This window comes from Qipengyuania sp. SS22 (assembly GCF_025736935.1).
Classification (GTDB): Bacteria; Pseudomonadota; Alphaproteobacteria; order Sphingomonadales; family Sphingomonadaceae; genus Qipengyuania.
The window spans coordinates 2,074,668-2,130,628 of record NZ_CP107048.1; the positions used below are offsets into that span (position 1 = coordinate 2,074,668).

A 55,961-nucleotide genomic window follows, 5' to 3' on the forward strand; every position below is an offset into this window, starting at 1 on the left:
ATCCAAGGACAAGGTCGAGAACCTTCTCCTGACCGTCAGCACCACCGACGATAACGGTGTGAGCGCCGGCGAGCCGGGCTTTGCAGGTGCATCGCGCAGCGGTGAATGCCGCGTCTATTTCGGCAATGTAGCGCCGGTGAGTTCGGAAGAGCTGTACGACCAGGCTTTCGAACGCCTCGATGCCATCGTGCAGCGTGCAGGCGGACCGGACGCGATCATGGAGGATCCGGAGAAGATCCCGCAGGTTCACATCCGCGGCGACGTCAATGCGCCGTGGTCGTGTGTGGCCGGTGCGATCTACAACGTCCAGGCGGCGGGCTATCCCACCGTTGGCTTCATCTCGAACCCGGTCGACCCCAACGGTTGATCGCGCGGTTCGGCAAAGCAATTAGGGAGTAACCCACTATGGCAATGTCAGGCGGCTCAGATGATGGCGCGCCGATGATGGAAATGAACATGACGCCGTTGATCGACGTCCTGCTCGTTCTCCTCATCATGTTCATCATCACCATCCCGGTCGCGACCCACTCGGTTGATATCGACCTTCCGGCCCCCTCCGAAACCCCGCCCGACGTCATCGTCGAGCCGGAGAAGAACAAGCTGGTTCTCACGGTCAACAACGAGATCCTGTGGAACGGCAATGCGATCGACATGGGCCAGCTGCGCACGCTGCTCGAGGAATCGAAGGCGATCAGTCCGGAACCCGAACTCCAGTTCGAACCGGAGGCGCAGGCCAGCTACGATCTCGCAGCCAAGGTCCTGCAGCTGATCAAGGCCAGCGGCGTGACCAAGTTCGGCTTCGTCGGCAACGAACGGTATCGGACTTTCGGCAAGGCCGGCTAATCGCGGCAACGCCAACACAAGCACACGGGAAAGGGGCGGAGCGATCCGCCCCTTTCTTTTTGTCTGCTGCAAATGTGACGGGCAGCGAACCGGCCGCGCTGTCTAGCGGCTAATCGTCGCCGGCGGGGGGCAGTTCCACGCGCATTGCCGCGCCCGCCAGGCTCTCCGCCTCGAGGAGCAATTCGTCGTCGACCGAGCCCTGCGGGGTCGCCTCGCGGCCGATCATCACCATCACCGGCACTGCGAGCGGGCTGACACGGTCGAGTTCGACATGGACGAGCTGTTCCGCCGAGCGATCGAGCAGATCGCCCAGCCGCCCGACATCGGTCAGCCGCGTGCGCGCATCGGCCCAGGCCGCTTCGAGCAGCACATGGTCGGGTTCGTATTTGCGCAATACGTCATAGATGAGGTCGGTCGAGAAGGTGACCTGCTTGCCGGTCTTGCGCTTGCCAGGATGCTGCCGCTCGACCAGCCCGCCGATCACTGCGACTTCGCGGAAGGCGCGCCGCAGCAAATGCGAGTTCTGCACCCATTCGATGAATTCATCCTGCAGGATGTCGGGCGACAGCAGCGGCGCGGGATTCTCGACCGGCTTGAGACCCCAGACCGCCAGCGAATAGTCATTGGCGACGAATCCGCCCGGCATCAGCCCGCGGTCTTCCATGCGCCGGGTAATCAGCATCCCGAGGCTCTGGTTCGCGTTCCAGCCTTCGAAGGTGTAATAGACGCTGTAATGGCGCTTGGCGTGCGGGAAGCTTTCGACCAGCAATTGTCCCGGCCCCGGCATCCGGCTGCGCCAGTCCTGCACCTCGAGCCATTCGCGCACGTCATCGGGGAAGCGCGCCCAGCCCGCGCGGTCGACCAGCATTGCGCGCACCCGGTCGGCGAGATGGGTAGTCAGCGGCAGCCGCGCCCCGCCATAGCTCGGGATCATGGCGGAAGCCTTGGCTGCCTTCACCAGCACTTCCATGTCCTGCAGCTTGACCACTTCGAGGCTCATTCCCGCGAAGGCGAAAGTATCGCCGGGGCTGAGCGAAGCGGCGAAACGCTCCTCGACCTTGCCGAGGCTGCGGCCACCGCGTCCGCGCCCCGCGCTGATCCGGACGTCGAGCATTTCGGAATCGATGATGATCCCGGCGTTCATCCGGTGGCGCTGCGCCTGCTCGGGATGCGACAGCCGCCACACGCCCTTGGCATCACGCACGATGCGCTTGAACTTGTCATAGGCCTTGAGCGCATAGCCGCCTGTTTCGACGAAGGAGAGCACGCGCTGCCACACGGCGTCATCGACCCATGCATAGGACAGGCTCGCGCGCACCTCGGCGAGCAGTTCACCCTCCTGGAACGGCGCGGCGCAGGCACAGGCCATGACATGCTGCGCGAGCACATCGAGCCCGCCTGGGCGAAATTCCTCGCCGTCACGCTTGCCCTCGTCGACCGCTTCCTTGGCCGCGGTGGCTTCGAGGAATTCGAAGCGATTGCCGGGCACCAGCAACGCCCGGCTGGGCTGGTCGAGCCGGTGGTTGGCGCGTCCAATGCGCTGCAGCAGCCGTGACGACCCCTTGGGCGCGCCCATCTGCACGACGAGGTCGATATCCCCCCAGTCGACGCCGAGATCGAGGCTGGCGGTCGCCACCAGCGCGCGCAATTCGCCCCGCGCCATCGCCCCTTCGACCTTGCGCCGCGCCTCCTTGCTCAGCGATCCGTGGTGGACACCGATCGGCAGCGTATCTTCATTCACATCCCACAGGTTCTGGAAGATGTATTCGGCAAGAAACCGCGTGTTGGTGAAGATCAGCGTCGTGCGGTTCTCGCGGATCTGCGCGTAAAGCTGCGGGATCGCCCAGGTCGCCGCGTGGCCGCCCCAGGGCACACGCTCGGCATCGGGCAGCAGGATTTCGACCTCGGCGGGGGCGCCCGCTTCCCCGGTGACCAGTTCGACCGTATCGATGTCGCCCCATGGCGCGAGCCATTCACGAAACCCCTCCGGATTGGCGAGCGTCGCCGAGAGGGCCACGCGCTGCATCGCCGGAGCGATCGCCTGCAGCCGCGTCAGCGCCAGCGCCAGCAAATCCCCGCGCTTGCCGGTGGCGAAGGCGTGCACCTCGTCGATCACGATCCGCTTCAGCCCCCGAAACAGCTCGAAACTGTCGGGATAGGACAGCAGCAGCGAAAGGCTCTCCGGCGTGGTCAGCAGCACATGCGGCGGGCGGGTGCGCTGGCGCTTCTTGCGGTCAGAGGGCGTATCCCCGCTGCGTGTCTCGACCCGCATCGGCAGGCCAATTTCGTCGATCGGGGTGAGCAAATTACGCTGCACGTCATGCGCCAGCGCCTTCAGCGGCGAGACGTAGAGCGTGTGCAGTCCCTCGGGCGGCGGCGCATCGCCAAGCCGCGAGCGAGTGAAATCGGCCAGCGTCGGCAGGAACCCCGCGAGCGTCTTGCCCGCGCCGGTATCCGCCACCAGCAGCGCATGGCGCCCGGCGTCGCTCGCCGCCAGCATCTCCGCCTGGTGCCGCCGGACACGCCAACCGCGCCCGGCGAACCAATCGTCCAGTTCGGGCGGAATGGCGGTCTGCATCAGCTCAACAGCGAAGCAGCCATGCCTTCGGTTCCGCAGCGCCGCATCCGCCCGCGGTCCGGGTTACATCGCTGCGGCGTCGTCCGGACCATCCATCGACTCCGGCGGCTTGACCAGGTCGGGCAAGCCCTCGGCTTGCACGTCGAGCAGTTCGGCCAGACGGGCGCGCTCGGCCGCGCTGAGATCGTCATAGCCGCGTTGTGCCGGAAGCGAGCCCATCGCCTCCATCATCGCCGCATCCAGATCGCCAAGACCGCTCATCATGGCGGGCATCGCTTGCATCATGGCCTGCATCACCTGCGGATCGGCAAAGAGCGCCATCGATTCCTCCGCATAGACCGTCCCTGTAGGCGTCGCGAAAAAGGCAGCGATGTCGGCGAGCTGTGCCGGTTCGAAGCGCACGGCATAGGCTCTGGACAGGCCATCGCGCATGGGGCCTTCCATCGCGCTGAAAACCCCGCTCATACGCGAGGTGATCACATCGACGACAGCATCGGCACGGCGGTCATAGGCGGGATCGAGCATGGCCATGATTTCGGCTTGCTGCGCCTCGCCGAGCGTGCCGATATCGTCTTCCGCGATATCCAGCCGCGACATGAGCACGAATTCAGGCGCCGAGAACATCGTCATCATGGGACGCATGACCTGGTCCATCATGTCGCCCATCATGCGGCCGTAAAAGCCTTCGGGCATCATCTTGCCAACGACCTGCTGTGCAGCGGGCAGCCGCGTCTGTTGCTCTTCGGTCAGCGGTTCGGTCTGGAACATCCCCGCGATCATGCCAGCGATCTCGTCGACCTGCTCGCGAGACATATCGGCGGCAGGATCTTCCGCCGCGTCCTGTGCCATGACCGGGCTGGTCATGGTCAGCGCCATGGCCGCCAGCGACGTACTCAACAGTTTACGCATATTCTGCCTCCCGCTTGTCCTAGACCCTCAGTGCCCCGCCTGCGGGCCGCGCTCCAGCCCCGATGCGGCCAGTTGCTCGTCGATCTGGGCGACGAGGCGGTCGAGGCCGGCCTGGTCCTCGCTTTCCGCGCGCGCGACGAGCACATCCTGCGTGTTCGAGGCGCGCAGCAGCCACCAGCCGTCGGCAGTGGTCACGCGGACCCCGTCGGTGGTGTCGGCGACCGCGTCGCTCGCGGCAATGCGGTCGGCGATTTCGCCGATGGCAGCGAACTTGCGGCTCTCATCGACCTGGAAGCGCATTTCGGGCGTGTTGACCATTGGCCGCATTGCACCGCGCAACTCGGTCACCGAACGGCCCAGCCGTGCCGATGCGGCAATCAGCCGGATCCCGGCATAGAGCGCATCGTCATAGCCGTAATATTCATCGGCGAAGAAGACGTGGCCGCTCATCTCGCCGGCCAGCGGCGAGCCGGTTTCCTTCATCTTGGACTTGATCAGCGAGTGGCCGGTCTTCCACATCAGCGGCTTTCCGCCATGGTCCGCCACATGGTCGAACAATGCGCGGCTGGCCTTCACATCGGCGATGATCGTCACGCCCTTGGTCCGCGTCAGCAGATCCTCGGCATAGATCATCAGCAATTGGTCGCCCCAGATCACCCGGCCCTCGCCGTCGATCGCGCCGATCCGGTCGCCATCGCCATCGAAAGCCACTCCGAAATCGAGCGATTTCTCCGCGACGAGCGCGCGCAGATCCTCGAGATTCGCTTCGACAGTGGGGTCGGGGTGATGGTTGGGAAAATTGCCGTCGACTTCCGTGTAAAGCAGGTGATGTTCGCCCGGCAGGCGCGCCGCGAGTTTCTCGAGCGCGGGGCCGGCCGCGCCATTGCCCGCGTCCCACCCGACCTTCAGGTCGGCAAGCGCGGCAGGATCGAGCCCGTCGAGCGCTTCGAGCATCCGGTCGATATAGGCGTCGATCACATCGCGCTCTTCGACTGTGCCCGAACCGTCGACCCATTCGCCCGCAGCGCCGCGCCGGCCGAGTTCCTGGATATCCGCGCCAAAGAACGGACGGCCCTGGAACACCATCTTGAAGCCATTGTAATTGGCGGGATTGTGGCTGCCGGTTATCTGGATGCCGCCATCGACATCTGCGGCCGATGCTTCGGCGTAATAGAGCATCGGGGTCGCGCTCATGCCGATCCGCACCACATCCATCCCCGACGCGGTCAGGCCTTCGACGAGGGCGTGTTCGAGCATGGGCGAGCTGACCCGGCCATCGTACCCCACCGCCACTTTGGTGCCGCCGGCTTCGGCCAGCATCGACCCGAAACCGCGCCCGATCGCGCGCGCATCGTCCGCCCCCAGGGTTTCGCCGATGATCCCGCGAATGTCGTATTCGCGCAGGACGGTAGATTGGAAATCGTGGGTCATTCGGGGGGCTCCGTTGGGGTCCGGGACATATGGTCGAGCAAGAGGTCGCGCGCGGCATTGGCCTCCTGCAAGGTGACTGCGCTACCCCCTTTGTCCGGGTGGTTTATTGCAGCAATACGACGGTGGGCGAGACGGATGTCGTCCTCGCTGGCATGACGCGGCACGTCGAGTGTGGCCCGCGCCTGCGCCAGCGCCCGGTCGGCCGCGCTCTGCGCGGTCAGATATTCCCACGGCCATTTGCCGAATATCCAGCGACACGCCACCGCGAGCAAAAGCGCGAGGGCGAGGAAGCGGATCACTGGACCGCCTCCGCGAGCGTTTCGGTGTCGTTCGCGGGAAGGCGTAGATTGGCGACCAGGCCGCGCAATTCCTGCCGCGCAACGAGATGGCTGGTGCCGAGATCACCCAGTTGCCCCTTGTCGAGCAGCGTCAGGCCCGAGGGGAAGAGTTCGCGATAGACCACGCGTTCGGACAGCCCCTTGGCCACGCGGAAGCCGACCCGCTTCGCCATTTCGGTCAGGGCCTGCTCGATGCGCGCCATATTGCGTGCTTCGGTATAGCCGGTGCGGTTGCGCACCACGACCCAGTCCATCTGCCCGCGGTTCTGCTCGATCTGCGTTCGGCTGCGCTTGATCCGCGCCTCCCAGATCAATTCGGCATAGAAGGACAGTTTGCGGACCTTGAAGCTCTCGCCCTCGACCTGGCCGATCAGGTCGAAATCGACGAAGCTATCGTTCATCGGCGTGACCAGCGTATCGGCGGTAGTGGCGGCGTGGCGCGCAAGCGGATCATCGCGGCCGGGCGTATCGATGACCACGAAATCCGCGCCTTCCGACCGGGTTTCGATAAACGCCTCCATCGCCGCCTCGTCCATGCCCTCGACGACATGGCAGGTGGCGGTGGGCAAATCGACACCGCGCCGCTGGCCGGTCTCGGCCCGGTTCTCGAAATAGCGGCACATGGTGCGCTGGCGATGGTCGAGATCGAAGGCAACGACCCGCGCGCCGCGAAACGCGAGCGCGACCGCAATGTGCACGGCGGTGGTCGATTTGCCGGTGCCGCCCTTCTCATTGGCGAAGACGATGCGGTGGGGATGCGACGTCATCAGGGGTGGGCCGTAAAGTTCATGCTGGCGACGTCCCTATCCAACCCGCCGTCCGGCGGCAACGCACCGTGCTGGTGCCGAGCATGGTTTTTCCCACAATGGGAACCGGATTTGTGCGGTGGGGCGCGCCCGAAAGGACCCGGCGCGCGCGATCTTGCCACATGCCGCGCAGGGCGGCACAGGTGCCCCCGTTAGTTTACCGGAGTTCGACCGCTGCAAACCGTCACCACCCTCGCCGCGCTTCGCACGGCCACATCGGCTCTGCGATCAAGCGGGAGCCTGGCGCTGGTCCCGACCATGGGCGCGTTGCACGAAGGCCATCTGACGCTGGTGCGCGAGGCGCGGGCGGCGGCCGAGCATGTCGCGGTGTCGATCTTCGTCAATCCGCGCCAGTTCGGGGCGAACGAGGATCTCGACGCTTATCCACGGCAGATGGCGCGCGATTCGGCACTGCTCGAAGCCGAGGGGGTCGCGCTGCTCTGGGCCCCCGCCCCGGAGGAGGTCTATCCCCCGGGCTATGCGACGAACATCTCGGTTTCGGGGATCAGCGACGGCTTGTGCGGTGCCGACCGGCCGGGCCATTTCGACGGGGTCGCGACGGTGGTATGCAAGCTGTTCAATCAGGTGCAGCCCGACATGGCCTTCTTCGGCGAGAAGGACTGGCAGCAATTGGCAGTCATCCGCCGCATGGCACGCGATCTCGATCTCACCCTGCCGCATGTCGATGCGATCCGCGGGGTGCCGATCGTGCGTGAGGCGGACGGCCTCGCGCGGTCGAGCCGCAATGCCTATCTGACGTCAAGTCAGCGCGCCGCCGCCGCCGCACTGCCCCGGCAAATGCATGCAGCAATCGCGCGTCTGGTCGCGGGCGAGCACGGGGATGCAGTGCTGCCAGATCTTGCGGATGGGCTGCTCGAGGCCGGGTTCGATGCGGTCGACTATGCCGATCTGCGCCGCGGCAGCGACCTGGTGCCCGCCCGTGACGCGGGGCCGGGCCATCGGCTGTTCGTGGCAGCGCGGATCGGGGGAACCCGCCTGATCGACAACATGCCGGTCGCCTGAGGGCGTATCGGTTCGAAAGATGGCGGGAAGGCTGGAGCGGGTAAGGGGAATCGAACCCCTCTAGCCAGCTTGGAAGGCTGGAGCATTACCACTATGCTATACCCGCTCAGGTGACGCGCCAATGCCACCGAAGCCGCGCTGGCGTCAACACGCTATTGCGCGCGGTCGCTGCTTTCAGTCCGCGCTTCCTCGGCTGACGAAGCGATGCTTTCAGCCAGAGTTGGCTCCTTCGCAGAAGTCGGCTGCGCGGGAACGCTGACTTCGATTTCGACGCGGCGATTGGTTGCCCGCCCTGCCTCGTTCGGCGTCCCGTCAGGCAGCGCATTGGGGGCGACCGGGTTCTGCTCGCCGAACGCGATGATGACGATCCGGCCCGGCGCGACACCGTTTTCGATCAACCATTCGGCCACCGCGTCGGCACGCGCCTGTGACGCGCGCAGGTTGGCTTCGTCGTCTCCGCCGCTATCGCTGTGACCGCGCAGGGTGATTTTCCCCCCCTCCGCCATCTGCGGGGAAGCGGCGACGGTCGCCAGATCGGCGCGCGCCTCTTCGGTCAATTCCGCGCCTTCGGGGAAAGCGATCCGCGTTTCCAGCGCACCGCGCGGCTCAAGCGCCTCGATCGGCTCGACCTGGAACTCGGGCCGGAAGATCGAGCGCTTGTCACCGCCCTCCTCTTCCTCGGGCGGCGGCGCGCCGCGCTGGTCGCCGCATGCGCCCAGCATGAGCGTCGAGGCGATGGCGATGAGGGAAAATTGGCGCGTGTGCTTCATATCATGCCCCCTGTTCGGTGGTCTTGTTGCGCTTGCGGTCGCGCTTGGCTGCGGCATCCTGCGCGGTGCGTTCCTGCGGCGGTGCGAAGCTGACGATGACGTCACCGGCCCGCGGTTCGGGTCGCGCCGCATGGGTAAAGAAGCGGAGCGTGCCGCTGTCGCGCACCAGCAGCAGCATCGAGGCCGCATCGGGCAGCCGCTGCTGCGCCGCCTCGAAATCGAATTCTTCCGACAGCTTGGTCTTGCGGAATACCCAGCCCCGCGCGAGCCGCTCGTTCACATCCTCGACGCCGAACCCTGTTTCAAACAAGGCGCGGCCGCGGATGCCGCTGGGCAGAGCGTGGCGGTCGTCGTCATCGACGGCATCGCCCAGCTGGAAAACCGTGTCGCGCCCGATTTCGTAAGCGAATTCATTGCACACGAGCGCGTTGTAAGCCTCGTTCTCGGTCGCCGCGACCAGCACCGCATAGGGGGCAAGATCGAGATTGTGCTCGGTCGCCTCGTTGAGGATTTCGCCATGGTAGAAGGGCAGTCCCTTCTGGCGCGCCAGCGCGAGCCGCTGCCAGCTGGAATCGACCACCATCACCGGCGATTTGAGCTCCTGCATCATCAGCGCAAGCGAGATGGTCCAGGGCGTGCTGCCGACGATCAGGATCCCCGGCCGGTTGCTGCCCTTCAGATTGAGCAGTCGCGCGACGAAATCGATGGTGAAGCCATGCGCGATGATCGTCACCACGACCACCGCGAAGCTCAGGCCGATCAGCGCGGTGCCATCATAGCCGATATCCTCGAGCCGCAGCGCGAACAGGCCGGAAATCGCCACCAGCACGATCCCGCGCGGGGCGATCCAGGCGAGGAACAAGCGCTCGTTCCACGGCACCGAGCTTCCCAGCAGGCTGAGCAGGATCGTGGCCGGGCGGACGAGGAACAGCAGCGCTAGCAGGAACAGGCCGAAGTTCCAGTTGAGATAGGCGAGTTCTTCGAATTGCAGGCTGGCAGACAGCAGGATGAAGATGCCCGCAATGAGGATCACCGCGATGTTCTGTTTGAAGGGATGAATGCTCCTCAGCGAGGAAACATTCATATTGGCCAGCGCGATACCCATCACCGTCACCGCAACAAGACCCGCTTCGTGCTCGATCTGGTTCGACAGCACGAAAACCACGATTACCGAGGTGAGCAGGACCGGGACCTTGAGGAATTCGGGCACCGCGCCGCGCGGAAAGGCCCAGGCGATCGCGGCGGCGGCGACATAGCCGATCAGACCGGCGATGATTGCGGCGATAACCAGCGGCGGGACGACTTCGATCAGTCCCGAGCCCGGCGATTCGGCGACCTTGCGGAAATATTCATAGGCGACGACCGCGCACAGCGCGCCGATCGGATCGTTGACGATCGCTTCCCACTTAAGGATCGCCGCGGGTCTGGGCTTGACCGAAGACTGGCGCAGCAAGGGCATGACCACGGTCGGTCCGGTGACCACGAGAATGCCCGCGAACAGGATCGCGACGGGCCATTCCAGCCCGCCGATCGAATGCGCGGCAACCGCGCCCAGCACCCAGGCGATGGGCACGCCGAAGATCACCAGACGCCAGACCCCGTCGCCGGCGTGGCGCAATTCGCGGAAGTCGAGGCTCAGCCCGCCTTCGAACAGGATCAGCGCGACGCCGATGGCAATCATTGGGTCGAGCAAGTCGCCAAAGGCATGTTCGGGGTCGAACAGGCCGAGGATCGGGCCTGCAAGGAAACCCGCGGCCAGCATTAGCACAATGGCCGGCCAGCCCGTGCGCCAGGCCAGCCATTGGGCGCCGATGCCCAGCATGCCGACCATCGCAATGACTAAAGACTGTTCCATGCCCCTCCCTGACTACGCGAGAATTCGCGAGCAGCGCGCCAGCACGGCGCGAGTCCTATGAATGTCCGAAGCGACGAATATATCCTGCATCGCGCTCAATCGCCCTCGAAGCCCATCAGTGTGCGGACGTCGACCGATTGGCTAGCAAGTTTGGCGCTGCCGCCCAAATCAGGCAGGTCGATGACAAAAGCCGCACGGCGTACTTCGGCCCCTGCCAGACGCAGCAGCTCGGTCGCCGCCAGCGCGGTCCCGCCGGTGGCGAGGAGATCGTCGACGATCGCCACATGCTGCCCGGGCGCCACCGCGCTGGGATCCATTTCGAGCCGGTCGAGCCCATATTCGAGCTCATAATCCACCCCGATCACGGCGCAGGGCAGCTTGCCCGCCTTGCGGATCGGCAGGAACGGACGGCGCAGCCGCGCCGCGACCGCGGCCCCGAAGATGAACCCCCGCGCTTCCATTCCGGCAATCGCCTCGGCGCCTTCGACCGCCTCCGCCAGCCATTCGACCGAGGCGGCGAAGCCCGGTCCATGACCGAGCAGAGTGGTGATGTCGCGGAACTGGATGCCCGTCTTGGGAAAGTCCGGGATCGTGCGGACCAGGGCCTTGAGTTCATCGGGTGTCATCATCTTTTCCCCGCCAAGCAAAACGCCCCTCGCATCGTGTGGATGCAAGGGGCGTCGTACGTGGGTCTGGAAATGCCGATCAGTCGGCTTTGCGCTTTGCCGCAGCCCAGATCTGGTTCTTCGACAGATAGGCAAGGATCGTCGCGAAGAGCAGGAAGACCAGTACCGGCCAACCCTTCTGCTTGCGCTCTACCAGCGTCGGTTCCGCGGTCCAGGTCAGGAAGGCCGCGACATCTTCCGACATCTGCTGCACCGTCGCCTCGGTACCATCGTCATAGGTCACCTGATCGGTCGTCGTCAGCGGCGGCGCCATGGCGAGGTTGAGGTTCGGGAAATAGGGGTTGTGGTGCAGACCCGGTCCGGGCGCTGCCTCGGGATGATGCTCGAGCAGTTCTTCGGTCGGTTCGTCATAGCCCGCGAGCAGCGAAGCGACATAATTGGTACCGTCACCGCGTGCCTTGGTTATCAACGACAGGTCGGGCGGGATGGCGTTGTTGTTCGCTGCCGCCGCCGCAACATTGTTCGGATAGGGCGACGGGAAGTAATCGGTCGGCAGGCCTGGACGCGAGGTCGCCTCGCCGGTATTCGGATCGATGCCCGGCACCTGCTTCGAGGCGGCGAACGCCTTCACCTGACCTTCGTCATAGCCCAATTGTTCGAGATCGCGGAAGGCGACGAACTTGAGGCTGTGGCAGGCCGAGCAGACCTCATCATAGACCTTGAAGCCGCGCTGCAGCTGCTGGATGTCCCATTTGCCGAAAGCGCCGTCGAAGGAATAGGCGATATCGCGCGGTTCCTCGTAGGGAAGATGCCCGGCGGGCTCTTCGGTCATCGCGGCGTAGGCACCGATGACGAAGGAATAGAGCGCGATAATCGCGAAGCCGAGGCCGACGAGAATGGCGACGAGGCGGATGCTGAGAAGCTTGGTCATGTCTTTTCTCGTAACTCGCTTAGACGCCCGGCGTCGTGTTTTCGCCAAGCACTGCCTTCTTGTCCGAGCCGAGGACGGCTTCGGTGATCGAATAGGGCAGCGGGGCGGGCTTCTCGATCTGGCTGACGATCGGCAGGACCACCAGGAAGTGCAGGAAGTAGTAAGCCGTCGCCACCTGGCTGAGCATCACATAAGGCTCTTCCGCCGGGGCGCCGCCACAAACGAACAGCACGCCCATCGTGGGGATCAGACCGAACCAGAAGAACTTGCGGAACAGCGGGCGGTAGTGGCCGCTGCGCACCGGCGACTTGTCGAGCCAGGGCAGGAAGAACCAGATCAGGATCGAACCGAACATCGCGATCACACCCAGCAGCTTGGCCGGCAGGATGAAATCGACGGTGAACGCGCGCAGGATCGCGTAGAACGGCCAGAAATACCATTCGGGGACGATATGCGCCGGCGTCGAAAGCGGGTTGGCTTCGATATAGTTGTCGGGGTGCCCCAGCGCATTGGGCAGGAAGAACACCATCGCGAAGAACAGCAGCAGCGCGACGCCCAGGCCGAACCCGTCCTTGGCCGTGTAATACGGGTGGAACGGCAGCGTGTCGCTTTCGCTTTTCACTTCGACCCCGGTCGGGTTGGACGAACCCGGGATATGCAGCGCCCAGATGTGCAGGATGACGACACCTGCGATCACGAAGGGCAGCAGGAAGTGCAGCGAGAAGAAGCGGTTGAGCGCGGCATTGTCGGGCGCGAACCCGCCGAGCAGCCAGATCTGGATCGGTTCGCCGACCAGCGGGATGGCGCCGAACAGGCCGGTAATGACCTTGGCACCCCAGAAGCTCATCTGGCCCCAGGGAAGGACGTAACCCATGAAAGCGGTCGCCATCATGAGCAGGAAGATTACTACGCCGAGCAGCCAGATCATCTCGCGCGGGGCCTTGTAGGACGAATAGAACAGGCCGCGGAAGATGTGCAAATAGACGACGATGAAGAAGAAGCTGGCGCCGTTGGCGTGCGCATAGCGCATCAGCCAGCCCCAGTTGACGTCGCGCATGATATGCTCGGTAGTCGCGAAGGCGACCTGCGCATTCGCCGCATAATGCATCGCCAGCACCACGCCGGTGACGATCTGCACAACGAGGAAGAAGCCCGCGAGGACGCCGAAGTTCCAGAAATACGAGAGGTTGCGCGGCACCGGATAGCCCGCGCCCACCGCGTTATAGACGAGGCGCGGCAGCGGCAGTTTCTCGTCGAGGAACTTGGTGACCCCATTGGTGGGGGTATATTCCTTGGCCCAGGGAAAGCTCATTGTTTCGTCTCTTCTCTCTAAGCTCAGCCGACCTGGATGACGGTGTCCGAGGTGAACTCGTATTCCGGCACTTCGAGATTGGTCGGCGCCGGGCCTTTGCGGATACGGCCGGCGGTGTCGTAGTGCGAACCGTGGCAGGGGCAGAAGTAGCCGCCGAACTCACCCTTCACTTCGCCTTCGGCGGCGCCCAGCGGGACGCAACCGAGGTGGGTACAGACGCCCATGGTGACGAGCATGTCGCCATGGCCTTCCTTGGTCCGTTCGGCCAGCGACTGCGGGTCGCGCAGCGAATCCGTCGGCGTGGCATTGGCTGCCGAAACCTCGTCCGGCGTCAGGCGGCGGATGAACAGCGGCTGCTTGCGGAACACGGCCTTGATCGCCTGGCCCGGCTCGATCGCCGAGACATCGACTTCGGTCGAGCTCGCAGCGAGCACGTCCTTCGACGGGGCCATCTGGCTGACCAGCGGATAAACCACCGCGAGACCACCGATACCGGCGGCGCTTACCGCCGCGATGTCGAGGAAATCGCGACGCCGAATACCGTCGCCGGTTTCGCCTGCCATTGCGGGAGTTGCGGTTGCAGCGGTCTCTGCCATCAGCGCTTGCCTTGCCTGCCTTGTACCTGCGCCTGGCCCGGGGGCATTGCGGCGCGATGTGCGAATCCAATGACCGGACGTTTAGGAAAGCCGGTGCGCTCGATCGACGATGCGTGCGCGAAAGCCCCCAGTATGCCCGGTTTGGACGCGCCTCTAGCCGCTATGCGACAGGTTGCCAACCGCCATTTTGGCAAGCTTCGTGCACTCCCGCGCAATGCCGCGCAATGGTGTGCGCAATCGTATGCGATTGCATCCCACCGGGTCGCGCGGTTCAGGCAGGCAGCCCGATAATGCTGATCTGGCGTCCGTTTGTCGGCTGAGCGCGGTGCGTCGCGCGGCGATAGGAGAAGAAGCGAACCGGCTGCGTATAGGTGTCTTCGCGCAGATCCTCGACCTGCCCCACACCCGCGGATTGCAACCGGTGCGCGGCATAGGCGGGGAGGTCGAACTGGCAGTGCCCGGCGCGGCCGGACGCAAAGAACCGCGCATCCTCCTCGGCAAAGGCGTGGCGGAAGGCTTGATCGACCTCATAGCTTGCCTGCGCGATGGTCGGGCCGATTGCGGCAACAATGCCTGCAGGATCCGCGCCGAGCGATACCATTGCCGCGACCGTGTTCTCCAGCACCCCGCCCAGCGCGCCGCGCCACCCGGCGTGTGCGGCACCGATCACGCCCGCGACGGGATCGGCAAACAACACCGGGGCGCAATCCGCGGTGACGATCCCCAGCGCAAGACCCGCTCGGTCGGTGACCAAGGCGTCGCCGTCGGGCAAGGCCTCGCCCGCATGGGTTACCGCGAAGACTGCGCTCGAATGCACCTGCTTGATACGAACCAGCGGGGCTCCCGGAATGATCTCGGCAACATCGAGCCCCCTAGAGCTCGAGAACCCGTGCGGGATGCCGTCCAGCGACGCCGCCTTGAGATAGGTGCTCACCAAGCTTCTAGCCCAGCGAACGGGTCACTTGCTCGAACGTGTCGCGCGACAGCTTGGGCGATTGGGCAATCCGCTCGAGCGCCTCGCGCATCAGTTTCGCGCGGCCTTCCTCGATCCGCTGCCAGCGACCCAGCGGCGGGACGAAGCGCGCCGCGGTCTGCGCATTGATCGGATCGAGTTCGAGAATGAGATCGGCGAGCATGCGGTAGCCCTCGCCATCGGCAGCGTGGAAGGCCTGCGGATTGGCAGCGAAGGCCATATAGAGCGAGCGTACACGATTCGGATTCTTGAGCGTGAAATCGGGATGTTCGCGCAGCGCCTTCATGTTCGATCGCATTCGGATGGAGCGAGCTGGCCTGCAGCGCGAACCATTTGTCGATCACCAGTGCATTGCCCGCATAGCGGTTGTAGAAGTCGAGCAGCTTGCCCGTGCGCGCCGCGCTGTCGAGCCCCGCCAGCACCATTAGCGCGCCCTGCCGGTCGGTCATATTATCGGCGCCGTCATATTGATGCGCGGCGAGCTCGGCAGCCTTGGTCGGATCGCCGGCGGCGGCATAGGCGAGCACCAGCGTCTTGACCTTGCGCGCGCCCTTGCCTTGCGCATCGAGCGAGAACGGCACCTTGCCGGTGCGCTCGTAAAGCGCATCGAATTGCGCCGCGAGCCGCGTCCCGAGATCGGCCTTCAATGCCTCGCGTTCGGCATGGATGCGGCCCGGATCGGCGACCAGCAGCTGCTCGGCGACATAAGTCTGGCCGGGCATCACCATGAGTTCGCCGCGCATGAGATCGTCGAGCTGGTCGTCCTCGATCACCGCGCGCATCGCCTGCGCGATGTCGGTCCGCGCCGCCTCGCGCTCGCCATTGTCCATTTCGCCCGACACGGCGGCGACGAGATGGCCGGTCATCAATTCCTGCATCGCTTCATAGCGGGCGAAGGGATCGTCATCCTTCGCGGCGAGGAAGACGAGGTCTTCGCGCGACACATCACGATCGATCGAGACCGGGGCGGAGAAGGCGCGGTTGATCGACAGGATCGGCCGTTCGGCGAACCCGTCGAAGGTGAACTCGCCGCTGTCCTTGTCCAGTACCACCAATTGCTCGCCCGAATGCGTCCCGCTGGTGCGATCGAACAGCGCCAGCTTGAGCGGGATCGGCATCGGCTGCTTGCCAGGCTGGCCGGGGGTTGCGGGCACCGTCTGCGTTAGCTTGACCCGCGCTGTGTCACCTTCATGCACAAGCGTGACCGCTACCTTGGGCGTGCCCGCCTGCGCATACCACAGGCGGAATTGTGCGAGGTCCAGGCCCGTCCCCGCCTCGATTGCGGCGACGAAATCCTCGCAGGTCGCCGCCTCGCCATCGTGGCGGTCGAAATAAAGGTCGGTGCCTTGGCGGAACCGCTCCACGCCCGCCATGGTGCGCATCATGCGGATCACCTCGGCGCCCTTGTTATAGACTGTCGAGGTGTAGAAATTGCTGATTTCACGATAGGAATCGGGCCGGATCGGATGCGCGAGCGGGCCTGAATCCTCGGGGAACTGGATCCCGCGCAACACGCGCACATCCTCGATCCGCTTGACCGGCTCGCTGCCCATATCGGCGCTGAACAACTGGTCGCGCAGTACGGTGAAGCCTTCCTTCAGGCTCAGCTGGAACCAGTCGCGGCAGGTTACGCGGTTACCCGACCAATTATGGAAATATTCGTGCCCGATCACCCCCTCGACCCCGTCGTAATCGCCATCGGTCGCGGTTTCGGGATCGGCGAGGACGTATTTCGTGTTGAAGACGTTGAGGCCCTTGTTCTCCATCGCGCCCATGTTGAAATCGCTGACCGCGACGATGCTGAACAGGTCGAGGTCGTATTCGCGCCCGAACACCTCCTCGTCCCATTGCATCGAGCGCTTGAGGCTCTCCATCGCGTGTTCGGTGCGGTCGAGATCGCCCTCGCGCACATAGACATTCAGTTCGACCTCGCGCCCGCCCATGGTCGTGAAGTGGTCGGTCCGCGCGACCAGATCGCCGGCAACCAGCGCGAAGAGGTAGGACGGCTTGGGCCAGGGATCGTGCCATTCGGCCCAATGTGTGTCGCCGTCGGCGCCCTCACCCGTGCGGTTGCCATTGCACAGCAGTACGGGGAATTGCGCCCGCGGCCCGTTCATCCGGACGGTATAGGTGCTCAGCACATCGGGCCGGTCGGGGAAGAAGGTGATTCGGCGGAACCCTTCGGCTTCGCATTGCGTGCAGAGCATGCCGTTCGAGGCATAAAGTCCCATCAGCTGCGAATTGTCCGAGGGGTCGAGCTCGGTGACGATGGTCAGCACATGGCGATCACCCGGCAGCGTCACGATCAGATCGTCGCCATCCAGCATATGCCCGTCGCACGACCCGCCGTCACAGGCGAGCGAGACCAGCGCCAGCCCGTCGCCATTCAGGCGGATGGTCGGCGAAGCGGCGGCGTCGGGATTGCGCTCGACATCGAGCGTGGTGGTGATCCGTGTTGCCTCCAAACCCAATTCGAATTCCATCCGGATCGTCGGGATCAGCCACGGGAAGGGCGTGTAATCCTCGCGCCGGATGACCGGCGGTGCCTTGGGCTCGATGGCGGCATCGGCCATTACGGGATTGCCGTCGGGCGTGGCGGGAGTGCGCGCAATATCCATGGAATTCCTGTCGAATGCGGGGTCGAAAACGTAGTGTCATTCCTTGCAACGCCCGTCGAGACTTTGCGTTCACTGGTCGGCTCGCATCGGCCCGGCGATTGACAGCATCGCACCCGTGGCGCAGCGAAAGGGCGACGGAGGGAATGACATGCTGGACCTGCTTGCCGCCACATCGGACGGCTTCGATGTCGCAAGTGCGACGCGCGCCTATCTCGACACGCTCCAGGGCCCAGCCCGCGCGCAATCGGATGCCTATTTCGAAGGGGGATACTGGTTGCCGCTGTGGGGCACCGCGATCGGCGTGCTGGTCGACTGGCTGTTCCTGCGCTTCCGCATCGCGCATGCTCTGTGCGCCTTCGGCGAGCGGGTGAGCAAGAGGCTCTGGATCGTCACTGCGATCACCGCCTTTTTCTACACGCTGATCGGAACGCTGCTGACGCTGCCGTGGACGATCTACGCCGGCTATACCCGCGAAAAGCGCTACGACCTGCTCGACCAGACGTTTGGTGCCTGGGTGGGCGAGCAGGCGATCGGCATCGCCATGGGGCTGATCCTCATGCCGCTGGCGGTGGTCGCGATCTACGCGCTGATCCGCCGTATGCCGCGCAGCTGGTGGCTGTGGAGTACCGGCGTGCTCGGCCTGTTCATGCTTTTCGCCATGATACTGGGTCCGGTGTTCATCGCGCCGCTGTTCAACCAGTATACCGAGCTGGAAGACGGACCCCTGCGCGACCGGATCGAGGCGGTGGCGGCGCAACACGAGATCCCGGCCGAGAACATCTACGTGTTCGACCAGTCGAAGCAGCACAAGCGCATCTCGGCCAATGTCTCGGGGCTTGGTCCGACGATCCGGATCTCGCTCAACGACAATCTGCTTGAGCGGACCAGCGAAGAGGAAATCCTCGCGGTGATGGGTCACGAGATGGGTCACTATAAATTGCACCACACGTGGTGGATCGTGGGGATCCTGCTGGCGCTCTTCGCGCTCGGCCTGTTCGTCACCAGCCGCGTCGCGCCTGCGCTGATCCGGCGCTATGGCGAGCGGTGGGGGGTGCGAGACATGGGCGACCCGGCCTCGCTCCCGGTGCTGGCGATCTGTCTGGGCATATGGATGTTCCTGATGACCCCGGCGACCAATTCGCTGATCCGCTGGGCGGAAAGCGAAGCCGACGCGTTCGGGCTCGATGCCGCACAGGAACCTGACGGCTTCGCCAAGGTGGCGATGCGCCTGTCCGAATATCGCAAGATCGAACCCGGTCCGCTGGAAGAATTCGTGTTCTTCGACCATCCCAGCGGCGCGACCCGCGTGCGCATGGCGATGCAGTGGAAGGCGGACAATGTCGAAAACCCGCAGGTTGTCGTGCCCGAAGAAGGCTATCTCGACAGCGAATGAGCCGCCTGCTGATCTTTGGCCTCGGCTATACCGCCACGCGCATAGCGGATGCCCTGCGCGGGCGCGGCTGGCAGGTCGATGCCACGGGCAGCGCGGGCAATCTCGCATTCGGCGATAATGGTGCCGTTAGCGGGGCCTTGGAGCGCGCAACCCATGTGCTGAGTTCGGTCCCGCCAGCGGAAGACAGCGATCCGGTGCTCGACCGTTACGGCGATTCGCTGTCGGGGAAGTGGCTGGGCTATCTTTCGTCGACGGGTGTCTATGGCGACGCGGCGGGGGCCTGGGTCGACGAAGCCTCTCCGACAGGCGGCGGGCGGAGGCAGGCCCGTGCCGAGTGCGATGCACGCTGGCTCGAAGCGGGCGCCCGGGTGTTCCGGCTGCCCGGGATTTATGGCCCGGGGCGCAGTGCGTTCGACCGCGTCGAAGCGGGCAAGGCGCGCCGCATCGACCTGCCCGGCCAGGTGTTCAGCCGCGTCCATGTCGCCGATATCGTCGCTGGCGTGGTTGCTGCGATGGAGACCGACGCGCCGGCGGGGGCCTATAATCTGTCCGACGATTTGCCGACCAGTCAGAACTCCGTGATCGAGGAAGCCTGCCGCCTGCTGGGCCGCGAGGCGCCCGCGCTGCAATCGATCGACGCCGCCGGATTGTCGCCGATGGCACGCGGGTTCTATGCCGAGAACCGCAGGGTCGCGAATGGCAAGGCGAAGCGCGTGCTGGGCTGGCAGCCCCGCTTCGCCACTTATCGCGAAGGTCTGGCGGCGATCAGGGCTCGGGAGTAGCGCGCCGCGGAGGGGCATTCGCCCGCCCGCGCATCGCAACCACCATCCCGATCAGCGTGATCACCGCGCCGGTGGCGGGCAACGCGCCCCATTCGAAGCCCTCGAACAGTGTCGACAGCACCATCGCGACAATCGGCACGATGACCGAGCTGTAGGCCGCTCGCCCCGCCCCTACCTTGCGCACCAGCCCGTAATAGAGCGGGAAAGTGACCACCGAACCGGCAAGCCCGAGATAGAGGATCCCGAGCGTATAGGACGCGCGCGGATCGAATTGCGGCGGGCCGTCAGCGATCAGCGCGTAGATGGTGTTGATGATCGCCCCGGCCGTCATCGACCAGGCAAGCAGCGCGAGGAAGGGCTGCCGCTTGGCGCCCTCCATCGCCTGGGTGATATTCGCCGCGCTCGCCGAAAGGATACCGCCGACGGTCAGCGCCGCGCCCAGCAGGACCTCGGTCAGCGTCGCGGGCGAGGACCGCCATTCATGCGCAAACAGCAGCGAGACGCCGAGCGCCGCGATCGCCGAGCCGAGGACGAAGGCCCCGGTGATCGGCTGGCGGAGGAAGATGCGCCCGAAGATAGCGTTGGGCACCACCAGCAGCGCGAACATAACCGCCACGAGGCCCGAGGTGATGTAGCTCTCGGCGTTATAGACGAAGCCGAAATTGAGCGTGAACTGGAACAGTCCCAGCAGGAGCGCCCAGCGCAATCCTCCCGCGACCAGCCGAAGCGGTTCGCGCCGCACCGCGGCAAGCACGAACATGGCGCACGCGGCAATCATGAAGCGGTAGGAGATCGACCAGCTGGCCGGGACGCTGGCGATCTGGTCGCGGATAACCAGCCAGGTCCCGCCCCAGATCAGGCTGACCAGCAGAAAAGCAGCGAAATTGCGCGGGGTGAGGAGGCTTTCCGCCTCATGTGCCGCACTCATAGGCTGGCCACGGCCTTGGCCAGTGCGGTCGCATCCTGCTCGCGCGTGTTCCAGGCGGTAACGAAGCGCGCGGCATCGTCGCCCCAGTCGTAGAATCCGAAGCCCTGATCGCGCAGCGCCGCGCGCTCGTCCGGGGTGCAGCGCACGAAAAGCTCATTGGCTTCGACGGGATGCATCAGGCGGTCCGCACAGGCCGCGCCGATCTCTGCCGCAGCGGCATTGGCATGACGTGCATTGGCGAGCCAGATGTCGCCTTCGAGCATTGCACGCAGCTGTGCGGCGAGGAAACGGCCCTTCGACTGGAGATGGCCTGCGCGTTTGCGGCGATAACGCGCGACATCGGCCAGCGCGGGATCGAAGAACACGATCGCTTCCGCGCTCATGGCCCCGTTCTTGATGAAGCCGAAGCTGAGCGCATCGACCGGCCCCGCTGCCGCAGCAGGCGTGCAGTCGAGGAATGCCACTGCATTGGCAAAGCGCGCTCCATCCATGTGGAGGCCGAGCCCGCGCTCGCTGGCGAGTTCGGCAATCGCGGCGATCTCGCCGGGACGATAGCTGCAGCCATATTCGCTGGCCTGCGTAATCGAGATGGCATGCGGCTGGACCTGGTGGACATCGTCGCGGATCGGATCGAGGACCGCAGCGATGGTTTGTGGCGTCAGTTTCGCACCCTCGCCCGATGCCAGCATGAGCTTTGCGCCGTGGAGATAGAAACCGGGGGCCCCGCCCTCGTCCATCTCGATATGCGCTTCCTCATGGCACACAAGGCCGCCATGCGGCGGCACCATCGTCGCCAGCGCGAGACAGTTTGCCGCGGTGCCCGTTGCGACCCACAGCACTGTGCAGGGCCGCTCGAACACCTGCGCAAAACTGTCGTTCAGAGCGGCGCTCAGCGCGTCGCCATCATAGGGAGTATCGGGGGCATCTGCGGCCTTGAGAGCATCCCATACGGCGGGGTGGACCGAGGCGGCATTATCGGAGAGAAACTGCATCGGAACGCCATAGCTATGTGGGCGTTGGTTGCCCAGAAAGGAAACTTTCGACAATGAAAGCGGGCGAAATTGTAATCGAACGTCGTAACCGGGTAACTCACGGAGAATATCTGGTTAGTATCGGCGACAATCCGGCTTCTGGCCGGCTGACATGGACCTTGCGCAACGATGCGCGCGATGCCGAGCACACGGTCGTCCCCGCCGCGCTTCGCGGCCAGGGCATCGCCGGTCGCTTGGTCGATGCGCTGATCGAGGATGCGCGCAGCGAAGGCTTCAAGATCATCCCGACCTGTTCCTATGTCGCGGCGCAATTCGACCGCCATCCCGAATGGGCAGACTTGCGCGCCTAGGCTTCGCGCAGTTGCCCATCGACGATTGCGGAGAAGTCCTGCTCGGCCATGGAGTCGAGCACGGCATGGCGGATACGCCGTGCGTCTGCCAGCGTTAGTCCGCGCATGCACAACCGGCCGCCCGCCAGCCCGAAATGGATATCCGCATAGCCGCGCAGACGCGCCAGCGGGTGGCGGACGATATCGACCGATTGCAGCTTGCGCCGCGAGCCGATCGCGAGGCTTGGCGCAAACCATCCGCGGCGCAGATACAGCTGGCGGGCGTCCAGCGCGTGGCGGCTCCAGCGCCAGGATAGATATTCGTGCAGTCCCATCCAGACGCCCCCGACCAGCGGCGGAAGCAATGCCAGTTCCCAGCGGCCCAGAACCGCCGCAACGCCCGCGACCGCGATCATCACCGCGAAACCCATAAGGAAGTTGTCGATCCGGTAGGCCGGCGCGGCGCGGGTCCATCCGAGGTCGGTGGGCGGTAGCGCGAACCCGGTTTCACCGACGACCGGCGCGATCTCGTCCATTTGCGCGAACGGCACCGCCTCGTGATTGGCCGAGCCGCTATCGCTCGCAAGGCTGACAACCTTAAGCGTGTGCCAGCCGAACAGGCGGCGCAGGAAGCCGGTCTTGATGCGCAGCGCCTGCACCCGGTGTACGGGCATGACCAGATCGGTCCGGGTAAGCAGCCCACGCCGGCGCCGGAGGCCCTTGTCGGTGCGTTCGAGCCGGAAATTCCATTCACGCAACACGGTCCGGATCACGCCGGTCAGGACACCGATCAGCGCCAGCGATCCGACCGCGATGATGCCGCCCACGAATTGGGCGAGGAAGCCCAGCCCTGCCAGCCATTGCCCCGGTCCGGCCAATTGTTCGCGCCAGGCACGCCAGTCCCAGACCTCGAACGGCAGGATGAAATCGAACTGCTGCGCCAGACCGGCAGCCACGGCCACGACCGCGAGCGAGAATTCGAACAGGCCGAAGGTGACTACGCGCTTGGGCGACATGGCGAAGAGCAATCTAGCGCTCTCCTCCAGCAGAGCTGCGGACGCGCCGTCGACCGGTTCGGCAGCAATTCCTTCGCGGCGGCTTCGCGCCAGTTCGCGCAGTCGCTCGCCTTCGCTCTCGGGCACATAGGCCAGCTTGAGGTCGTCCCCGCCGCCCGCGCCGGTTTCGAACTTCACCTCGACCAGCCCGAACAGTCGCGGCAACAGCTTCTGCTCGAGGCTCACGTCCTGGATGCGCTCGTAAGGCACCGAGCGCGCGGAGCGCGACAACACACCGCTGTCGACGCGAATGTCCGCCGCCCCGACGGTATAGGTCAATCGGCTCCAGCGCAGATAGGCGAACAGCAGGTTGAACCCGACCCCGACAACCACCAGCGGGAGGAAGTAGACGATAACATCGTCGAAATCGCCCCTGTCGAGGATCGCAAACCCGCCGACGATGATCGGGAGGACCAGCTGCCCCACCAGCGACGCGGCACGCACAGCGAACGTGCGCGGGTCGGTGCGGAGCGGCGTTGCGGCGGGGTCCTCGCTCACCGCGTATCGCGCCTGATGGCGGTACGAATATCCTCGCGCATGGCCGTGGCATCCGCATGCCGCAGCCCGGGCAGCGACACCGAGGCGTTATGCGTGCCTGCCGTATGCACCGTCAGCGTGGCCAGCCCGAAGGCACGCTCGAGCGGTCCCTGACCGACATCGATATGCTGCACCCGGCCCAAGGGGACTACCGTATCGGCACGAAAGAACACTCCGCGCACCACCCGCAACCGTTCCCCGGCAAGCGAATAACCGCGCGCATTGTAGCGCCGCAGCGGTACGCGGATCAGCGCATAGGCAATCACTGCCAGCGCCGGGATCCACACTACGCCGGTCCAGCCCGGGATCGCGATCTCCGCAATCGTCGCCGCGATCAGCAGGATCAGCGCCGCGATCCCCAGCTGGACACGCAATAGCGATTTATAGGCCGGGTCGAGCGGGGTCAGGTCGTCGGGTTGGTCCATGGCGTTATAGCTAGGCAATACAGCGCGGCGATTCAATCTAGTTTCGCCGCCGACCTGCGCTATGCCAGAGGACGACAGGGGAGAGAGTGATGGATATTTCGCAGCTGATGTTTCGCGACGGGCTGATGGAGGGCGAACGCATTCTCGTCACCGGGGGCGGGACCGGGCTGGGCCGCGTCATGGCCGAGGCTTTCCTCAAACTGGGCGCCAAGGTGCATATCTGCGGGCGGCGCCAGGGCAAACTGGACGAGACTGCGGAGGAACTGACCGGGCGCCACGGCGGCACGCTGGTCGGTCATGCCTGCGACATCGGCAATCCCGATGCGATCCATGCTATGGTCGATGCCATCTGGGAGCACGGACCGCTGACCGGTGTGGTCAACAATGCCGCGGGCAATTTCATCAGCCGGACCGAAGACCTGTCGGTGGGCGGCTTCAACGCGATCAGCGATATTGTCTTTCGGGGCAGTTTCTACGTCACGCTCGATGTCGGCAAGCGGCTTATCGAGGAGGGGTGCCGGGCGAACTTCCTTTCCATCCTCACCACCTGGGTGTGGAACGGCGGCCCATTCGTGGTGCCGAGCGCGATGAGCAAGGCGGGGCTCAATGTGATGACGCAGAGCCTGGCGGTCGAATGGGGTCGCCATGGCCTGCGCTTCAATGCCATCGCGCCGGGGCTGTTCCCCACCGACGGGATGAGCGCGCGCCTGTCACCCGGCGGACGCGGCGGCAATTCTCACGATGACATGAACCCGATGGGCCGCCATGGCGAAATGCACGAACTTGCCAATCTGGCGGTGTTCCTGATGGGACCCGGTGCGGGATGGATCAACGGCGAGACGATCGCCATCGACGGCGCCGGCTACAAGGCGCACGGCGGCAGCTTCTACAGCGCGCTCAAGGACATGGGCGACGAGCAATGGAGCGCAATGCGCGAGATGATCAAGGGGACCAATGCGCAGGACAAGTCCGAGCGCACGACCTAATGCGTCCCGCCCTGCAAGGCGGACGAACACCCCGAAACCGGGGAACCATTTCTCTGCGAAAAATGGTGCTGCTGGGGAGGATTGAACTCCCGGCCTCACCCTTACCAAGGGTGCGCTCTACCACTGAGCTACAGCAGCACATGGTGCCCGCGAATGGCATCGCGGGGTGGAGGCGCGCGCTATTGGCAGAGACGCGGGATAAGTCAACCTTAGGTTGCTTATCGCGCGCGATTTGCCGAAGAGTTGCGCGATGGCCGCTGAAAAAGAAGAAATGACCCGTGAGGAGCGCCTTGCCGCAAAACTTCGCGAGAACCTGCGTCGCCGCAAAGCGCAGGGCCGCGAAATGCGCGAATCGGACGCACACCCCCTTTCCAATGACGATGCGGGCAGCTAACGCGCCTTGCTCCTAGGGGAATTACGGGAGCCTCCCAGTGTCCAAGCTGATCCTCGTCCGTCACGGGCAAAGCGAGTGGAACCTCGCCAACCGCTTTACCGGCTGGTGGGATGTCGACCTGACCGAAAAGGGCGAGGTCGAGGCGCGCGAGGCGGGCGAGCTGATGAAGGCCAAGGGCGTCTTGCCCACCATTGCCTTCACCAGCGTCCAGAAACGCGCGATCAAGACGCTCAATATCGCGCTCGAGGCCTGCGACCGGCTGTGGATCCCGGTGACGCGCGACTGGCACCTCAACGAACGGCATTATGGCGGGCTGACCGGGCTCAACAAGCAGGAAACGCGCGAGCGTCACGGCGACGAGCAGGTGCACATCTGGCGTCGCAGCTTCGACGTGCCGCCCCCCGAGCTCGAGCCGGGGAGCACTTTCGATCTGGCGGACGATCCGCGCTATGACGGGATCGACGTTCCGCACACCGAAAGCCTCAAGCTCACCATCGAACGTGTCCTGCCCTATTGGGAGGAAGCGATCCTGCCGCAGCTTGGCAAGGGCGAGACGGTGATCATTTCGGCGCATGGCAATTCGCTGCGCGCGCTGGTCAAGCACCTGTCGAACATCTCGAACGACGAGATTACCGGGCTCGAGATTCCCACCGGCCAGCCGATCATCTATGAATTCGACGGCACGCAGGTGACCGGCGAACGCTATTACCTGAAGGATAGCTGAGGTGACTGCCCCGGGGAACGCCAAGGTTGCGATTGTCATGGGCAGCCAGTCCGACTGGGACACCATGACCTGCGCCGCCGAAGTGCTCGGCGAGCTCGGCGTCGCCACCGATGTCCGCATCGTCTCCGCGCATCGCACGCCCGAGCGGATGTATGACTTCGCCAAGGGCGCGGCTGCCGCGGGCTTCGAAGTTATCATCGCGGGTGCCGGCGGAGCCGCACACCTGCCCGGCATGATCGCCGCGCTGACGCATGTTCCCGTGCTCGGTGTACCGGTCCAGTCGCGGGCGCTGTCGGGCGAGGACAGCCTGCTGTCGATCGTACAGATGCCGGCCGGGGTCCCCGTGGGAACGCTGGCGATCGGCAAGGCCGGTGCCACCAATGCAGGCCTGTTTGCTGCGGCGATCCTCGCCAATCATGACGCCGACCTGTCGCAGCGGCTGCAGGACTGGCGCGCGGCGCGCAGTGCGGCGGTGACCGAGCGTCCCGTCGACTGATGCTGAAGCGCGGCGGTACGATCGGGATTCTCGGGGGCGGCCAGCTTGGCCGGATGATGGCCATGAGCGCGGCGCAACTGGGCTATCGCTGCATTGCCTATGCCCCCGAAGGCGACAATGTCGTGAGCCAGGTGTGCGACGATGTGTTCCACAACAAGTGGGACGACACCGCGGCGCTCGCCGCCTTTGCCGCGCAATGCGATGTGGTGACCTGGGAATTCGAGAATGTCCCCGTCCCGGCCGCGCAGGCCATGCCCGCCAGCCGCACCTTCCCCCATCCCCGCGCGCTTGAAACTGCCCAGGACCGGCTGGCCGAAAAGCGCTTCGTCGAAGACCTCGGCGGACGGCCCGCCGCGTATGCGCGGGTCGATTCGCGCGCCGACCTCGAAGCCGCGGTCGACCGGCTGGGGGTGCCCGGCATCCTCAAGACGCGGCGCGATGGCTATGACGGCAAGGGCCAGTGGCGGATCGGTTCGGACCGCGATGTCGCGGGGCTGAGCCTGCCCGAGACACCGCTGGTGTACGAAGCCTTCGTCGAGTTCAAAGCCGAGTTCTCGGTGATCCTCGTGCGCGCACAGGACGGCGCGATCAGCTTCTGGGATTCGCCGCGCAACAGCCATGAGGACGGGGTGCTCGCCACCTCGACGCTGCCCGCCGGCGAACCGATCGAGGCGCAGGTAGAACCGGCGCGCGAACTTGCCCGGCAGGTCGCCGATGCGCTCGAATATGTCGGCGTGCTGACGCTCGAATTCTTCGCCACGCGCGACGGACCGGTGTTCAACGAGATGGCCCCGCGGGTGCACAATTCAGGGCATTGGACGATCGAGGGCGCGGTCACGAGCCAGTTCGAAAATCACATCCGGGCAGTCGCCGGGCTGCCGCTGGGGGACACCGCAACGGCCGCGAAAACGGTCACCATGAGCAATATCGTGGGCAAGGACATAAAGGGGGCACACGGCCACCTGGAGACCGCCGACACGCACCTGCACGATTATGGCAAGGCCCAGGTTCGGGCGGGCCGCAAGATGGGCCATGTGACCCGGCTCGAACGGTGAGCCTGTTTCTGATCTATGCCCGCGCCGCCAACGGCTGCATCGGCCGCGACGGCGCGCTGCCGTGGCACCTGCCTGCCGACCTCAAGCGGTTCAAGGCACTGACCATGGGCAAGCCGATGATCATGGGCCGCAAGACCTTCGAGAGTCTGCCCGGTCTGCTGCCGGGACGCCGCCATATCGTACTGACCCGGCGCGAGCGGTGGGATTCGACTGGCGCCGAGGTCGTGCGCTCGGTCGAGGAAGCGCTGGCGCTGGCGGGTGGCGACGACGTTGCGGTAATCGGCGGGGCAGCGATCTTCGATGTGTTTGCCGCGCATGCCGACCGCATCGAACTGACCGAGATCCACGCCGATTTCGAGGGCGACACTTTCATGTCCGCGCCCGGCCCGGGATGGGAAATGGTTGGCCGCGAGGACTTCGGGGGCACCGACGAACACCCCGCCTATAGCTTCGTCACGCTGGAACGCGCAGCGTGAAGCGCAAGCTGTTCCTCGGCCTGACCGGAGTGGTTGTCCTTGCGCTGGCCGCTTTCTTCATCTTCGCCCCCGGCGTGGTCGAGCGGGGGATGAACCAGGTCGACGGCGAGCCGCTGATCGAAGTGTCGGACGAGGCCAAGGCTCTCCACGCGACACTCGCTATCGTCGACCTGCATTCGGATACACTCCTGTGGAAGCGCGACCTGCTCGAACGCGCGGGGCGCGGGCATGTCGACTTGCCTCGACTACGCGAAGGCAATGTCGCGCTGCAGGTCTTCTCGAGCGTGACCAAGACCCCCAAGGACCAGAATTACGACGCCAACGGCGCCGATAGCGACAATATCACCCTGCTCACCATCGCGCAGCTTCAGCCCATGCGCACCTGGAACAGCCTGCTCGAACGCTCGCTCTGGCATGCGCAGAAGCTCGAGACCGCGATCGAAGAGGGGCGCGGCGAGCTCTACCAGATATGGACGCCCGACGATGTCCGGCGGTTGATGCTCGCCCGCGAAGGCAAGGGTGGCCCCAGGCCGGTCGGCGCGCTGTTCAGCGCCGAAGGGCTGCAAAGCCTCGAGGGCGATCCCGACAATCTCGACACGCTCTACGACGCGGGGATGCGCATGGCGGGTCTCACCCATTTCTTCGACAACAAACTCGCCGGATCGATGCACGGGCTCGGCAAGGGCGGCCTTACGCCGATGGGCCGCGAGGTGATCGGCCGGATGGAGCGCATGGGGATGATCGTCGACATCGCGCATTGCAGTCACCAATGCGTTGCCGACGTGCTGGCGATGGCAAAACGCCCGGTCGTGTCGAGCCATGGCGGGGTGCAGGCAACCTGCAAGGTCAACCGCAACCTGACCGATGCCGAGCTCCGCGGCGTCGCGAAGACCGGCGGCGTGGTGGGGATTGGCTATTGGGACGGGGCGGTCTGCGACACCAGTCCGCGCTCGGCGGCGCAGGCGATGAAACATGTCCGCGACCTCGTCGGGATCGAACATGTCGCGCTGGGAAGCGATTACGACGGAGCCACGACAGTGCGTTTCGACACCGCGCACTTGCTCCAGGTAACGCAGGCGCTGCTCGACGAGGGCTTCACGCCCGACGAAATCCGGGCGACGATGGGCGGCAATGCACTGCGGGTCATCCGCGCCGGGCTGGTTCCACTGGAGAGCGCGGAATGAGGTTTCTCGACCACCGTGAACAGCTACCCGAAAGCCTGCGCGGCGCGGTCGTCGCGCTCGGCAATTTCGACGGCTTCCACCTCGGCCACCAGGCGGTGGCGGGTGAGGCGATCCGCTGGGCGCGCGAAGAGGGCCGCCCCTCGATCATCGCCACCTTCGATCCGCATCCAGTGCGCCATTTCAAGCCCGATGCACCGCCCTTCCGGCTGACCACGCTCGAACAGCGGCAGGAACTCTATCTCGCCGCTGGCGCGACGGCGATGCTGGTGTTCCATTTCGACGGCGAGCTGGCGGGTACGACGGCGGAGGATTTCGTGCACAAGCTGCTTGGCGACCATCTTGGCGTGGCCGGGGTCGTGACCGGCGAGGATTTCACGTTCGGCAAGGCGCGCGGCGGCAATTTCGACAAGCTTGTCAGCCTCGGCAAGGACAGCGGGATCGAAGCGCGCGCGGTGCCCCCGGTGATGGACCGGGGCGCAGCGGTGTCCTCCAGCCGCGTGCGCGATGCCCTGCGCGATGGCGACCCGCAGGAGGCCGCGCGGCTGCTGACCCGCCCCTTCGTGATCCGCGGCGTGGTCCAGCATGGCGACAAGCGCGGGCGCGAGATCGGCTATCCCACCGCCAACCTGCCGGTCGAACACTATCTGCGCCCGCGATACGGCATCTATGCGGTGACCGGCCGGGTGCTCGCTACCGGGCAGGAACTGAAGGGCGCGGCCAATATCGGCGTGCGGCCGCAGTTCGACCCGCCCAAGGAATTGCTCGAACCCTTTTTCTTCGACTTCTCCGGCGATCTTTACGGACAGGAGATCGAAGTAGCCTTCCACCATTTCTTGCGCGGCGAGGCCAAGTTCGACAGTCTCGATGGACTGATCGCGCAGATGGAGCGGGATTGCGACGAGGCGCGGCGGCTGCTGGCGTAGAGCGTCACCCCTGCGCAGGCAGGGGTCCAGCTGATCTCACCCTTACGCACTCCGCAAGCTTATCTGGGCCCCTGCCTGCGCAGGGGTGACGAAAGTCTTTATTGCGGAGCGGGTTTGGCCTAACGGCTCGCCTATATGTCCGAGAAGCGCGATTACAGAGACACGGTCTTCCTGCCCAAGACCGATTTCCCCATGAAGGCCGGCCTCCCCGCTAAGGAGCCGAAGATTGCCGCGCGCTGGGAGGAAGAGGGGCTGTACCGGCAGCTGCGCGAAGCGCGCGCCGGGCGTGAGACCTTCGTGCTGCACGACGGCCCGCCCTACGCCAATGGCGACATGCATATCGGGCACGCGCTCAACCACACGCTCAAGGACATGGTCTGCCGCACGCAGAACCTGCTGGGCAAGGACGCGCCCTATGTCCCCGGCTGGGATTGCCACGGCCTGCCGATCGAATGGAAGGTCGAGGAACAGTACCGCAAGAAGAAGCTCGACAAGAAAGCGGTCCCGCCCGCCGAATTCCGCGCCGAATGCCGCGCCTATGCCCAGAAATGGGTCGATGTGCAGCGCGAGCAATTGAAGCGGCTCGGCATCATGGGCGATTGGGACAATCCCTATCTGACCATGCAGTTCGACAGCGAGGCGACGATCGTCGCGGAGCTGATGAAATTCGCCGAGGCGGGCAATCTCTATCGCGGCTCGAAGCCGGTGATGTGGAGCCCGGTCGAGGAAACCGCGCTGGCCGAAGCCGAGGTCGAATATGAGGACATCACCTCGACCCAGATCGACGTGGCCTTCGAGATCACGGAATCAGCAATCCCGGAACTGGTCGGCGCACATGCGGTGATCTGGACGACCACGCCGTGGACGATCCCGGTGAATCAGGCTTTGGCCTATGGGCCGGAGATTGAATATGCGCTTATCGCTTGGCCGAACGCCAAATACCTTGTGGCTCGCGATCTTGCAGCCGAATTCATCAAGCGCATAACAACGGCCCCGAGTGGTCAACCCATAGAGCCGTGGCCTGAAGCCGACCAATGGGATGAGCGGGTAACGCTCATCCAAGGCTCCGAACTCGCCGGGACCGCCGCCCGCCACCCGATGCACCATCTCGGCGGGTTCTACGCCCGGCCCCGCCCCTTCCTCGCGGGCGACTTCGTCACCACCGACAGTGGTACGGGCCTCGTCCACATGTCACCCGACCATGGCGAGGACGACTTCCTGCTGTGCCGCGCCAATGGGCTCGAGCCAGTCTTCGCGGTCATGGCCGACGGGCGCTATCGCGACGACTGGGAATGGCTCGGCGCGGGCGATCTGGACGAGAACGGCAAGGAACGCCGCCGCAGCGTCATCAACAAGCCCTTTAACTCACCGGAAGGCCCGATCTGCAGCGACCTGCGCGAAGCAGGTGCGCTGCTGTCCGCGAGCGACGATTACCAGCATTCCTACCCGCATTCGTGGCGTTCGAAAGCCAAGGTCATCTATCGCTGCACGCCGCAGTGGTTCGTACCGATGGATAAGGAACTGGGCGGCGGCGGCACGCTGCGCAGCCGCGCCATGTCCGAGATCGAACGTGTGCGGTTCATCCCCGAAAAGGGCCGCCGCCGGATCGGCTCGATGGTCGAAGGCCGCCCCGACTGGGTGCTGAGCCGCCAGCGCGCCTGGGGCGTGCCGATCACGCTGTTCGTCAAGAACGGCACGGGCGACTATCTGCAGGACCCCGAGGTCAATGCACGCGTGATCGCCGCGGTGCGCGAGGACGGCGTCGATGCCTGGGACGAGGCGCGCAAGCCCGAGTTCCTCGGCGAGGCCTACAATCCCGACGATTACGAGATGGTCGGCGACATCCTCGACGTGTGGTTCGATTCGGGCTGCACCCACACCTTCGTGCTCGAAAGCGATCGCTGGCCGGCGCTGCAATGGCCCGCCGACCTCTATCTCGAAGGCAGCGACCAGCATCGCGGCTGGTTCCAGTCCAGCCTCCTCGAAAGCTGCGCCACGCGCGGCCGCGCGCCCTACGACCAAGTGCTGACGCACGGCTTCACCATGGCGAGCGACGGGCGCAAGATGTCGAAGAGCCTCGGCAATACGATCGATCCGCTCAAGGTCATGGAGCAATACGGCGCGGACATTATCCGGCTGTGGGCGCTCAGCGTCGATTCGACCGAGGACCACCGCATCGGTGACGAGATCCTCAAGGGCGCGGGTGACCAGTACCGCAAACTGCGCAACACCTTCCGCTATCTGCTCGGCGCGCTCGACGGCTTTGTCGGCGATATGGGCGATGTCGGCGAAGTGCCCGAACTCGAAGTCTATATCCTCGCGCTGCTCGCCGACCTCGATGGCAAGCTGCGCCACGCGGCGGAGAATTACGACTTCAACGCCTATACCCGCCTGCTGGTCGATTTCTGCAACGAGGATCTGTCGGCCTTCTACTTCGATATCCGCAAGGACGTGCTCTATTGCGACGGGCCCGATAGCGTGAAGCGCAACGCCTATCGCACCGTGCTCGACCTGCTGTTCCACGCGCTGGTCCGCTATACCGCCCCGGTGCTGGTGTTCACTGCCGAGGAGGTGTGGAGTACGCGCTATCCCGATGGCGGCAGCGTCCACCTGCTCGAATGGCCGCAAGTGCCGGGTGTGGCCGCCGACGGCGCGCGGTGGAACAAATTGCGCGAGCTGCGCGAGACCGTGATGGAAGCGATCGAGCCGCTGCGGCGCGACAAGGTCATCCGCTCAGGTCTGGAAGCCGATGTGGTGGTTCCCGCCGCGGCGGTACCCGAAGGCTTCAGCGATGCCGATCTGGCAGAACTGTTCATCACCGCGTCAGTCACGCGCGGCGATAGCGACACGGTGACGGTCACGCGGACAGATGAAAGCAAGTGCGGGCGCTGCTGGCGCCTGCTGCCCAGCGTCGAGGAAGATGGCGATTTGTGCGACCGCTGCGAAACCGCGGTCGCCGAGCTGGATGCCGTCGAATGACCCCGGTGCTGAAGAACCGCCTGATCGGCTGTGTGATCGCGTTGCTGATCTTCGTCATCGATCAGTGGAGCAAGAATTACGTCACCAAGACGCTCGGCATCGACCGGGTTGGCGAAGCGATGGAATTGCTGCCCATCTTCGACTTGCGCTTCACGCGCAATTTCGGCGTCTCGCTCGGCATGTTCGAAGCAACCTCGCCCGAAATGCGCTGGGGGCTGGTGCTGGTGACCGCGGTGATCGCGCTGGTGGTGACCCTATGGATGCTGCGCGAGAAACTGCTCGGCGATATCCTTGCACTATCGCTGATCCTCGGCGGGGCTTTGGGCAATATCAAGGACCGCTATGAACTCGGCTATGTCGTCGATTTCGCCGATCTGCATTTCGGCGATTTCCGCCCCTTCCTGATTTTCAATGTCGCCGACGCGGCTATCACCATCGGCGTAGTCATCGTCCTTGCACGTGCGTTCCTCATGCGCGACAAGGACGGCGAAGAGGTCGATGGCCTCATGAACACCAAGGCGGCCGACGCCGCGGAGAGCAAGTGATGAGTAAATTCGCCCGTATCGCCCTGATCGCCGGCCTCGGTGCCATGACCGCAGCCTGCGGTGGTGGCGGCCTGCTCAACCGTGACCGGCCCGACGAGTTTGCCGTGCAGCGCCAGGCGCCGCTGGTGGTTCCGCCCGATTTCAACCTCGTGCCCCCGCAGCCCGGCGCTCCGCGCCCGTCCGAGGGCAGCGCCGCATCGCAGACGCTCGAAGCGCTCTTCGGTGGCCCGCAGGCGCGTAGCAGCGTCGAAACCAGCATGCTCGAACGCGCCGGGGCAGCTGCTCCGGGCATCCGCAGCGCGGTTGGCGATCCCGCGACCGCAACCGTGGCCAAGGGCAGCGTAACCCGCGACATCATCGCCGCGCCCGAAGGCGACGGCGCCAGCGCCGCGGCGGTTATCCCAGGTTAGTTTTGATTATATTGGTTTAGCCTCATGCGCCGGCGGGCCCGTCCGGGCCCTTAGGCTATCCTCGCTCACACGCCCTGCGGGCGCGTCGCTGCGGGCGCGCGGTCGCGCTTGCCTCGCCTTTGGCTCGGATGGAGTGGAATGGCTTCCTCGTGCGAGTCCCGTCCGCGACCAGCGGACGGCAAGGGCGACCGCCCGCCCGCAGGGGCCCGGAGCGAAGCGGAGGAACAGCCCCGAAGACGCACCGACGGATGTCGGTGCGAAACACAAAAACTAAGCCCCGGGCTTTTCGCCCGCTTCGCCGCTCACCAGCAGCTTGTCGATCCGGCGGCCATCCATGTCGATCACCTCGAAGCGCCAGCCCTGGTCGGTGAAATAGTCACCTTCGCCCGGCAGCCGCTTGAGTACATGCAGCGCATAGCCCGCCGCGGTGCCGAATTCGCGGTCGCCGCCATATTCGATGCCCAGCCGGTCGGCTAGGACATCGGCGGAGAGCGAGCCCGAAACGAGTAACGACCCGTCGGCGCGCTCGACCACGCCGGGCGCATCGCCAGGGTCCTGATCGCTCGCGAAATCGCCGACCAGCGCGGTGAGCAAATCGACCGGCGTTATGATCCCGTCGAGATGGCCGTATTCATCATGGACCATCGCCAGCGCGACTTCGGCCTGCTGCAACACGCGCAAGGCATCGACCGCATCGAGCTGGTCGGGCACGACCTCGGCCTTGATCATCAGATCGGCAATCGTGACGGGCTGGTTGGCGATAAGGCGCGACAGGATATCGCGCACCTTGACCACGCCCAGCACCCGGTCGGGCGACCCTTCGGCCACGGGCAGCAGCGAGTGCGGACTGGCGTCGAGCACCGCGCGCACTGCCGCCTCGTCGGCAGCGATATCGATCCAGTCGACCTCGGTGCGCGGCGTCATCAGCTCGCGGACCGGGCGCTGCGCCAGCCGGACGACGCCCTGCAGCATCTGGTGCTGTTCGTGTTCGATAACGCCGCTGCGCGTGGCCTCGGCAAACAGCATATGCAGTTCTTCGGCAGTAACCGCGCTCTGGCCCGCGGGCCGCACGCCAAGCAGACGGATAAGCAGGCCCGACGATGCATCGAGCAGCCACACAAGTGGCGCAGCGACCTTGGCCAGCACCGCCATCGGCCGCGCCATGTAGATCGCGATCGGCACGGCGGCGCGCAGCGCGACCTGCTTGGGCACCAACTCACCGACCACCAGGCTGAGGTAGGTGGTCAGCGCGATCACGGTCGCGAATCCAGCCTGGGGCGCCCAGTCTGCAGGAACGCCGAGCGCGGCCAAGCGCTCGCCCACCGGTCCGCCGAGGCTGGCCCCCGAATAGGCACCCGCGATGATCCCGATCAGCGTGATGCCGATTTGTACGGTCGAGAGGAACTTGCCCGGCTCCGCCGCCAGCGTGAGCGCGATCTGCGCCCCGCGATTACCCTGCTGCGCAGCGGACCGCAGACGCGCGGTGCGCGCCGAGACGATGGCGAGTTCGCTCATGGCGAAAACGCCGTTGAGCACGATCAGCCCCGCGATGATCAGCAGGTCGGTCCAGGGAAAAGTTGTCACCCTCGCGTCGCTAGCACAAAAGCCCTGCGCTGCCAGCCTCGGATGACTTATCTTCCGGCGCGGTGGAACTGGCGGGTCGCTGGGAGGTTGGATGAACAGTGACGCGGGTTGGGCGCGTCCGGTATCACTCGCCCGGCAGCGATCCCGGACAGGGCCACCTGCCACCTCAGAGGAGGAGAATTACATGAACAAATCGCGCATTCTTACCGCCAGTCTGGCCGCCGTGTCCCTGATGACCGTGTCGGCCTGTGTCACCGACCCCAATACCGGCGAGAAGAAAATCTCGCGCACCGTGCTCGGCACGGCTGGCGGTGCTGTCGTGGGCGGATTGCTCGGCGGCGTCATCGGCGGCAAGACCGGACGCATTGTCGGGGCAGCAGCGGGCGGTGTCGCCGGCGGCGTGGTTGGCTACAAGATGGACCAGCAGGTCAAGGAACTGAAGGAACAGACCGCCGGCTCGGGTGTCGACGTGACCGAAACCGATGGCGGCGAGGCGATCCTCGTCAACCTGCCCGACGGCGTGACCTTCGCCACCGGCAGCTACACCATCTCGCCGGGGTTCCGCGATCTGCTCGACCGCGTGGCCAGCAGCCTGACGCAATATCCCAACAGCCTGGTCGACGTTTACGGGCATACCGATACCGTCGGTTCGGCCGATTCGAACCAGCGCCTGTCCGAACAGCGCGCGCAGGCCGTCGCCAATTACCTGACTTCGCGCGGGGTCAGTTCCTCACGCCTGCGCTGGATGGGCTTTGGCGAAACCCGGCTGAAGGTGGCAACCGCCGACAACGTCAACCAGCCGCTCAACCGCCGCGTTGAAATCAAGATCATCCCCTTCGACCAGCAGGACGTCGAAGCCGCACAGTCCCAAGGGATGTAAGGCCTCGGGCCCTTTGGAAGATCGCACGAACTGGGGGCCGGTTTCTGACCGGCCCCTTTTTCATGTCTGCGCGTGGAGCCGCTCTGCCAGACGCGCGACCGCAGCGGTGTGGATGTCGGGTGCACTGACCAGCACCCCGAAGGCGCGCGGATCGCGCTTGTTGTAATCGAGCTTGTTGCCATAGGCATCGCTCACTGCCGCGCCCGCTTCGCGCGCGATCATGCCCGCTGCGGCGATATCCCATTCGAACCCCCAGCGCACCGTCGCCACCAGATCGGCCTCGTCGGCAGCGACCATCGCGATGCGCAGCGCAATCGAATTGGGCTGGTCGACCGTGACCAGATCGGTATCGGTCTTGGGCAAGGCATGCGCCGGAACCCGCGACCCCGCGAATTCGCGCCGCATCGAAGCCGAGAGCGGCTGCCCGTTACGGAACGCGCCCTGCCCCGCGACTGCCCGCCAGGTTTCGCCGCGCGCAGGGGCGCAGAGCGTCCCGATCAGCGGGCGTCCGCCGCTGATGAGCGCGACCGATACCGCCCAGCCGGGACGGCCGCGAATGAAGTCGCGCGTCCCGTCGACTGGGTCCACCAGCCAGATCAGGTCATGCTCGAGACGGGCTGGATCGTCGGCGGTTTCTTCCGACAACCAGCCCGCCGACGGGAGCAGCGCGCCGAGTTCGCGCTTGAGAAAAGCATCGACCGCAAGGTCTGCCTCGCACACCGGATCGCCGGGCTTTTTCTCCCATGCATCCAGCGCGTTGCCAGCCCCCGGCCACAGGTCGTAGGCGATCCTCCCGGCTTCGGAGACGATGGATTCGAGGCGTTGGCTGTCGATCATGTGCGTGTGGCGCGGCCCTGCACCCGAATGCGGGCCTTTTCAAGCGCGCCCAGACATGCTTATGGCCGCTGCGACTCCCATTACCCCACGCGCATCACGCGAAGGACGACGCACTCCATGAACATTCACGAATATCAGGCCAAGGAACTGCTCGCTAAGTACGGTATCGGCATCCCCGCCGGTCATGCTGCGCTGACCGTCGAGGAAGCGGTCGCCGGTGCCAAGCAGCTGCCCGGACCGCTCTATGTCGTGAAGGCGCAGATCCATGCCGGTGGTCGCGGCAAGGGCAAGTTCAAGGAACTCGGCCCCGATGCCAAGGGCGGTGTCCGCCTGTCGACCAGCATCGAGGATGTCGAAGCCAACGCCAAGGACATGCTCGGCAATACGCTGGTGACCGTGCAGACCGGCGATGCGGGCAAGCAGGTCAACCGCCTCTATGTCACCGACGGCGTCGACATTGCCGAAGAATATTACCTGTCGATGCTCGTCGATCGCGCCACTGGCCGCGTTGCCCTGATCGTATCGACCGAAGGCGGGATGGATATCGAGGAAGTCGCGCATTCGACGCCCGAGAAAATCACCACCATCACCATCGACCCGGCGCAGGGCTTCATGCCGCACCACGGCCGCGCCGTGGCCTTCGCGCTGAAGCTGACCGGCGATCTCAACAAGCAGGCGCAGAAGCTGTCCAAGCAGCTTTATACCGCCTTCATGGATCTCGATTGCGAAATGCTCGAGATCAACCCGCTGGTCGAAACCAAGGACTCCAACCTCCTCGTGCTCGACACGAAGATGAGCTTCGACGGCAATGCGCTGTTCCGGCACAAGGATGTGGAAGCGCTGCGTGACGAAACCGAGGAAGACCCGGCCGAAGTCGAAGCGAGCGAATACGATCTCGCCTATATCAAGCTCGACGGCAACATTGGCTGCATGGTCAATGGCGCGGGTCTTGCCATGGCGACGATGGACATCATCAAGCTAAACGGCGCCTTCCCCGCCAACTTCCTCGACGTGGGCGGCGGCGCCACCACCGAGAAGGTCACCGCGGCGTTCAAGATCATCCTCAAGGACCCCGCGGTCGAGGGAATTCTGGTCAACATCTTCGGCGGCATCATGAAGTGCGACGTCATCGCCAATGGCATCGTCCAGGCGGCGAAGGACGTGAACCTCTCGGTTCCGCTGGTCGTGCGTCTCGAAGGCACCAATGTCGCGGAAGGCAAGTCCATCCTCGAGAATTCGGGCCTGCCGATCGTCAGTGCCGACGATCTGGGCGATGCCGCGAAGAAGATCGTGGCCGAGGTCAAGAAGGCGGCCTGATCGCTTCGACCGCTGCCGCGTAAGGTTTAGAAGGGCGGGCCCGGCAGGGTCCGCCCTTCGCATTTCCGGCGTCAGTCGTTGCGCCGGAAGCGGAACACCAGCTCTTCGACCGCGTCGCCTTCGCTCTTCATGCGCACGGCGACCACCATCCCGTCGTCGCCATCGCAGCGAAAGGTCAGTGCGCTGAAATAGGCCGCGCAATCCTCCACCGCGACCAGGCGGAAGCGCAGCATATCGTCCTTTTCCTCCCATCCGGTGAGGTCGGGATTGAAATGCTTGAGCTTGACGACGAGCGAGCCGTCTTCCTCGGTCAGATACATGTGCTCGGTGAACATGACCTCACCCTCGCCGGTTTCCTGAACGAAGGTCCCGACCATGGTTCCGCCGCTGGGCGGCAGCCAGCTTTCATGCGCGGTAGCGCCTGCGATACCCTCGCCCGACCAGTGACCGACCAGCCAGTCGAGCTGCTGGATCGCTGCTGGTGGGGGGACATGATGGTCTGCGGCGAGACGCGTTTCCTGGGCAACCACCGGTGCGGCGGCAAGCGCAGACACGGCCGTCAAAATCGTCCAGACGCGCATTGCCTTCCTCCCGTCGAGAGCGGCGAAACTAATCCCGCCGCCACCCATAGTAAAGATGAAGGCCAGCGCCGCTTGACCCACCCCGCGCATAGCGCAAGGGATTACGGTAAGCGTCGCATTCACCGCATCCGGCTTACTTGACGTTTACGTAAACGCGAGATAGGCGGGCGCCACAGATTCTATCGAGAGGAAGGTATCGCATGAAAATCCTCGTCCCCGTGAAACGGGTGATCGATTACAACGTCAAGCCGCGCGTCAAGGCCGACGGCTCGGGCGTCGACCTCGCCAACGTCAAGATGAGCATGAACCCCTTCGACGAAATTGCCGTCGAGGAAGCCATCCGCATCAAGGAAGCAGGCAAGGCGGAAGAGATCGTCGTCGTCAGCGTCGGTCCGGCAAAGGCGCAGGAAACGCTGCGCACCGCGCTCGCCATGGGCGCCGACCGCGCGATCTTGGTTGAAACCGATGACCAGGTCGAACCGCTCGCTGTCGCCAAGATCCTCCAGGCCATCGCCAAGGAAGAAGAACCCGGAATCGTAATGCTTGGCAAGCAGGCGATCGACGACGATTCGAACCAGACCGGCCAGATGCTCGCCGCACTGATGGGACGTCCCCAAGGCACCTTCGCCAATACGGTCGAGGTCGAGGGCGACAGCGTCACGGTAAAGCGTGAAGTCGATGGCGGTCTGCAGACGGTCAAGCTCACCATGCCCGCGATCGTCACCACCGACCTGCGTCTCAACGAGCCGCGTTATGCTTCGCTGCCCAACATCATGAAGGCGAAGAAGAAGCCGCTCGATACCAAGAGCCCGGCCGATTACGGCGTCGATACTGCGCCGCGCCTGACGACGACCAATGTTTCCGAACCGCCGGTCCGGCAGGCGGGTGAAAAGGTCGAGGACGTCGATGCACTCGTCGCCAAGATCAAGGCCCTCGGGATCGCCTGAGCCCGCCCGGACACGAAAGGAATAGACACATGAAAACTCTCGTCTGGGTCGAACACGATAACGCCCATGTCGCAGACGCCACGCTGGCCGCGGTAACCGCCGCGGGCAAGCTCGGCGAAGTCCACCTGCTGGTTGCCGGTGCGGGTTGCCGCGCGGTGGCCGAGGAAGCTGCCAAGATCGCCGGCGTGGGCAAGGTGCACCTTGCGGACGATGCCGCCTACGAACATACGCTGGCCGAGAACGTCGCCCCGCTGGTCGCCGATCTGATGGGCCATCACGATGCCTTCGTCGCGCCTTCCACCACGACCGGCAAGAACGTCGCTCCGCGCGTCGCCGCGCTGCTCGACGTGATGCAGGTATCGGACATTCTATCGGTCGAAGGCGACAAGACCTTTACCCGCCCGATCTATGCCGGCAACGCGATTGCGACGGTCGAATCGTCCGACGCCAAGCTGGTCGTCACCGTGCGCGGCACGGCCTTCGAAAAGGCCGCTGCCGAAGGCGGCTCGGCCGAGATCGAGGACGTTTCGGGTCCGACCGATGCGGGCATCTCGACCTTCGTCAGCGAGGAAATCGCCGAAAGCGATCGCCCCGAACTGACCAGCGCCAAGGTGATCGTCTCGGGCGGCCGTGCGCTGAAGGATTCGGAAACCTTCGAACAGGTCATCACCCCGCTCGCCGACAAGCTCGGTGCCGGAATCGGCGCGAGCCGCGCGGCAGTCGACGCGGGCTACGTCCCCAACGACTACCAGGTCGGCCAGACCGGCAAGATCGTCGCTCCCGAAGTCTATATTGCCATCGGTATCTCGGGCGCGATCCAGCACCTTGCGGGCATGAAGGATTCCAAGACCATTATCGCCATCAACAAGGACGAAGACGCCCCGATCTTCCAGGTCGCGGACATCGGCCTCGTGGCTGACCTGTTCAAGGCAGTGCCGGAACTGACCGACAAGCTCTGATTGAAAATCAACGCAAAATCGCTAACCCTCCCGACCACCATGTCGGGAGGGTTTTTCTTTGCGTTTCGGACTTTTATCGATTGTTGCATTGGGAATGGGGCTAGCCTCTCCGGCGGTGGCCCAGGACCCGGAGCCCATCGTCATCGCACCTACGGCGCCGTGGGAAGTCAACTTCGCACCCAATCGTTGCCAAGCTGCACGCACATTCGGCGAGGGCAGCGATCGCACAATCCTGTTTCTTGAACAAATAACGCCATCGACGTCTCCCCGGTGGGTCATGGCCGGCACAGTAGCGGAAGACCTGAAATCGGGTGGACCGCTGTCTATTCAGTTTGGCCCGGGTCTCGAGGCTTGGGAAATGGACGGCAAGAAGCACGCAAGGCTGGGCAGCTTCGGCCGGGCCTATCGAGCCAGTTCGATCCGCGAGCCAGGCTTCGATTCGAAGCGTGGCTCAAAGAAGGACGACGAGAACGCGCCGGAGGCGGAAAAGCCCGGCGACCCGATCGGACTGGGTTTTCTGGATGTCGAGGAAGGCCGGTCGATCGAGTGGGTGGAATTCCGCCGCGGCAAACGGCCCGCACGGCGCCTCGAAACCGGCACTCTTGGCCAGCTCTTTAAATTGCTGAACACCTGCATGACCGACCTGGTAGGCACCTGGGGTGTGGATGCTGAAGCCCACGAGCGTCGCGCGAAAGCTCCCAAGCCGCTCAATATGGAAGAGATCGCAGGGCGTATCCAGCAATACTATCCGGGCAAGGCCGAACGCTGGGGCAAGCAGGCCGATCTGAGCCTGCGCGTGCTGATCGACAAGACCGGCGCGATCACCGATTGCCGGATCGTCAATGTATCGCTTGCCGAGGAATTCAACGATCGCGCCTGCAAAGAGTTCATGATTGTCGGGAAATTCGAGCCCGCTATCGATATCGACGGTGCCCCGATGGATTCCTTCTTCGCAGCAACCATTGCGTATCGCATGAACTAACGGCCGCGCCTCAGAGCACGTAAATACCCAGCGCGTGGATCGTCAGCCCCACCAACCCGCCGACCAGCGTGCCGTTGATGCGGATGAACTGGAGGTCGCGGCCCACCGCGCTTTCGACGCGGTCGGTGATCGTCCGGGCATCCCAGCGGCGCACGGTCTCGGAAACAAGCTGCACGATCTGGTCGCCATAGCGCGTCGCGATACCCACCGCCGTGCGGCGCGCGAAGCGGTTGACCTGGCGCTGCAGCCGCGCGTCGTCGCGCAGGGCGGAGCCAAGTTCGGCGAGCGTTTCACCCAGATAGCCCGTGCCGCCGCCATCCGTGCTGCGGATCGACTGGATTAGGTTGGCGCGCAGTCGCTCCCACACGCCTTGCCACCAGTCGCCGATCGCGGGGTTGTCGAGCAGCTCGCGCTTCATGCGCTCGACTCGCTCCTGCATTTCGGGATCTTCGCGCAGGCCGTGCGCAAGCTCCTGCAGCCCCTCCTCGATCTTCGTGCGTAGCGGATGGTCGGGGTCGACCAGCACTTCGGCCAGCAGCTTGTAGAGCCCGTCGAGCACCGAATTGGCGAGGCGTTCGTCGAGACCGGTGAAGCGCAGCACCGCATTGGCGCGCTTGTGGACCATGTCGCGCACCATCGCTTCATTGTCTTCGAGCACCAGCCCTGCCCAGCGGATGATCTTGTCGATCAGCGGTTTGTGGCGACCATCGGCGATCATTGCATCGAGCATGCCGCCCAGCAGCGGGGCGATTTCAAGCTTGCCGAGCTGCGTCTTGATCCCGCTGCGCACCTGCGTGCCCAGCCGGTCGGGGTCGAGCGATTCGAGCACTTCGATCGTGAGTTCGCCCGCGCCCGCGCGGATCCGCGAATCCTTGGTCACGTTGGGATCGGCGAGATAGCTGCCGACCGCATGCGCGAGGTTCATCGCGCCCATCCGCCGTCCGACCACAGCAGGAGTGAGGAAATTTTCGCGCAGGAAGCCCGCCATCGTGTCGGCGATGCGGTCCTTGTTCTCGGGAATGATCGCTGTATGCGGGATCGGCAGGCCGAGCGGATGGCGGAACAGCGCGGTGACCGCGAACCAGTCGGCCAGCCCGCCGACCATCGCGGCCTCGGCGAAGGCATGCAGATAGCCCCAGGCGGGATGAAACTCGAGATAGCGCCCCGACCACAGGAACAGCGCCGCCATGAGCACGATCAGCCCGGTCGCCGTCCGCCGCATCATGCGCGCGCGGTCCGCTGGTATCGGGGGGCCGGCGTTGTGCAGCCCCGCAGGCACGGCGTCGCTCACTCCGCGGGTTCGACCCCCGGCTCGGGCGAACCGTCGCCGATGATACCGCGAGTGTCGTCGCCTTCATTATAGGTCAGCAGGCGGCGGCGCATCCACGGACCCACGCGCTTTTCGAAACCATCGGCCAGGCTGAAGCCGGCAGGCACGATCAGCAGCGTCAGGACGGTCGACAGCAGCAAGCCGCCGATTACGACCGTGCCCATGGGGGCACGCCAGGCACCATCGCCCGAGCCAAGCACGCCCGACAGCGCGGTCGGGACCATGCCCGCCGTCATAGCGACGGTGGTCATGACGATCGGCTGGGCGCGCTTGTGGCCCGCATCGATGATCGCGTGGAGCTTGCGCGTGCCCTTGTCCATCTCCTCGATCGCAAAGTCGATCAACAGGATCGAGTTCTTCGAGACGATGCCCAGCAGCAAAAGAATGCCGATATAGACGGGCATCGATTGCGGCTGGCCGAACAGCCAGACGAGCAGGATACCGCCCAGCGGCGCAAGCGCGAGGCTGGTCATGTTGACCAGCGGGCTCATCAATCGCTTGTAGAGCAACACGAGCACCGCGAAGACCAGCAGCACGCCCGAAACGATGGCAATCATCAGGCTGGTGACCAGTTCCTGCTGCCATTCGTCTTCGCCCACGACATCGCGGATCACGCCCTGCGGAAGGTCCTGCAAGACCGGGAGCGCGTCGATCTCGGCCTGCGCTTCGCCCTTGATCACACCCTGCGCCAGGTCGGCGCCGATGAGTACGCGGCGGTTCTGGTTGTACCGCTGGATGGTCGTCGGCCCCGAACCGAACGAGACATCGGCAACCCGCGACAGCGGCACCGAGCCGCCATTCGCGGTCTGGACCGGAAGGCTCTTGATCGTCTCAAGGTCCTCGCGCGAACGCTCTGGCAGCTTGACCCGGATCGGGATCTGGCGATCCGACAGCGAGAACTTGGCCGCGTTCTGCTCGATCTCGCCCATCGTTGCGATACGGATCGTCTGGCTGATCGCGACGGTAGTGACACCGAGTTCGGCGGCGAGATCTTCGCGCGGTTCGATGATGAGCTCGGGCCGGTTGATATCGGCGCTGATGCGCGGGGCGACAAGCATGTCGATCCCCTTCATCTGCTCGACCAACGTAGCCGCGGTCTGGTTGAGCTGTTCGGGATCCGAACCGGCCAGCATCACGGTCATGTCGCGGCCCGAACCGAAGCCCCCCGATTGCGAGGCGAACCGTACCCGCGCATCGGCAATCTGAGCGAAGGTCGGCGCCAAAGCGCGTTCGAATTCGATCGAGGTGCGTTCGCGATCGGGCTTGAGCGTCACATAGAGCGTCGCCTGACCTTCGCGAACCCGTTCGAGAGCGAGTTCGACTTCGGGCTGCGCATAGAGAATATCGGCGACCTGATCGGTCACCCGCTCGGTGGTCTCCAGCGTCGTACCCGGGACCATTTCGATTTCGACACGGCTGTTCTCGTCATCGATGTTCGGCTGGAACTGCGCCGGCACGATGCCGAACAGCAGGATCGTCAGCAGCAGCGCGAAATAGCCGACGCCGAGCATCCACACACGGTGGTCGAGGAAGCGCGCATAGAGATATTGCCAGGCCTGCGCCATGTGGCCGCCCAGACGGCGGAGGATGAAACCGGTCACGCGGAAGAAAGCGAGCGCTGCGAGCAGGCCGATCGCCAGCGCCAAGGCCAATTGGACGACCCCGACAAGCGTGGCGATGAAGTTTGCAAACCCGCCCGCGTCGGGATTGCCGCCGGTTATCAGATCGGTCAGCTCAAGGCCCTGGATCAGACCCGACGCCGTGAACGTGGCCATCGCAGAAATGCCCAATGCCGCGAGCACGACCATCAGCAACGACAGGATATAGAGCCAACGCTTGCGCGGCCCTTCGATATTCTCCCGCGCAGCGTACATCTTGCCGCGGTCGAGCGACCAGCGTAGCACATTCATATAGCGGTCCATCATCGGACCTTCGCCATGCGCGGCCTGCCCCTTCGCTTTCAGGAAATAGGCCGCCAGCATCGGCGTGATCATGCGCGCGACCGCGAGCGACATCAGCACCGCGACCACCACGGTAAAACCGAAGTTCTTGAAGAACTGCCCCGAAATGCCGGGCATGGCGCCGACCGGGAAGAACACGGCGACGATACAGAAGCTGGTCGCGACCACCGGCAACCCGATCTCGTCGGCCGCATCGATCGACGCCTGATAGGCGGTCTTGCCCATGCGCATATGCCTGACGATGTTCTCGATCTCGACGATCGCGTCATCGACCAGCACGCCGGCAACCAGCGCAAGCGCCAGCAATGAAAGCTGGTTCAAATTGAAACCCAGCAAATCCATGAACCAGAAGGTCGGGATCGCCGATAGCGGGATGGCGACCGCGGAAATCGCGGTTGCGCGCCAGTCACGCAGGAAAAAGAACACCACGACTACCGCAAGGATCGCACCCTCGATCATCGCGGCCATGGCGCTTTCGTACTGATCTTCGGTGTATTTGACCGTGTTGAACAGCGGGATGAACTTCACACCTGGATTTGCGGCTTCGATCTCCGCGATCTTTTCCAGTGCCTCGTCAAAGACGGTTACGTCGGAAGCGCCCTTGGCGCGGCTCATCGCGAAATTGACGACTTCCTTGTCCCGCACCTTGCTGATCGAAGTCCGCTCCGAATAGCCGTCGCGGACCGTGGCAACATCGGCGAGCTTGACCGTACGCCCGCCGCCGAGTTGGATCTGGCGCTGGCTGAGCGCATAGGCATCGTCGCTGTTGCCGAGAACACGGACCGACTGGCGCGTCCCGCCAACCTCCGCCATCCCGCCAGCAGCATCGACATTGCTCTGACGGAGCAGACCATTGATCTGACTGGCGGTGACACCCAGCGCCTGCATTCGCGCAAGGTCGAGGATGACTTCGATTTCGCGATCGACGCCGCCGAAGCGGTTGACCTCGGCCATGCCCTCGATGCCGAGCAATTGCTTGGCCACCGAATCATCGATGAACCAGCTGAGCCCTTCGATCGTCATGTCGTCGGCTTCGACCGCGTAAATCGCGAGGAAGCCGCCAGAGATTTCTTCCTTGGTCACGCGCGGCTCGAGAATTCCGTCGGGCAACGACCCACGGACCGTATCGACCGCATTCTTGACCTCGGCCACCGCATCGTTGGGATCAGTACCGATCTCAAACTCGATAAAGGTGTTCGAACTGCCTTCGCGAGCGGTCGAATTGATCGAGTTAACGCCATTGATCGACCGCACGGCGGATTCGACGAGTTGGGTGATCTGGTTCTCGATCTCGGTCGGCGCGGCGCCGGGCTGCGAGATTGATACGTTGACCGCGGGGAACTCGATATCCGGATTGTTGACCACGTCCATCCGGGCGAAGCTGATCAGGCCCGCAAGCAGCAGCGCAGTGAAAGCGACCAGCGGGATGACCGGGTTGCGTATCGACCAGGCGGAGATGTTGCGGAAGTTCATCGAGTTACCCCTGCTTAGTCGGCTTCGGCCATTTGCGTCTTGACCGTCTCACCCTCGGTGAGGAAGCCGCCGGCGCGCAGTACGACGCGCTCCGAACCAGTCAGGCCCTCGGCGATGACGATGCCCTGCGAGGTGACCGTACCCGTGGTAACCGACCGACGCTCGGCCTTGTCCTCGCCATTGATGATCAGGACATAGGCGCCGTCACGATCCGACAGCACCGCGCTTTCGGGCAGGATCGGCGCGACGACCGTGCCGCTGGCAATGGTCGCGGTGGCGAAACCGCCCGGACGCAGACCCTCGGCATAGGAAAGCGCGATACGCGCCGTGCCCTGGCGGTCTTGTTCGTCGATGGTCGGCGAGACCTGCCAGACTTGGCCGGTGAAAAGCTTGTCGGTCCCGACGGGACGGATCTGCGCCGAGGTTCCGACCGAGATCGACGTCAGCGAATCCTCGTTGAGGCGCGCGAGCAGTTCCATCTCGCCGCCGCGGGCGATACGGAACAGGGGCGGCGATCCGGCGCTGACCGTCTGGCCGGGCTCGACATTGCGCTCGAGCACATAGCCCGACGCCGGAGCGAGGATGTTGAGGCGGGCGTTGCGCGCCCGCAGCTCGCCAAGCTGGGCCTGTGCCACGCGAACGCGGGCGACGGCGGCATCGCGGGTTGCGGTCAGGCGATCGACATCGGCGGTGGAGACGAAGCCGCGCTCGACCAGCTGCAGCGCGCGATCGAGATTGGCCTGCGCCAGATCGGCATCGGCCTGCGCGACCTGGATCTGCGCGCCGGCGCTCTGGACCTGCTGCGACTGGACCGACTGGTCGATGCTCGCGAGCACCTGGCCCTGGCGCACCCAGTCGCCGGCATCCACCGGCACCGAGACGACACGGCCGCCTTCGCCGACGACGCCGACGGGCATTTCGCGGCGCGCGGACAGCGTGCCGGTGGCGGTGATCTGTCCCTCGACAGTGGTTTGGCCGGGGGTAATGACGGTCACGGTCGGCGCCTGGGCGTTTTCATCGCCCGCGGGCGTGGCGGTACCATTGCTGCGCATGACAAAGAAGGCGGCGATGGCGAGGCCGAGCACGAGAAGACCGGCGATGATCAGCACCTTGCGGCGGTCCGAACCGCGCTTCGCCTCGTACTCTTCCGCATCGGGGTCGAAACCGACCGCGATCGGGTCGCCCTTCTCGGCCGTCACTTTAGACTCGTAATTCATGTCGTACCCTGCCCCAGATGCGCTGCGAACAAGCAGTGTGTTACATTGCTATATCACTTAGCGCAAGAATTTCGAACTGAGGCGATAGACGGAGGCCCGCGTTAGGGCAATTGAGGGTTCGACCGGGAGCATGCAGGGGTGGACGAATGTCGCCCTGGCACCACACCCCGCGTGGTGCCGCGACCCGGACAAACGAAGGGCGGAGCGTCATACGACGCCCCGCCCAACGAAAATCAGATCTTCGGTCGCTTAGCGAACGCGGCCGCGCTGGACCATGTTGGCGATACCGAGCAGCACGATGGCGCCGAGCAGCGACATCAGCAGGCCCGGGACGCTGAATTCGGTCAGCGTCGAGCCGACACCGATCAGAGAACCGATGAACTTGCCGATGAACGAGCCGACGATGCCGACGACGATATTCCAGAAGATGCCCATCGAGGCATCACGATTCATGACCAGGCTAGCGAGCCAGCCGATGATCCCGCCGACGATAATAGCGATAATCCAAGCCATTCTTATTCCTCCTGCTTTACTCTCACATTGCGTCTTCTAACGGACCAGTGCGACGAGCGGTTCCCCGAATTCCTGTCGAGGATGAACTTGGAGCGTAAGGCTTGTCAAATTGTTCCCCCACCGCGGCGGGGGCAGGATCAGTATTTGAGCTGGCGTTCATAGAGGTCGCGATAATGCTGGATACGCGTAACGCGCAGGCCCTGCATGCCCGAACGGTCGACCGCGCGCTGCCATGAAGCGAACTCCTCGAGGCTCAGCGAATAGCGCTCGAGCACCTCGTCGATCGTCAGCAGGCCGCCATTGACCGCCGCCACGACCTCGGCCTTGCGGCGAACCACCCAACGCTTCGTTTTGGGAGAAGGCAGGTCGTCAATGGTCAGCGGCTCCCCGAGGGGGCCGATCACCTGTGCAGGGCGGATGTCCTGGTTTTCGATCATTCTTTCTCTCTATCGCCATGCACCGCGTCGTTTGCGGCGTCCCCACGACTTAAACGCGCGGCTTTGCCATCGCTTAAAGCAGCATGGTTAACGGTCCGTTTACTTTCGTCGCTGTTTTCCCGGCGCGCTTCACCGAAAGCATTGAAGCCGCCCTCGACCTTGCCGAGTTCGTCTCGCAATTCGCGAGTCGCGGCGAGCTTGGCGACCAGATCGGTCCAGCGAAACTGGTGCAGATCCGAGCTTTCACGCGGTTGGTGAGCAGGTTTTTCGTTGGTGCGGCCCTCGAACATGAGGCTGTGGATAACGACCCATAGTAAACGTTCGGTGAAACATCTCCTATGGCCGCTCCAGCGGGCTACTGGTGGCAAGCTCCCAAGGCGTGTATGGGGCGCGCCATGCTCGCTACCGAAACCCTTTCGCCGGACCAGGCTGCCGCATTGTTTGACCTGCCGCGACCGGCAGCCGAATGCCGCATCGTTGTCGCCATGTCGGGCGGCGTCGACAGCTCGGTCGTCGCCGCGCTGGCTGCGCGCACGGGCGCCGCAGTGATCGGCATCACGCTGCAACTCTATGATTATGGCGCCGCAACCGGACGCAAGGGCGCGTGCTGCGCGGGTGACGATATCCAGGATGCACGCGCTGTCGCCGAACGGCTGGGCATCCCGCATTACGTCCACGACCATGAAAGCGCATTCCGCGAGGAAGTGGTCGAAACCTTCGCCGACGACTATCTCGCCGGGCGCACGCCGGTGCCCTGCATCCGCTGCAACATGGGCCCCAAGTTCACCGATCTGCTGGACATGGCGCGCGAACTGGGCGCGGATTGTCTCGCCACCGGCCATTATGTCCGCCGCGCCATGGGGCCGGCGGGCGCCGAATTGCACCGCGCGGCCGATCCGGCGCGGGACCAGTCCTATTTCCTTTACGCCACGACCGAGGACCAGCTCGACTTCCTGCGTTTCCCGCTGGGAGGCATGCCCAAGTCCGATGTCCGCGTGCTTGCCGAAGGCGCGGGCCTGCGCAATTCCGCCAAGCCCGACAGCCAAGACATCTGCTTTGTACCCGATGGCGATTACGCTGGGATCGTGCGCAAGCTGCGCCCCGAAGGCGGGCGGCCGGGACCGATCGTCCATGCCGCGACCGGCGAAACGCTGGGCGAACACAAGGGCGTGATCCATTTCACCGTGGGCCAGCGCCGCGGACTCGATATCGGCGGGCAGCCCGAACCGCTTTATGTAGTGGGCATCGACGCCGGTGGCGCGCGCGTGCTGGTGGGGCCCAAGCGGATGCTTGCCGTTTCCGCCGCGACGATTATCGAGACCAACCGTATCGGCCCGCTGCCCGACGTACCGCTTTCGGCCAAGGTCCGCAGCCTTGCCAAGCCGGTGCCGATCACGCTCGAAGGGCCGCTTGGCGACGGGGCAATGACCACGATCCGCTTCGCCACACCCGAATTCGGCGTCGCACCCGGACAGGCCGCGGTCATCTATGCGGGCGAGCGGGTCGTCGGCGGGGGCTGGATCGAAGCGACCGAGCGGGTCGCCGCCTAGCCTTCCCACTCCCGCAGCACACAGCCGTAGCCTTCGCGGTAGCTGGCGGTGTCCGATGCGACGAAGGGAATCGAGGCGGTCACGCTTTTCGCCGGCACATTCTCGCTGAGCGAGATGAGTTCCATCCCTTCCAGCTTGTCCTTGGCGCAATCGTCGAGACTGCGTCCGGCGACGAAGCGGCAGGAACAGCCGACTCGCGCCGCATAGGCGGAGCCGACGCCGCCGGTTTTGCGCAGACCATCGCCCCAGGCGAACCAGGCAATGCCGAGCAGCACGGCGACCAGCGGGACCAGCCACAACCAGCGGCGCGAGAGACGGGAGCGTGTTTTGGCCGTTGCCAAGCGGGATTCCTTCGTGCGAGTGACGCCGCATGATCATGCGGTCCGCCTCCCTTATCGCGCTTGCCCTCGCCACCTCAAGCCTTGCGTCCTGCGGCTCCCCCGGTCCGGCCGAGGAACCGCCGCTGAGCGAAGAAGCGCTTGCCGCGGTGACCAAGGACCCGGGCGCGCCGACGCGGGCCTTGGCGCGCGCGGCAGACGAATTGTTCACGCTCGACGGACTGGGCGAGACCCGTGCGCTGGTGGTCTATCACGGCGGAGCATTGGCGGTGGAGCGCTATGCCCCCGGCTATGACAAGGACACGCGCTTCATCAGCTGGTCGATGGCCAAGACGGTAACCGCGGTGATGATCGGCATGCTAGTGGCCGACGGGCAATTGCGGCTCGACGCGCCTGCCCCCGTACCTCGCTGGGCGCGGACGGGCGATCCGCGCGCCGAGATCACCTTGCGACACCTGCTGCAGATGCGCAGCGGGCTCGAACATTCTGAAGCGAGCGACCCGCCCTATGAAAGCGGCGAGGTCCGCATGCTCTTCCTCGACGGGCGCGACGACATGGCCGATTACGCCACCGCCCAGCCGCTCGAGGCGGAACCGGGCGCGCAATTCGAATATTCCTCCAACACCACCGTAATTCTCGCCGATATCGCCGCCCGCGCGCTTACCGACAGCAAGGATCCCGATGTCCGGCGCAAGGCGGTGGCGGATTATCTCGATGCGCGCCTCTTCGCGCCGCTCGGGATGACCTCGGTCGTGCCCGAATTCGACCGCGCGGGGACGCTGATCGGCGGCAGCCTGATCCATGCCACGGCGCGCGACTGGGCGAAGCTGGGCGAATTGCTGCGCAACAAGGGCTCCTATCGCGGCGAGCAGTTGGTTCCGCGCGCTTGGGTCGAAGAGATGGTCGAACCCAGTCCCAAAAGCCCGCATTACGGGCTGCAAACCTGGCTCAACCGCCCGACCGGGGAAGACCAGCACCCGCTGTTTCCCGACCGGGCGCCCCAAAGCGCGTTTTCGATGATCGGGCATATGGGCCAATATGTCTTCGTCTCGCCGACGCAGAAGCTGACCGTGGTCCGGCTGGGCCATTCCGATGCCGATGAACGCCGCGCCATGCTCCAGCAGCTGGCCGACGTGGTCGAGCTGTATCCCGAAACCTAGGGCAGGAAGAACCGGCCCTCGACCACGGTCACGCACTGCCCCGTCAGGACCACGCGCTCGCCATCGCGGCGGCACAGCGCATGGCCGCCGCGCTGCGACGCCTGAAAGGCGGTGAAGCTGTCGCGCCCGAGCCGCTCGGTCCAGAAATGGGTCAGCACGGCATGCGCCGAGCCGGTGAAACTGTCTTCATCGACGCCCGCCCCGGGCACGAACACGCGGCTGACGACATCACTATCATTGCCGGGTGCGGTGCAGATGAACTGGTCGTTCCCGAGCGCCCCCAGCGCGCGCAGATCGGGATCGAGCGCGCGCACAGCTTCCTCGCTGGCGAACAGATAGACGCCATAGCCATCGGGGTTGAGCCATACTTCCTGCGGTTCGGCACCCAGCAGCGCGACGGCTTCAGCCCACTCACCCGGCTGCGTGCGGATCAGCGGCAAGCCAAGCTCGTACCCCGCTTCGGCACACGCCACTTCGAGCAGGCCCGCCCGCCGCGTGCGGAAGGTCACCCGTTCGCCGCCATCGCGTCCCAGCAGCACATGCCCGCTGGCGAGCGTTGCATGGCCGCACAGGCGTATTTCCTCGGCCGGCGTGAACCAGCGCAGCTCCCATTCGGCTTCGCCGCTGGCATCGCGGACGCAAAAGGCAGTCTCGGCGAAATTGTTCTCCGCCGCGATCGCTAGCAGCAGGTCGTCGTCGAGCCAGTCGTCGAGCGGCATCACCGCTGCCTGGTTGCCGCCAAAGGGGCGGTCGGCGAAGGCATCGACATGCCAATAGGGCAGCGCGCGGCTCATGCGTCCTTATCCAGCTTGGCGAACTCATTGTCCTCGACCAGCGGATTGTCGGGTTGGTCGACATGGCCCTCGGGATCGATGTGGATCAGCAATTCGGTTCCGGGGAACTGGCGACGCAGATCGGCCTCGACCCGCTCGCTGATCGCATGCGCTTCCTCGATCGTCATGATCGGCGGCAAGTCGACATGGAACTGGACGAAATCGCGATTGCCGCTGGTGCGCGTGCGCAAATCGTGGAGGTTGGAAAGCTCGGGATGGCGCGCGGCTGCCTCGACGAAGGCCAGCCGCTTGTCGTCGGGCCATTCGCGATCCATCAGATCGTCGACCGCGTTGCTCGCGCCGCGCCAGGCCCCCCAGCCCAGCCACGCAGCAATGGCGAGACCGAACAGCGGGTCGGCCATGCCCAGCCCCGCATATTGATCCAGCACCAGCGCGAGGATCACCGCCAGATTGAGCAGCAGGTCGGATTTGTAATGCAGGTGGTCGGTCTGGATGGCGAGGCTGCGCATCCGGCGCATCACGTAGCTCTGCCAGCCGAGCAGCGCGAAGGTCAGGACGATGGCGATAAGCGATACAGTTATGCCCTCCGCCGCGGCTGCCGTCTCTCCCCCTCCCGCCAGCTGCGTCACCGCGCGGGCCGCGATGCCGAAGGCCGACAGGGTAATGAGCATGATCTGGAAGATCGCAGCCAGCGCCTCGGCCTTGCCATGGCCGAAGCGGTGGTCCTCGTCGGCCGGCATCGAAGCGATCCACACGCCGATCAGCGTGGCAAGGCTGGCGATCAGGTCGAGCGCCGAATCGGCAAGACTGCCGAGCATGGCGGTCGAACCGGTGCGCCAGCTCGCCCAGGTCTTGAGCGCGACCAACACCAGCGCGACCGCGATCGAGGCGATCGCCGCCGAGCGAGCCAGCCGGGCGCTGCTGTTAGTCATGGATAGAGCAGCGTGTTCGACCACGCATCTTCGGCGCTTTCGCGCGTGAACATCCGGCGGTCATGAAGGCGGTATTCGCGATCGCGCCAGAACTCGATCCGGCGCGGGCTCAGGCGGAAACCGGTCCAGTGCGGCGGACGCGGGATGTCGCCCTCGGGATAGCGCGTCTCGAGCGCGGCAACCCGGTCGAGATAAAGTTGGCGGTCGAGCAGCGGGCGCGACTGGTCGCTTGCCGCCGACCCAATCTGCGACACGCGCGGACGCGAATGGAAATAGGCATCCGCCTCTTCCTCGCCGACTTCCTCGAGCGGGCCTTCGATGCGGATCTGGCGGCGCAGGCTCTTCCAGTGGAACAGCAGCGCGGCCCGCATATTGGCACGGATCTGTTCGCCCTTGTGGCTTTCGGCATTGGTGTAGAACACGAAGCCGTCGGCGGCGTGACCCTTGAGCAGCACCATGCGGACCGAGGGGTAGCCATCGGGCGATGCGGTCGCCAGCGCCATCGCATTGGCATCGTTCGGCTCGCTCTCGCGCGCTTCGGCGAACCACACTTCGAACAGCGCGAAGGGATCGCTGGGCGGGATGGCGCTCTGGTCGGTTTCCATCAGGGCTTTCCTACAATCTGGAACACATGGAACAGGGTTCAGGAGCAAAACACGCCGCGGCCCGTTTTTGCCCGGAAGCGACCGCAAGGAGGACCGAATTGCCATCCATCAACCGTCCCCTATCGCCAATGCGCGTGGTAGGAAACCGCCCGCGCTTGCACCACGCCGCTGTTGTGCCTAGCTAACACGCCATGGCCGATCCCTATTCCATCCTTGGCGTCCCGCGCAACGCGTCCGAAAAGGACATCAAGAGCGCCTATCGCACGCTCGCCAAGGAACTGCATCCCGACCGCAACAAGGACAACCCCAACGCTTCGGAGCGCTTCAGCCAGGCGACCAATGCCTATGACCTGTTATCCGACAAGGACAAGCGCGCCCAATTCGACCGCGGCGAGATCGATGCCGAGGGTAATCCCGCCAACCCCTTTGCGGGCATGGGCGGTGGCGGTGGTTTCCGCCCCAATGGCGGCCAGCGCGGGTTTCGCGCCGAAGATATGCAGGACTTCGGCGGCGAAGAGGTCGATCTGGGCGATATTTTCGAAGGGCTGTTCGGTGGCCGCGGTCCGCAGGCGCGCCCCGGCGGCAGCCCGTTCGGCGGCGCGCAGCAACGCCGCCAGCCACAAAAAGGGGCCGACATCGCCTACAAGCTGCGCGTTCCCTTCATCGATGCGGCCACGCTCAAGGATCAGCGAATCACGCTGTCCGACGGCAAGACGATCGACCTCAAGCTGCCCAAGGGGGTCGAGGACGGGACGCAGATGCGGCTCAAGGGCAAGGGCGAGCGGGGCCCCGGCGGCGCAGGCGACGGGCTGGTTACCATCGCGATCGACCGGCATGCGCTTTATCGCCGCGAAGGCGACGATGTGCGCTTCGACCTGCCGATCACGCTCGACGAGGCGGTGAATGGCGGCAAGGTCCGCGTCCCCACGGTCGATGGACCGGTCATGATGACCATCAAGCCCGGGACGCATGGCGGCACCGTCCTGCGCCTCAAGGGCAAAGGCTTTTCGCGCAAGAACGGCACCCGCGGCGACCAATTGGTGACGCTCGAAATCCAGCTACCCGACGATCTCGACGAGCTTGCCAAGCGGCTCGATGGGTGGAAGGACGAGAGCGATCCGCGGAGCAAGCTCGGGGTTTAGTCCTTGTCGCCACAACCCTTGCCGGAAGGCCATGAACGCGAGATCCACTCGCTCTCGCCCGAACAGCGGCGGAAGGAAGCACGCGATCTGCGCGGCCGCATCCAGCGGCACATGGGTCCCGGCACACGGGGCTGGGAAATCACCAAACGCACCATCGTCGGCACCTATAACGACGGCTTCATCCACGCAGGCAATCTCGC

General features: G+C 64.7%; 55 protein-coding genes, 2 tRNA genes and 1 pseudogene (2 of these 58 cut by a window edge). 26 read left to right on the forward strand and 32 right to left on the reverse strand.

Going from position 1 to position 55,961, the window contains the following annotated elements:
• Window positions 1-367, forward strand: partial view of an ExbD/TolR family protein gene (locus tag N6L26_RS10345; RefSeq protein ID WP_253520692.1) — the 3' portion only. Its footprint begins 164 nt before the window's first position; only the last 367 of its 531 coding nucleotides appear in the window; its start codon lies off the left edge, out of view; its stop codon occupies window positions 365-367.
• 38 nt (window positions 368-405) lie between these two features.
• Entirely contained in the window at window positions 406-843 is a 438-nt protein-coding gene (locus N6L26_RS10350) for an ExbD/TolR family protein (RefSeq protein ID WP_263605497.1), read from the forward strand.
• Between the two features lie 109 nt (window positions 844-952).
• Here the strand turns inward: N6L26_RS10350 and N6L26_RS10355 are convergent, their stop codons facing one another.
• The 5 genes from N6L26_RS10355 to N6L26_RS10375 form a co-directional block, all read right to left on the reverse strand.
• Entirely contained in the window at window positions 953-3,421 is a 2,469-nt protein-coding gene (locus tag N6L26_RS10355) for a ligase-associated DNA damage response DEXH box helicase (protein ID WP_263605498.1), read from the reverse strand.
• Window positions 3,422-3,484: 63 nt separating this feature from the next.
• Window positions 3,485-4,330: a DUF2059 domain-containing protein gene (locus N6L26_RS10360; protein WP_263605499.1), complete on the reverse strand. Its 846-nt coding sequence runs from the start codon at window positions 4,328-4,330 to the stop codon at window positions 3,485-3,487.
• 27 nt (window positions 4,331-4,357) lie between these two features.
• A complete protein-coding gene (pgmG, locus tag N6L26_RS10365; RefSeq protein ID WP_263605500.1) occupies window positions 4,358-5,761 on the reverse strand; it encodes a phosphoglucomutase/phosphomannomutase PgmG in 1,404 nt (467 codons plus the stop codon).
• Window positions 5,758-6,060 (reverse strand): molecular chaperone DnaJ, encoded by a 303-nt coding sequence (locus N6L26_RS10370; protein ID WP_263605501.1) that lies wholly within the window; start codon window positions 6,058-6,060, stop codon window positions 5,758-5,760. Before N6L26_RS10370 ends, pgmG begins: the two co-directional genes overlap by 4 nt.
• Complete coding sequence (locus N6L26_RS10375; protein ID WP_263605502.1) at window positions 6,057-6,866, reverse strand: division plane positioning ATPase MipZ; 810 nt, start codon at window positions 6,864-6,866, stop codon at window positions 6,057-6,059. Before N6L26_RS10375 ends, N6L26_RS10370 begins: the two co-directional genes overlap by 4 nt.
• Window positions 6,867-7,079: 213 nt before the next feature.
• Here N6L26_RS10375 and panC point away from each other — a divergent pair, with 213 nt between their 5' ends.
• Entirely contained in the window at window positions 7,080-7,928 is an 849-nt protein-coding gene (gene panC / locus N6L26_RS10380) for a pantoate--beta-alanine ligase (protein WP_263607290.1), read from the forward strand.
• Between the two features lie 32 nt (window positions 7,929-7,960).
• Here panC and N6L26_RS10385 read toward each other — a convergent pair.
• The 9 genes and pseudogenes from N6L26_RS10385 to pepN all read right to left on the reverse strand — a co-directional run bounded on the left by N6L26_RS10385 (window position 7,961) and on the right by pepN (window position 17,609).
• Window positions 7,961-8,034: transfer RNA gene (locus N6L26_RS10385), tRNA-Gly, on the reverse strand.
• 46 nt (window positions 8,035-8,080) lie between these two features.
• Window positions 8,081-8,698 carry an OmpA family protein gene (locus N6L26_RS10390; RefSeq protein ID WP_263605503.1) on the reverse strand — a complete coding sequence of 206 codons (618 nt, stop codon included), beginning with the start codon at window positions 8,696-8,698 and terminating at the stop codon, window positions 8,081-8,083.
• A 1-nt stretch (window position 8,699) separates the two neighbouring features.
• Window positions 8,700-10,553: a cation:proton antiporter gene (locus N6L26_RS10395; protein ID WP_263605504.1), complete on the reverse strand. Its 1,854-nt coding sequence runs from the start codon at window positions 10,551-10,553 to the stop codon at window positions 8,700-8,702.
• A 95-nt stretch (window positions 10,554-10,648) separates the two neighbouring features.
• Window positions 10,649-11,179 (reverse strand): adenine phosphoribosyltransferase, encoded by a 531-nt coding sequence (locus N6L26_RS10400; protein ID WP_263607291.1) that lies wholly within the window; start codon window positions 11,177-11,179, stop codon window positions 10,649-10,651.
• 79 nt (window positions 11,180-11,258) lie between these two features.
• Entirely contained in the window at window positions 11,259-12,110 is an 852-nt protein-coding gene (locus N6L26_RS10405) for a cytochrome c1 (RefSeq protein WP_263605505.1), read from the reverse strand.
• Between the two features lie 19 nt (window positions 12,111-12,129).
• Window positions 12,130-13,422 (reverse strand): cytochrome b, encoded by a 1,293-nt coding sequence (locus N6L26_RS10410; protein WP_263605506.1) that lies wholly within the window; start codon window positions 13,420-13,422, stop codon window positions 12,130-12,132.
• A gap of 23 nt (window positions 13,423-13,445) precedes the next feature.
• Window positions 13,446-14,018, reverse strand: coding sequence for a ubiquinol-cytochrome c reductase iron-sulfur subunit (gene petA / locus N6L26_RS10415; protein WP_263605507.1), 573 nt, complete (start codon window positions 14,016-14,018; stop codon window positions 13,446-13,448).
• A gap of 271 nt (window positions 14,019-14,289) precedes the next feature.
• Entirely contained in the window at window positions 14,290-14,952 is a 663-nt protein-coding gene (gene pgeF, locus N6L26_RS10420) for a peptidoglycan editing factor PgeF (protein WP_263605508.1), read from the reverse strand.
• 7 nt (window positions 14,953-14,959) lie between these two features.
• Window positions 14,960-17,609, reverse strand: a pseudogene (pepN, locus tag N6L26_RS10425) (aminopeptidase N).
• Between the two features lie 148 nt (window positions 17,610-17,757).
• Between pepN and N6L26_RS10430 the strand changes: the two are divergent.
• Window positions 17,758-19,002: a M48 family metallopeptidase gene (locus tag N6L26_RS10430; RefSeq protein WP_263605509.1), complete on the forward strand. Its 1,245-nt coding sequence runs from the start codon at window positions 17,758-17,760 to the stop codon at window positions 19,000-19,002.
• On the forward strand, window positions 18,999-19,784 hold the full coding sequence (locus tag N6L26_RS10435) for an SDR family NAD(P)-dependent oxidoreductase (protein WP_263605510.1): 786 nt from the start codon (window positions 18,999-19,001) through the stop codon (window positions 19,782-19,784). The genes N6L26_RS10430 and N6L26_RS10435 overlap by 4 nt, the downstream gene beginning before the upstream one ends.
• Here the strand turns inward: N6L26_RS10435 and N6L26_RS10440 are convergent.
• A complete protein-coding gene (locus N6L26_RS10440) occupies window positions 19,768-20,712 on the reverse strand; it encodes a DMT family transporter (RefSeq protein ID WP_263605511.1) in 945 nt (314 codons plus the stop codon). The genes N6L26_RS10435 and N6L26_RS10440 overlap by 17 nt on opposite strands.
• Window positions 20,709-21,704 carry a threonine aldolase family protein gene (locus tag N6L26_RS10445; RefSeq protein WP_263605512.1) on the reverse strand — a complete coding sequence of 332 codons (996 nt, stop codon included), beginning with the start codon at window positions 21,702-21,704 and terminating at the stop codon, window positions 20,709-20,711. The genes N6L26_RS10440 and N6L26_RS10445 overlap by 4 nt, the downstream gene beginning before the upstream one ends.
• A gap of 53 nt (window positions 21,705-21,757) precedes the next feature.
• Between N6L26_RS10445 and N6L26_RS10450 the strand changes: the two genes are divergently transcribed.
• The gene (locus N6L26_RS10450) at window positions 21,758-22,054 is read left to right on the forward strand and encodes a GNAT family N-acetyltransferase (protein ID WP_263605513.1); all 297 of its coding nucleotides are present in this window, start codon (window positions 21,758-21,760) and stop codon (window positions 22,052-22,054) included.
• Here the strand turns inward: N6L26_RS10450 and N6L26_RS10455 are convergent.
• Together N6L26_RS10455 and N6L26_RS10460 are read right to left on the reverse strand one after the other, a co-directional pair.
• On the reverse strand, window positions 22,051-23,586 hold the full coding sequence (locus N6L26_RS10455; protein WP_263605514.1) for a PH domain-containing protein: 1,536 nt from the start codon (window positions 23,584-23,586) through the stop codon (window positions 22,051-22,053). The two genes, N6L26_RS10450 and N6L26_RS10455, sit on opposite strands and share 4 nt — an antisense overlap.
• Entirely contained in the window at window positions 23,583-24,050 is a 468-nt protein-coding gene (locus tag N6L26_RS10460) for a PH domain-containing protein (protein WP_263605515.1), read from the reverse strand. The genes N6L26_RS10455 and N6L26_RS10460 overlap by 4 nt, the downstream gene beginning before the upstream one ends.
• An 89-nt stretch (window positions 24,051-24,139) precedes the next feature.
• Between N6L26_RS10460 and N6L26_RS10465 the strand changes: the two genes are divergently transcribed.
• A complete protein-coding gene (locus tag N6L26_RS10465) occupies window positions 24,140-25,036 on the forward strand; it encodes an SDR family oxidoreductase (protein WP_263605516.1) in 897 nt (298 codons plus the stop codon).
• Window positions 25,037-25,099: 63 nt separating this feature from the next.
• Here N6L26_RS10465 and N6L26_RS10470 read toward each other — a convergent pair.
• Window positions 25,100-25,174, reverse strand: a tRNA-Thr gene (locus N6L26_RS10470).
• A 112-nt stretch (window positions 25,175-25,286) separates the two neighbouring features.
• On the opposite strand from N6L26_RS10470, the gene N6L26_RS10475 reads away from it, so the two are divergent.
• The 10 genes from N6L26_RS10475 to N6L26_RS10520 all read left to right on the forward strand — a co-directional run bounded on the left by N6L26_RS10475 (window position 25,287) and on the right by N6L26_RS10520 (window position 34,222).
• Window positions 25,287-25,430 carry a hypothetical protein gene (locus N6L26_RS10475; RefSeq protein WP_263605517.1) on the forward strand — a complete coding sequence of 48 codons (144 nt, stop codon included), beginning with the start codon at window positions 25,287-25,289 and terminating at the stop codon, window positions 25,428-25,430.
• A 37-nt stretch (window positions 25,431-25,467) separates the two neighbouring features.
• Window positions 25,468-26,154 (forward strand): 2,3-diphosphoglycerate-dependent phosphoglycerate mutase, encoded by a 687-nt coding sequence (gene gpmA, locus N6L26_RS10480; RefSeq protein ID WP_263605518.1) that lies wholly within the window; start codon window positions 25,468-25,470, stop codon window positions 26,152-26,154.
• A 1-nt stretch (window position 26,155) separates the two neighbouring features.
• The gene (gene purE / locus N6L26_RS10485; RefSeq protein ID WP_263605519.1) at window positions 26,156-26,650 is read left to right on the forward strand and encodes a 5-(carboxyamino)imidazole ribonucleotide mutase; all 495 of its coding nucleotides are present in this window, start codon (window positions 26,156-26,158) and stop codon (window positions 26,648-26,650) included.
• The gene (locus N6L26_RS10490) at window positions 26,650-27,705 is read left to right on the forward strand and encodes a 5-(carboxyamino)imidazole ribonucleotide synthase (RefSeq protein ID WP_263605520.1); all 1,056 of its coding nucleotides are present in this window, start codon (window positions 26,650-26,652) and stop codon (window positions 27,703-27,705) included. The genes purE and N6L26_RS10490 overlap by 1 nt, the downstream gene beginning before the upstream one ends.
• Window positions 27,702-28,181, forward strand: a complete 480-nt coding sequence (locus tag N6L26_RS10495; protein ID WP_263605521.1) for a dihydrofolate reductase — start codon at window positions 27,702-27,704, stop codon at window positions 28,179-28,181. The genes N6L26_RS10490 and N6L26_RS10495 overlap by 4 nt, the downstream gene beginning before the upstream one ends.
• Window positions 28,178-29,365: a dipeptidase gene (locus N6L26_RS10500; RefSeq protein ID WP_263605522.1), complete on the forward strand. Its 1,188-nt coding sequence runs from the start codon at window positions 28,178-28,180 to the stop codon at window positions 29,363-29,365. Before N6L26_RS10495 ends, N6L26_RS10500 begins: the two co-directional genes overlap by 4 nt.
• Window positions 29,362-30,288 (forward strand): bifunctional riboflavin kinase/FAD synthetase, encoded by a 927-nt coding sequence (locus tag N6L26_RS10505; RefSeq protein WP_263605523.1) that lies wholly within the window; start codon window positions 29,362-29,364, stop codon window positions 30,286-30,288. Before N6L26_RS10500 ends, N6L26_RS10505 begins: the two co-directional genes overlap by 4 nt.
• Window positions 30,289-30,423: 135 nt before the next feature.
• Complete coding sequence (gene ileS, locus N6L26_RS10510) at window positions 30,424-33,267, forward strand: isoleucine--tRNA ligase (RefSeq protein ID WP_263605524.1); 2,844 nt, start codon at window positions 30,424-30,426, stop codon at window positions 33,265-33,267.
• Entirely contained in the window at window positions 33,264-33,812 is a 549-nt protein-coding gene (lspA, locus tag N6L26_RS10515; RefSeq protein WP_263605525.1) for a signal peptidase II, read from the forward strand. The genes ileS and lspA overlap by 4 nt, the downstream gene beginning before the upstream one ends.
• On the forward strand, window positions 33,812-34,222 hold the full coding sequence (locus N6L26_RS10520) for a DUF3035 domain-containing protein (protein WP_263605526.1): 411 nt from the start codon (window positions 33,812-33,814) through the stop codon (window positions 34,220-34,222). The genes lspA and N6L26_RS10520 overlap by 1 nt, the downstream gene beginning before the upstream one ends.
• 270 nt (window positions 34,223-34,492) lie before the next feature.
• Here N6L26_RS10520 and N6L26_RS10525 read toward each other — a convergent pair whose 3' ends face one another.
• Window positions 34,493-35,806: a hemolysin family protein gene (locus tag N6L26_RS10525; RefSeq protein ID WP_263605527.1), complete on the reverse strand. Its 1,314-nt coding sequence runs from the start codon at window positions 35,804-35,806 to the stop codon at window positions 34,493-34,495.
• A gap of 184 nt (window positions 35,807-35,990) precedes the next feature.
• Between N6L26_RS10525 and N6L26_RS10530 the strand changes: the two genes are divergently transcribed.
• Window positions 35,991-36,686 (forward strand): OmpA family protein, encoded by a 696-nt coding sequence (locus tag N6L26_RS10530; protein ID WP_263605528.1) that lies wholly within the window; start codon window positions 35,991-35,993, stop codon window positions 36,684-36,686.
• Window positions 36,687-36,746: 60 nt separating this feature from the next.
• On the opposite strand, the gene N6L26_RS10535 is transcribed toward N6L26_RS10530, so the two are convergent.
• A complete protein-coding gene (locus tag N6L26_RS10535; protein ID WP_263605529.1) occupies window positions 36,747-37,523 on the reverse strand; it encodes a 3'(2'),5'-bisphosphate nucleotidase CysQ in 777 nt (258 codons plus the stop codon).
• Window positions 37,524-37,640: 117 nt separating this feature from the next.
• On the opposite strand from N6L26_RS10535, the gene sucC reads away from it, so the two are divergent.
• Complete coding sequence (sucC, locus tag N6L26_RS10540) at window positions 37,641-38,840, forward strand: ADP-forming succinate--CoA ligase subunit beta (protein ID WP_263605530.1); 1,200 nt, start codon at window positions 37,641-37,643, stop codon at window positions 38,838-38,840.
• A 71-nt stretch (window positions 38,841-38,911) separates the two neighbouring features.
• On the opposite strand, the gene N6L26_RS10545 is transcribed toward sucC, so the two are convergent.
• Entirely contained in the window at window positions 38,912-39,394 is a 483-nt protein-coding gene (locus tag N6L26_RS10545) for a DUF6265 family protein (protein ID WP_263605531.1), read from the reverse strand.
• 227 nt (window positions 39,395-39,621) lie between these two features.
• Here N6L26_RS10545 and N6L26_RS10550 point away from each other — a divergent pair, with 227 nt between their 5' ends.
• Genes N6L26_RS10550 through N6L26_RS10560 form a run of 3 tightly spaced genes read left to right on the forward strand, consistent with a single transcriptional unit; the run spans window position 39,622 to window position 42,309 of the window.
• A complete protein-coding gene (locus N6L26_RS10550; protein ID WP_253520784.1) occupies window positions 39,622-40,368 on the forward strand; it encodes an electron transfer flavoprotein subunit beta/FixA family protein in 747 nt (248 codons plus the stop codon).
• A gap of 29 nt (window positions 40,369-40,397) precedes the next feature.
• Window positions 40,398-41,327 carry an electron transfer flavoprotein subunit alpha/FixB family protein gene (locus N6L26_RS10555; protein ID WP_263605532.1) on the forward strand — a complete coding sequence of 310 codons (930 nt, stop codon included), beginning with the start codon at window positions 40,398-40,400 and terminating at the stop codon, window positions 41,325-41,327.
• Between the two features lie 58 nt (window positions 41,328-41,385).
• Window positions 41,386-42,309, forward strand: a complete 924-nt coding sequence (locus N6L26_RS10560) for an energy transducer TonB (RefSeq protein ID WP_263605533.1) — start codon at window positions 41,386-41,388, stop codon at window positions 42,307-42,309.
• 10 nt (window positions 42,310-42,319) lie between these two features.
• Here the strand turns inward: N6L26_RS10560 and N6L26_RS10565 are convergent, their stop codons facing one another.
• From N6L26_RS10565 to N6L26_RS10590, 6 genes are all read right to left on the reverse strand, one after another.
• Window positions 42,320-43,531 (reverse strand): DUF445 domain-containing protein, encoded by a 1,212-nt coding sequence (locus N6L26_RS10565; RefSeq protein WP_263607292.1) that lies wholly within the window; start codon window positions 43,529-43,531, stop codon window positions 42,320-42,322.
• 65 nt (window positions 43,532-43,596) lie between these two features.
• Complete coding sequence (locus N6L26_RS10570) at window positions 43,597-47,073, reverse strand: efflux RND transporter permease subunit (RefSeq protein ID WP_263605534.1); 3,477 nt, start codon at window positions 47,071-47,073, stop codon at window positions 43,597-43,599.
• Between the two features lie 14 nt (window positions 47,074-47,087).
• Entirely contained in the window at window positions 47,088-48,290 is a 1,203-nt protein-coding gene (locus tag N6L26_RS10575) for an efflux RND transporter periplasmic adaptor subunit (protein ID WP_263605535.1), read from the reverse strand.
• Window positions 48,291-48,539: 249 nt separating this feature from the next.
• A complete protein-coding gene (locus N6L26_RS10580; RefSeq protein WP_263605536.1) occupies window positions 48,540-48,803 on the reverse strand; it encodes a GlsB/YeaQ/YmgE family stress response membrane protein in 264 nt (87 codons plus the stop codon).
• 137 nt (window positions 48,804-48,940) lie between these two features.
• The gene (locus N6L26_RS10585) at window positions 48,941-49,240 is read right to left on the reverse strand and encodes a DUF1153 domain-containing protein (RefSeq protein WP_253520798.1); all 300 of its coding nucleotides are present in this window, start codon (window positions 49,238-49,240) and stop codon (window positions 48,941-48,943) included.
• On the reverse strand, window positions 49,237-49,530 hold the full coding sequence (locus N6L26_RS10590; RefSeq protein WP_263605537.1) for a hypothetical protein: 294 nt from the start codon (window positions 49,528-49,530) through the stop codon (window positions 49,237-49,239). The genes N6L26_RS10585 and N6L26_RS10590 overlap by 4 nt, the downstream gene beginning before the upstream one ends.
• 105 nt (window positions 49,531-49,635) lie before the next feature.
• On the opposite strand from N6L26_RS10590, the gene mnmA reads away from it, so the two are divergent.
• Window positions 49,636-50,790, forward strand: coding sequence for a tRNA 2-thiouridine(34) synthase MnmA (mnmA, locus tag N6L26_RS10595; protein ID WP_263605538.1), 1,155 nt, complete (start codon window positions 49,636-49,638; stop codon window positions 50,788-50,790).
• On the opposite strand, the gene N6L26_RS10600 is transcribed toward mnmA, so the two are convergent.
• Window positions 50,787-51,131, reverse strand: a complete 345-nt coding sequence (locus tag N6L26_RS10600) for a hypothetical protein (protein ID WP_263605539.1) — start codon at window positions 51,129-51,131, stop codon at window positions 50,787-50,789. The two genes, mnmA and N6L26_RS10600, sit on opposite strands and share 4 nt — an antisense overlap.
• A gap of 29 nt (window positions 51,132-51,160) precedes the next feature.
• Here N6L26_RS10600 and N6L26_RS10605 point away from each other — a divergent pair, with 29 nt between their 5' ends.
• A complete protein-coding gene (locus tag N6L26_RS10605) occupies window positions 51,161-52,288 on the forward strand; it encodes a serine hydrolase domain-containing protein (RefSeq protein ID WP_263605540.1) in 1,128 nt (375 codons plus the stop codon).
• On the opposite strand, the gene N6L26_RS10610 is transcribed toward N6L26_RS10605, so the two are convergent.
• Genes N6L26_RS10610 through pdxH form a run of 3 tightly spaced genes read right to left on the reverse strand, consistent with a single transcriptional unit; the run spans window position 52,285 to window position 54,619 of the window.
• Entirely contained in the window at window positions 52,285-53,082 is a 798-nt protein-coding gene (locus tag N6L26_RS10610) for a PhzF family phenazine biosynthesis protein (protein ID WP_263605541.1), read from the reverse strand. The genes N6L26_RS10605 and N6L26_RS10610 overlap by 4 nt on opposite strands.
• Window positions 53,079-54,014 carry a cation diffusion facilitator family transporter gene (locus N6L26_RS10615; protein WP_263605542.1) on the reverse strand — a complete coding sequence of 312 codons (936 nt, stop codon included), beginning with the start codon at window positions 54,012-54,014 and terminating at the stop codon, window positions 53,079-53,081. The genes N6L26_RS10610 and N6L26_RS10615 overlap by 4 nt, the downstream gene beginning before the upstream one ends.
• Window positions 54,011-54,619 (reverse strand): pyridoxamine 5'-phosphate oxidase, encoded by a 609-nt coding sequence (gene pdxH / locus N6L26_RS10620; RefSeq protein WP_263605543.1) that lies wholly within the window; start codon window positions 54,617-54,619, stop codon window positions 54,011-54,013. Before pdxH ends, N6L26_RS10615 begins: the two co-directional genes overlap by 4 nt.
• Window positions 54,620-54,810: 191 nt before the next feature.
• On the opposite strand from pdxH, the gene N6L26_RS10625 reads away from it, so the two are divergent.
• Both N6L26_RS10625 and N6L26_RS10630 read left to right on the forward strand, forming a co-directional pair.
• Window positions 54,811-55,761, forward strand: a complete 951-nt coding sequence (locus tag N6L26_RS10625; protein WP_263605544.1) for a DnaJ C-terminal domain-containing protein — start codon at window positions 54,811-54,813, stop codon at window positions 55,759-55,761.
• Window positions 55,762-55,764: 3 nt separating this feature from the next.
• A protein-coding gene (locus tag N6L26_RS10630) for a YihY/virulence factor BrkB family protein (protein ID WP_263605545.1) crosses the window boundary here: on the forward strand, window positions 55,765-55,961 show its start. Its footprint extends 826 nt past the window's final position; 197 of the gene's 1,023 nt are visible here — the first part of the coding sequence; its start codon is at window positions 55,765-55,767; its stop codon lies beyond the right edge, outside the window.

Excerpts from the sequence above, each read along its gene's own strand:
- N6L26_RS10350 (WP_263605497.1), top strand. The coding sequence starts at position 406 with ATGGCAATGTCAGGCGGCTCAGATGATGGCGCGCCGATGATGGAAATG.
- N6L26_RS10355 (WP_263605498.1), bottom strand. The coding sequence starts at position 3,421 with ATGCAGACCGCCATTCCGCCCGAACTGGACGATTGGTTCGCCGGGCGC.
- N6L26_RS10360 (WP_263605499.1), bottom strand. The coding sequence starts at position 4,330 with ATGCGTAAACTGTTGAGTACGTCGCTGGCGGCCATGGCGCTGACCATG.
- pgmG (WP_263605500.1), bottom strand. The coding sequence starts at position 5,761 with ATGACCCACGATTTCCAATCTACCGTCCTGCGCGAATACGACATTCGC.
- N6L26_RS10375 (WP_263605502.1), bottom strand. The coding sequence starts at position 6,866 with ATGACGTCGCATCCCCACCGCATCGTCTTCGCCAATGAGAAGGGCGGC.
- N6L26_RS10390 (WP_263605503.1), bottom strand. The coding sequence starts at position 8,698 with ATGAAGCACACGCGCCAATTTTCCCTCATCGCCATCGCCTCGACGCTC.
- N6L26_RS10395 (WP_263605504.1), bottom strand. The coding sequence starts at position 10,553 with ATGGAACAGTCTTTAGTCATTGCGATGGTCGGCATGCTGGGCATCGGC.
- N6L26_RS10400 (WP_263607291.1), bottom strand. The coding sequence starts at position 11,179 with ATGACACCCGATGAACTCAAGGCCCTGGTCCGCACGATCCCGGACTTT.
- N6L26_RS10405 (WP_263605505.1), bottom strand. The coding sequence starts at position 12,110 with ATGACCAAGCTTCTCAGCATCCGCCTCGTCGCCATTCTCGTCGGCCTC.
- N6L26_RS10410 (WP_263605506.1), bottom strand. The coding sequence starts at position 13,422 with ATGAGCTTTCCCTGGGCCAAGGAATATACCCCCACCAATGGGGTCACC.
- petA (WP_263605507.1), bottom strand. The coding sequence starts at position 14,018 with ATGGCAGAGACCGCTGCAACCGCAACTCCCGCAATGGCAGGCGAAACC.
- N6L26_RS10430 (WP_263605509.1), top strand. The coding sequence starts at position 17,758 with ATGCTGGACCTGCTTGCCGCCACATCGGACGGCTTCGATGTCGCAAGT.
- N6L26_RS10435 (WP_263605510.1), top strand. The coding sequence starts at position 18,999 with ATGAGCCGCCTGCTGATCTTTGGCCTCGGCTATACCGCCACGCGCATA.
- N6L26_RS10440 (WP_263605511.1), bottom strand. The coding sequence starts at position 20,712 with ATGAGTGCGGCACATGAGGCGGAAAGCCTCCTCACCCCGCGCAATTTC.
- N6L26_RS10445 (WP_263605512.1), bottom strand. The coding sequence starts at position 21,704 with ATGCAGTTTCTCTCCGATAATGCCGCCTCGGTCCACCCCGCCGTATGG.
- N6L26_RS10450 (WP_263605513.1), top strand. The coding sequence starts at position 21,758 with ATGAAAGCGGGCGAAATTGTAATCGAACGTCGTAACCGGGTAACTCAC.
- N6L26_RS10460 (WP_263605515.1), bottom strand. The coding sequence starts at position 24,050 with ATGGACCAACCCGACGACCTGACCCCGCTCGACCCGGCCTATAAATCG.
- N6L26_RS10465 (WP_263605516.1), top strand. The coding sequence starts at position 24,140 with ATGGATATTTCGCAGCTGATGTTTCGCGACGGGCTGATGGAGGGCGAA.
- N6L26_RS10475 (WP_263605517.1), top strand. The coding sequence starts at position 25,287 with ATGGCCGCTGAAAAAGAAGAAATGACCCGTGAGGAGCGCCTTGCCGCA.
- N6L26_RS10490 (WP_263605520.1), top strand. The coding sequence starts at position 26,650 with ATGCTGAAGCGCGGCGGTACGATCGGGATTCTCGGGGGCGGCCAGCTT.
- N6L26_RS10505 (WP_263605523.1), top strand. The coding sequence starts at position 29,362 with ATGAGGTTTCTCGACCACCGTGAACAGCTACCCGAAAGCCTGCGCGGC.
- ileS (WP_263605524.1), top strand. The coding sequence starts at position 30,424 with ATGTCCGAGAAGCGCGATTACAGAGACACGGTCTTCCTGCCCAAGACC.
- lspA (WP_263605525.1), top strand. The coding sequence starts at position 33,264 with ATGACCCCGGTGCTGAAGAACCGCCTGATCGGCTGTGTGATCGCGTTG.
- N6L26_RS10520 (WP_263605526.1), top strand. The coding sequence starts at position 33,812 with ATGAGTAAATTCGCCCGTATCGCCCTGATCGCCGGCCTCGGTGCCATG.
- N6L26_RS10530 (WP_263605528.1), top strand. The coding sequence starts at position 35,991 with ATGAACAAATCGCGCATTCTTACCGCCAGTCTGGCCGCCGTGTCCCTG.
- N6L26_RS10535 (WP_263605529.1), bottom strand. The coding sequence starts at position 37,523 with ATGATCGACAGCCAACGCCTCGAATCCATCGTCTCCGAAGCCGGGAGG.
- sucC (WP_263605530.1), top strand. The coding sequence starts at position 37,641 with ATGAACATTCACGAATATCAGGCCAAGGAACTGCTCGCTAAGTACGGT.
- N6L26_RS10550 (WP_253520784.1), top strand. The coding sequence starts at position 39,622 with ATGAAAATCCTCGTCCCCGTGAAACGGGTGATCGATTACAACGTCAAG.
- N6L26_RS10555 (WP_263605532.1), top strand. The coding sequence starts at position 40,398 with ATGAAAACTCTCGTCTGGGTCGAACACGATAACGCCCATGTCGCAGAC.
- N6L26_RS10565 (WP_263607292.1), bottom strand. The coding sequence starts at position 43,531 with ATGCGGCGGACGGCGACCGGGCTGATCGTGCTCATGGCGGCGCTGTTC.
- N6L26_RS10570 (WP_263605534.1), bottom strand. The coding sequence starts at position 47,073 with ATGAACTTCCGCAACATCTCCGCCTGGTCGATACGCAACCCGGTCATC.
- N6L26_RS10575 (WP_263605535.1), bottom strand. The coding sequence starts at position 48,290 with ATGAATTACGAGTCTAAAGTGACGGCCGAGAAGGGCGACCCGATCGCG.
- N6L26_RS10580 (WP_263605536.1), bottom strand. The coding sequence starts at position 48,803 with ATGGCTTGGATTATCGCTATTATCGTCGGCGGGATCATCGGCTGGCTC.
- N6L26_RS10585 (WP_253520798.1), bottom strand. The coding sequence starts at position 49,240 with ATGATCGAAAACCAGGACATCCGCCCTGCACAGGTGATCGGCCCCCTC.
- N6L26_RS10590 (WP_263605537.1), bottom strand. The coding sequence starts at position 49,530 with ATGTTCGAGGGCCGCACCAACGAAAAACCTGCTCACCAACCGCGTGAA.
- mnmA (WP_263605538.1), top strand. The coding sequence starts at position 49,636 with ATGCTCGCTACCGAAACCCTTTCGCCGGACCAGGCTGCCGCATTGTTT.
- N6L26_RS10605 (WP_263605540.1), top strand. The coding sequence starts at position 51,161 with ATGATCATGCGGTCCGCCTCCCTTATCGCGCTTGCCCTCGCCACCTCA.
- N6L26_RS10610 (WP_263605541.1), bottom strand. The coding sequence starts at position 53,082 with ATGAGCCGCGCGCTGCCCTATTGGCATGTCGATGCCTTCGCCGACCGC.
- N6L26_RS10615 (WP_263605542.1), bottom strand. The coding sequence starts at position 54,014 with ATGACTAACAGCAGCGCCCGGCTGGCTCGCTCGGCGGCGATCGCCTCG.
- pdxH (WP_263605543.1), bottom strand. The coding sequence starts at position 54,619 with ATGGAAACCGACCAGAGCGCCATCCCGCCCAGCGATCCCTTCGCGCTG.
- N6L26_RS10625 (WP_263605544.1), top strand. The coding sequence starts at position 54,811 with ATGGCCGATCCCTATTCCATCCTTGGCGTCCCGCGCAACGCGTCCGAA.